This window comes from Burkholderia sp. HI2714 (assembly GCF_002223085.1).
Classification (GTDB): Bacteria; Pseudomonadota; Gammaproteobacteria; order Burkholderiales; family Burkholderiaceae; genus Burkholderia; species Burkholderia lata_D.
Window position 1 is genome coordinate 1 of sequence record NZ_NKFM01000009.1, and the last position, 45,008, is coordinate 45,008.

Here is a 45,008-nt window from a genome sequence, read left to right on the forward strand (position 1 = left end):
TACAGCCCGGAGCTCAATCGCATCGAGAAACTGTGGCACAAGATGAAATATGAGTGGCTGGCCTTCAAGGCGCGTGACATCCAAACCCTTGAAGAAGACGTCGATACGGTCCTTCAAGGATTCGGATCAAATTATAGATTTACTTTCTGTTGAGAGCTTACGATGTTGCGATCGGCATCTGTCGAATTTCGAATGAGCAATTGAACCAGTTCAGGATTGAGGCCGACTGGAGATTCGGTGAGAGTCTGGACAAGGTCAACCCGAACAAGATTTATGCGGCTTACTTCGAGAAAGGAAAGATGAATGGCGACTTTTTGCAGGATTGGGTGCTTAAAGACCCTGAAGCGACGCTGCCTAAATCAATAGACGACAAGCGTCAGGGTGGTGCGTTGCTCGGTATCGGGGGGGGCGTATGAGATCGTTGTTCGCTTCCCGGTCACGACGCCTTGCACTGGCATTGGTTGGAGTACTACTTGTGATGGGTGTCGTTGCTATCGAAGCGATTGGTCACGGCGCACAGACACGAAGCATGGGAGAGGAAATGACACGATGGATTGGATTGCCGGCCCTGGCTGGGATCGCTGTTTTTGCATTTGCCACGGCTTGGTCATCTTCGACTGCGGAGGCTGCACAGCCCGTTTCCGTGCCGACACCTTCTGCGCCAGTCCAGGAGAAGCCGTTTCTCGCACAGGTGGTCGGTCTGGAATGGCTCAATCCTCTCCAACGCCGTGACTATCCAACGGAATGGCAATTGTTGTGGACGTTGGGGCTCGTCAAGCCGAACAAGAATGACGATATGGTCAGAAAGGACCCCAAGGCGTTCGGTGCTGTTCGCCCTGTCGCTGGAGTTGCCTATGGCAACAACGGGGCGGAAAGTTTCGACGGGTTCTATGAAAAATATATCTCTAAGTTCCTGGGCTTATTCGCCGAGAAATATGTGATGAATGGTCACTATTTCTATACGGTCCAGCCACACGACCCGCATCAATGGCGAGAGCTGGCGGGTATTCGTGTCGAGTTTGCGATACCTCAGCGACTTGGGTCGAAGGAGGCGAAAGACTATTTGGCCTATCAGATCAAGGATTATTTTGAAATTGGCAATAAGTCCGCAAAGGATCTATGGAGCAAGGATCTGCCTGCGGACATTCAGATCCACGTCGGCGGTGCAAATGCCGGATTCACGTCGCTGAACGCTGCACTCGACTATCTGCAAGCGCATCCGCAGGAAAGCGTGTGGGTGATGAACTGGGACGCGCCGAGCTTTCCACCCAGAGATGCGCAGACGAACGAGAACCTCACCGTGCTGTTCCTCGCCGGCCCCGATCTGAAGACCGAACGCGAGCCACTCGCATGGATCGGCAAGGCAGCGACGAGCAAGGTAAGTGACTACGAAGCGAAGGCCGGCACGACGCGCGCGGTCCAGGCATGGAAAGCGACGATCACGCAGGCGGCTCAAAACGCAAACGTCGACCCCGCAAGCATCCAGTTCGTCGTGCACGACGCAGGCAAGGGCAGCGACGCGGCGTCGACGCGTCTTGCCTCGCTGTCACAGACACTCACGGAAACCCTGCCGGAATTCGACTACACGAAGCAGGTCTTCAACACGCCGGCGCTGCTTGGCGACATGGGCGCGGGCACGGCGCTGACGGACATCGCGCTCGCGATCGGTCGGATCAATCACTTCGGCGGCAATGCGCTGGTTGCCGGTACAACGGATGCCGGTCACCCGACAGCCGTCGTCGTGCTGCCGCCTTCGAAGCTCACTCCGATCAACCCGGACGGAGACTGGTTCCGCGCACGCGGCGAGAACAATGCGTATCTCATTTGGTGGGGGCGTCGACACGACACGAACTACGGCATCCAGGGTTACTCGTACTGAGGAGCATTCATGCGCGGCATTATTCGGGTGGGGGACGTGCATAGCCATGGTGGCCGCGTAGAGACCGGTGCCTCCAACAGTGAAGTCATGGGGCGCGCGGTCGCCCGTCAGGGCGATCGCTGCACGTGCCCGCTGCATGGTGAGGTGGTGATCATCGATGGCGAGGCCGGTTTCGATGTGGAGGGCGCGCCCGCGTCGTTCGATGGTCATAAAACCTCGTGCGGCGCGGTGCTCATTTCGTCAGTCGCCACCTCCGGCCTCTCCTGAGCCGGGTGTGATGACGCATTTTTGATTCCTTGTCTGTAGTCGAATTGGCTAGTGTTTTGCGTGAAGCGATATTCAATGCAAACGGTGTCCAGGGTTGGGCCAGATACCGGCACAAACAAATGACACGATGGGTAGGACTGCAAGCCTTGGCGGGAATAGTTGCTCTGCATTCGCTACGGCATGGTCATCGTCGAACTCGGAGGCTGCACAGCCCACTTCCGCACCGACAGCGTCGACGCCAGTCCAGGAGAAACCACTTCTCCTCACTGCCGCAGACGCTCGCGGAAACCCTGCCGGAATTCGACTACACGAAGCAGGTCTTCACGCCGGCGCTGCTTGGCGACATGGGCGCGGGCACTGCACTGACGGACATCGCGCTCGCGATCGGTCGGATCAACCATTTCGGCGGTAACGCACTGGTTGCCGGTACAACGGACACCGGCCACCCGACTGCCGTCGTCGTGCTGCCGCCGTCGAAGCTCACGCCGATCAATGCGAACGCCGACTGGTTCCGCGCACGTGGTGAAAACAATGCGTATCTGCCGTGGTGGGGGCGTCGACACGACACGAACTACGGCATCCAGGGTTACTCATACTGAGCGTGATCGCGAGACCGCCGGGAATGCCGGCCGCCGTAGAGCGACGACAGACGGAGATCAGGTCATCAACTCGTGGATAAGCCTGGCCGTCGGCACCGCCAACGCGGCAAACGCCACCGTGATGACCGCCAGAATCACTGTTCTCTTCCGCAGCAGCGCGAAGATGACGAACGACAGCGCGTAGAACGCGCAGGTCAGCAGGATGATCCACCAGAGCGCCGCGTAGCCGGCGCCGCCTTCGAAGTTCGGCACGTTCCGCGTCATCAGCGTCGCGCCGTAACCAGCGGCGGTCATGCTCGCGGGCAGGCCCAGCACCGAATACAGGATGTAGACGATGAGCTGTCGCGGTGTCGGATCGGAAGACGTCATGACGGGCGGTTCTTTTTCGGGTGGACGGGCCGTCGAACCGGTCGCCACGCGGGCAGGTTCAGGCAGCCAGCAGGATGCGGGCGTTTCCGGTGTTTGGCAACCACCCGCCGCTGCCCGCCGCCACCTTCACCCCCGCCCGAAACTCGGCCGCTTCGGATCGTACGTCCACCCCGGCACGAGATAGCGCATCGCGACCGCGTCGTCGCGCGCCGTGCCGCCGACTTGCCGATAGAGCGCATGCGCGGCCTCGACCTGCGCCATGTCGAGTTCGATCCCGAGCCCCGGCCGCTCCGGCACGGCCACCTGGCCGCCGACGATCTTCAGCGGCTCGCGCGTAAGCCGCGCGTCGCCTTCCTGCCAGATCCAGTGCGTGTCGATTGCGGTGATCGTGCCGGGCGCGGCCGCCGCCGCATGCGTGAACATCGCGAGCGACACGTCGAAGTGGTTGTTCGAATGCGAGCCCCACGTGAGCCCCCAGTCGCGGCACAGCTGCGCGAGCCGCACCGAGCCCTGCATCGTCCAGAAATGCGGGTCGGCGAGCGGGATGTCGACCGCCTGCAGCCGTACCGCATGATCCATCTGCCGCCAGTCGGTCGCGATCATGTTGGTCGCGGTCGGGATTCCCGTCGCGCGGCGGAATTCGGCCATCACCTCGCGGCCCGAATAGCCGCCTTCCGGCCCGCACGGATCTTCCGCATACGCGAGCAGGTGGCCTTGTCCGCGGCACAGCGCGACGGCCTCGTCGAGCGACCACGCGCCGTTCGGGTCGAGCGTCGCGCGCGCGTCGGGAAAGCGCGCCTTGATCGCGGCGATCGCTTCCATCTCGTCGGCGCCGGCCATCACGCCGCCCTTCAGCTTGAAATCGGCGAAGCCGTAGCGATCGACCGCGGCCTCGGCCTGCCGCGCGATCGCGGCCGGCGTGAGCGCCGCTTCGTTGCGCAACCGGAACCACGCGTCCGTCGCCTGCGCCTCGTCGCGATACGGCAGGTCGGTGCGGCCGCGATCGCCGATATAGAACAGGTACGCGAGCATCGGCACCGCGTCGCGCTGCTGGCCTTCGCCGAGCAGCGCCGCGACCGGCACGTCGAGATGCTGGCCGAGCAGGTCGAGCAGCGCGGCCTCGATCGCGGTGATCACGTTGTCGAGCCGCAGGTTGATCTCGTGCGGCTGGCGCAGCACCGCGGCTTCGCCGGCCGACGTCACCTCGTGCCGGATCGTGCGGCCCGCACCCGGGCCCGCGCCGGACAGCGCCGCGCGCACCGCGTTGAGCGTCGCCTGGTAGCGTCCGATCGACTGGCCGACCACGAGATCCGTCATGCGCTCGAGCGCGTGGCGGATGCCTTCGCCGCCCGGCACTTCGCCGACGCCCGTGTGTCCGCTGCTGTCGTCGAGGATCACGAGGTTGCGCGTGAAGTACGGCGCGTGCGCGCCGCACAGGTTGAGCAGCATGCTGTCGCGGCCGGCGACGGGAATCACCTGCATGCGCGTGACGTGCGGAGTGCCGGCACGGCGGGATTCGGACATCGGTTCGCTCCTGGTTCCGGTGGGGCACGGGCCGCCGGCTGCGCCGGCGCGGCCCGTGCATGTTCATTGAAGCTCGACGCGGCGGATCTCGCCGACGACGAACAGGTAGCAGATCACGGCGACGAGCGCGTGCGCGACGACATAGACCAGCGCGCCGTTGAACGAGCCGCTGCGGTCGACGATGTAGCCGATCGCGATCGGCGTCGTGATGCTGGAGAGGTTGCCGCACGTGTTGAGCAGCGCGCCGCTCAAGCCCGCGATCTGGCGCGGCGCGGTGTCGGCGTTGACGGCCCAGCCGAGCGCGCCGAGCCCCTTGCCGAAGAACGACAGCGCCATGAACAGCACGACGAGCACGTGCGAATCGGTGTAGTTGCAGACGATCATCGACATCGACAGCAGCATGCCGAACACGATCGGCACCTTGCGCGCGACCGACAGCGAGCGGCCCTGCTTGAGCAGCCCGTCGGACACGACGCCGCCGAGAATCCCGCCGAGGAACCCGCACACGGCCGGGATCGACGCGACGAGCCCCGCGTTGAGGATCGACATCCCGCGCGCCTGCACGAGATAGACGGGAAACCACGTGATGAAGAAATAGGTGAGCGCGTTGATGCAGTACTGCGCGACGTACACGCCGATCAGCATCCGGCTCTTCAGCAGCGCCTTCACGTGGCGCATCGACGGGCCGCCGTCGCGCCCGCCGGTCGCCTGGTCGATGTTGACGAGCGCGCCGCCTTCGGCGAGGTAGTCGAGTTCCGCGCGGTTGATGGTCGGGTGGTCCTTCGGGTCGTACATCGTGCGGTTCCACACCAGCACGAACGCGAAGCCGAGCACGCCCATCACCGCGAACACCGACTGCCAGCCGAACGCGTGCACGAGCCAGCCCATCAGCGGCGCGAACACGACGGTCGCCGCGTACTGCGCGGCGTTGAAGATCGCCGACGCGGTGCCGCGCTCGGGCGCAGGGAACCACGCGGACACGATCCGGCTGTTGGCCGGGAACGACGGCGCCTCGGCCGCGCCGACCAGGAAGCGCAGCCCGAACAGAAGCGCGAACGCGGCCGCGCCGCCGAAGAAGCCGATCCCGCCTTGCAGCAGCGTGAACAGCGACCAGAAGAAGATGCTGAATGCGTAGACGATGCGCGACCCGTAGCGGTCGAGCAGCCAGCCGCCCGGCAATTGCGCGATCACGTACGACCAGCCGAACGCGGAAAAGATGAAGCCCATCTGCACGTGGCTCAGGTGCAGCGCGCGGGCGAGGCTCGGGCCGGCGATCGCGATCGCCGCGCGATCCGCGTAGTTGATCGTCGTGACCGCGAACAGGACGGCCAGCACCAGCCAGCGCACGCGCGTGCGCCGGGCCGTTGCCGACGCGGACGCCGGCAGCGCTTGAAGCGGATTCATGACTGTCTCCTCCGAAGGGCGGAAGGTGCCGTCGTGCGGCGGGCGCGTCGATGCGCGCCATTCGTATGGGTGCTGCCGGCCGGAGGCCGGACGCCGCTACCGCAGGGCAGGGCGTCCGGGCCATTCTGTCATGGCGAAATTTGGGCCTTCATGCCAATTGCTGACTTGATCGATTCACGATTTGAATCGATCGGTCAGACGATCGCTCAGGCACGGGCGTCGTCCGCGGCGGTGCCGTGATGGCGCGCCACGTGCTGCGCGAGAAACTCGACGGCGGCGCGCACGCCGGGCAACTGGCCGCGCCGGTGCGGCATCAGCAGCGTCGTCGTGACGGTGCCGGCGCGCCAGCCGGGCAACACGCGCACGAGGGCACCGGACGCGAGCGCCGCGCCGGCGATCCAGTCGGGCAGGCAGGCGATACCGAGGCCGGCGTTCGCCGCCTGCAGCAGCAGCGTCGATTCGTCGGCCTGCAGGCGCAGGCGCGGCGTCACGTCGACGGTGTCCTCGCCGCGTTGCAGCCGCCACGGCTGCGGGGCCGGTTGCAGCCCGTCATGCTGCGCGAGATCGGCGGGCGTGTCCGGTGTGCCGGCACGCGCAAGATAGGCCGGTGACGCCACGGCGACGATCGGCGATGCCGCGAGCGGCCGTTGCACGAGCGCGGAATCGGGCAGCGGCGCGAAATGGCTGCGCACGGCGATGTCGAAGCCTTCCTGCGCGATGTCGACGAGGCGGTCGCTCGCGTGAATCTGCAGCAGCAGCTTCGGGTGCGCGATCGCCAGCGTGGGCAGGCACGGCGCGAGGATGTGCTGCGCAACCGGCACCGAGCTCGTGATCCGCACGACGCCGGCCGGCTCGGCGGCTTGCCGCAGCACCGCGTCGCGCGCGCTTTCGGCCTCGATCACGGCCGCGCGGGCATGTTCGAAGAACTCGGCGCCGACCGGCGTGAGCCGGAAGCTGCGCGACGTGCGATGCACGAGCCGCGCGCCGAGCGTGCGCTCGAGCTCGGCCACGCGTTTGCTGACCGTCGATTTCGGCAGGTCCAGCCGGCGCGCAGCGGCCGACATGCTGCCGGCGTCGACCGCCTGCACGAACAGGTAGAGATCGTTCAGGTTCACTTCCAGCGTCCACATGGGGAAACGACGGGTTTCGATTTTAGCGGCTACTGCGCCATCGTTCGCCGTGGGAGCATGGCTGCTCGTTCAACTTCTGCGGAATCTCCCGATGTCCCCCATTCTTCTCTACGGCATTCCCGCCGGCTGCTCGTTCGGCTCGATCGTTGCGCTCGAATGGACCGGCCGCCCGTACCGGCTGTCGCGCATCACGATGCCGGGCATCGTGACGAGCGACGCGTTCCTCGCGCTGAACCCCGTCGCCGAGACGCCGGCGTTCGTGACCGCGAACGGCGACGTGCTGACCGAAAGCCTCGCGATCCTCGGCCATATCGGCGCGCAGGCGCTCGACAGCGGCCTTGCGTTCCGCCAGGGCAGCGCGGATTTCGACCGGCTGAACCGGATGCTGGCATGGTTGAACACGACGTTCTTCAACGCGTTCGGTGCGCTCTGGTACGTGTACGAACACGACACCGAAGGCGCCGAGAAAGCGGCGTTGCAGGCGTACGGCCGCGGCAAGGTGCTGAAGGCGCACCGGCAGCTCGAGGCGATGCTCGAGCGCGGTGAAGGCCCGTGGCTGCTGGGCGCACGGCGCACGCTGGCCGACGCGTACTTCACCGGGATCGCCCGTTGGGCCGACTATCACGCGGTGTTCGAGCCCGAAGCGTTTCCGCGTGTTGCCGCGCTGCGTGCGCGGCTCGCGGACGATGCAGGCGTGCAGTTCGCGCATGCGATCGAGGAAAACCTGCCGCTGCCGGGATCGTCGGCGTTCGAAGGGCATGTATCGGTCGACGAAGCACTGGCAAGCGCACGCGACATCGTGATTCCGGCCCGCGCGATCTGACCGGCGTCGCGATCACCCGAAGGAATGGAATGCGCTGGCGCCATATTTTTACCCGGATGATATTGACATCCAATTTATACCCGGATAAAAATAGCGTCATTCCGATTCCAGCCTGCGGGCGATCACGATGACCACCACCACCACACTGCTCCCTTCCTATACGGCGTTCGACGGCCACCGGCGGCTCGCGTCGGGCCCGCTCGCGACGGTCGCGCTCGCGGTCCGGCAGGCCGCCGGCGATGCGATGCCCGGCACGATCCTGATCTTCGACGATGCGACGGGCCGCTCGATCGACCTCGACCTGCGCGGCACGGCGGACGAAATCCGCGCGCGCTACGCACCGCCGTCGGGCGATACGGCCAGCGCCGCCGGCGAGCCGGCCGGCGCCGGCGCGGGCGAACAGCGCGGCCGCGGCCGGCCGAAGCTCGGCGTCGTGTCGCGCGAGGTCACGCTGCTGCCGCGTCACTGGGAATGGCTGGCCACGCAGCCCGGCGGCGCGTCGGTCGCGTTGCGCAAGCTCGTCGAGGACGCACGACGCACACACGCGGAAGCCGACCGGCGACGCGATGCGCAGGCGCGCACCTACCACTTCATGTCGGCGATGGCGGGCGACCTGCCCGGTTTCGAGGAGGCCGCGCGTGCGCTGTATGCGAACGACCTGACACGCGTCGCCGAGCTGATCGCCGGCTGGCCGGACGACGTGCGCGACCATGCGCTCGCACTGGCGCGCGGCGAACTGCCGCCGTCCACCGAAGACTGCTGACAGGAGCATCGGACGCCATGACCGCATTCGATCTGAACCGCGGCGCGCTCGCGCCGGTTGCCGACGAGGTCGATCTCGTCGACCTGCGCGTGAGCGGCGCGATCCCGCACGAACTCGCCGGCACGTTGCTGCGCAACGGGCCGAATCCGCCGGGCGGCCGCTTCGACGGGAGCGACATGCTGTCGTGGTGGCCGGAAGCCGCGATGCTGCACGCGATCACGTTCGAAGGCGGCCGCGCGACCGGCTACCGGAACCGCTGGGCGCGCACGCAGCGCTGGGCCGCCGTGCATGCCCCTGAAGCAGCATCGCAACTGCCCGACAGCAACCCGAACGTGAACGTGCTGCAGCATGCCGGCGAGTTGCTCGCGCTGTCGGAGGGCGGCGCGCCGTTCGCGATCACGACCGCGCTCGAGTCGCTCGGCGTGCCGGCGCGGCACGCGGGCCTCGGCGGCGGGATGACCGCGCATCCGAAGGTCGATCCGGTGACGGGCGAGCTGATCGCGTTCCGCGCGGACTGGCGCGCACCGTGGCTGCGCTACGGGGTGGCCGACGCGCAGGGCGTGCAGCGCGTCGATCTCGAGATCGACCTGCACGCGCCGTCGATGATGCACGACCTCGCGATCACCGAAACCCGCAGCCTGCTGCTCGACCTGAACGTCGGCTACGACTTCTCGCTGCTGAAGCTGGGCCACCGGATGCCGCTGCGCTGGCACGACGACCGGCCTGCGCGCATCGGCGTGATCCCGCGCCACGGCGGCGCGGTGCGCTGGTTCGGCGTCGAGCCGTGCTTCATCCTGCACGTCGTGAACGCATACGACTGCGATGCGTCGTGCATCGTGCTCGATGCGGTGCGCTATCCGTCGTTCCTGCGGCTCGACGCGGGCACGGGCCGCTTCGCCGACAACCCGGTCGGCGAGCTGTGGCGCTACGTGATCGATACGGCGAACGGGCTGATCGACGAAGGGCCGCTCGCCGATGGCGGCATCGAGCTGCCGCGCATCAACGAAAGCCGGACGGGGCGCCGCTACCGCTATCTGTATGCGGTCGAGCAACCGAACAACGCGGAAATGCGCGGCGTGATGCGCTTCGACCACGCGCGCGGCACGACGACGCATTACGCGGTGCCGCCCGGCGACCAGAACGGCGAGCCCGTGTTCGTGCCGCGCCCGGGCGGCACCGACGAGGACGACGGCTGGCTGCTCGTGATGGTCTACCGCGCGGCGACGGAGACGAGCGACGTCGTGATCCTAGATGCGCGCGCGATCGACGCGGGGCCGGTTGCCACCGTGCACCTGCCGCGCCGCGTGCCGGCCGGGTTCCACGGCGCGTGGGTGCCCCGCGAACGTTGAACGTGAGCGGCGGCGCGCGTCACTGCGCGCGCAGCGCGTCGACGATCTTCAGCCGCGCGGCGCGCATCGCCGGCAGGAATCCGCCGACGAGCCCCATCACCAGCGAGAACAGCAGCGTCTTCACGACGATCGCGGGCGTCAGCACGAAGCGGAACGACAGGTCGGCGAAGGTTTGAAAGTTGGTCGTCGAGAACGACGCGAACTGCATCAGCGACGCGCACGCGAGCCCCGCGACGCCGCCGACGAAGCCGAGCAGCAGCGCTTCCAGCAGGAACGCGGCAAGCACGTTCCTGCGCTTGAAGCCGAGCGCGCGCAGCGTGCCGATCTCGGCGACGCGGTTCGCGACCGACGCATACATCGTGATCATCGCGCCGATCATCGCGGCGATCGAGAAGATCGTCGACAGCGTGATGCCGAGGATGTTGATGAACGTCGACAGCGCCTTCGACTGGTCGCCGTAGAAGGTCTGTTCGCGTTTCGCCTCGTCGGTGAGGCGCGGGTCGACGTCGATGTCGGCCTTGAAACGCGCGAAGCCGTCGGCGCTCGGGATGCGCAGCACCATCGACGAATAGCTGGTGCGCCGGAACGACTGCATCAGCTGGTCGACGTCGCCCCAGATCTCCGAATCGAAGCCGCTGCCGCCCGCGTCGAAGATGCCGACGATGGTCCAGTCGCGCTGCGCGAAATGCAGGCTGTCGCCGAGCTGCGTGCCGCTGAAGCCTTTCGCGATCGCGCTGCCGACGATGATTTCCGACGAGCCGGGCGTGAACAGGCGGCCGGCGGTGAGCGTCACATGCGGGCGCAGCGCGAGGCCGGCCGGCGACACGCCGCGGATCACCACGTTCGACGGCTTGCCGGACGACGTCTTCACCAGCGAGATCAGCACGACCGCCTCCTTCGATACGAGCGGCCGGCCGTCGGGGCCGAGCGCGACCGCCGGGTGCATCTCGAGCGCATTGGCCTGCTGGTGGTCGATCGAGCTCTGGATCTCGGTTTCGGCGCCCTTGCGGATCACCACCGCGTTGTCGGGTTCGCCGGTCGACACGAGCGTCTTCGTGAGCCCCGCGTCGAGCATCTGCACGGTCGCGAACACGAAGATCACGAGCGCCATCCCGCCGGCGGTCAGCGCGGTGGTGAGCCGCCGGGTCCACAGGTTGCGCGCGATGTAGTTGAGCGGGATCGCCATGTGCAAACCTAGCCGATGGCCCTGAGGCCTTCGACGACGCGCACGCGCGCCGCCTGCCACGCCGGCACGATCGCCGCCGCGAAGCCGACTGCGACCGAGCACGCGGCCTGCAGCACGACCGTCTCGGTCGACACCTTGAATACCGGGAAGATGCCGCCGGCCGCCTGCTTGAACAGGCTCGCGGCGGGCGGCGTCGCGAGGATTCCGAGCCCGCCGCCGGCCACTGCGATCACGACCGATTCGCCGAACACGATCAGCGCGAGGAAGCCGGGGCCGAAGCCGAGCGCCTTCAGCGTCGCGTATTCGGCCGTGCGTTCGCGCGCGCTCATCGCCATCGCGTTGGCCATCACGGCCATGATGATCAGGATCACCACGTACGACACGAGGCGGATCGCCGCGATGATCTGGTTCGACATCGCGACGAAGCCGAGCTGGAACGCCTGCTCGGTTTCGGTCAGCGTCTCGGCGAGCGAGTTCTTGAACACCGCGTCGACGTTGCGCGCGATCGACGCGCCGTCGTCGGGGTTCGCGACGCCGAGCACGAATACGCCGACCTGGTCGGCCTGCTTCGGCGTGCGCTTGCGCACCGTCTCGTTCAGGTAATCCCAGTGGAACACCAGTTGGCGCGTGATCGTCGAATCGTCGCGGCCGTCGAGGATGCCGCGCACGACGAAGTCCCACGTGCCCGGATAGATCGTGCCCTTCAGCGGGATCACGTCGCCGATCTTGAAGCCGAATTGCGTCGCGAGCTGGCGGCCGACGAGACAGCCGCGGCGGTCGCGATCGTAGTCGGCGCGCTGCTGTGCGGGCAGGATGAATTCCGGGTACAGGTCGAGGTAGTTCTCCGACACCGCGAAGCTCGCGAAGAAGTTCTTCGGGTCGCGATAGATGCCGCCGAACCAGTTCGAGCGGACCACGGCCGTCACGCCTTCGACGCCGCGGATCCGGTTCTCGTAGCTCACGGGCAGCGGAAACACGAGCGAGATCGCGTTGCGCGTGACGAGCCGCCCGCTGGACGCGGCCGCCGCGCCCGCGTACCACGCGTCGACCACCGTGTGCAGCAGTCCGAACGCGAGCACCGCGATGGTCAGCCCGAGCACGGTCAAGAGCGTGCGCAGCCGGTGCCGCAACGCGTTGCGCGCGATCAGCTTCAGCACATACATGGCGCGCGCTCCCGCCGCCGGTCAGCCGGCGTGCCCATCGATCAGCTCCCCTTTTTCCAGATGCACGAGCGAGCGCGCGGCGCCGGCCGCGTGCGCGTCGTGGGTCACCATGATGATCGTCTTGCCGAGCTCGGCGTTCATCCGCTGCAGCATCGCGAGCACGTCGGTGGCCGACGTGCGATCGAGGTCGCCGGTCGGCTCGTCGGCGACGATCAGTACCGGATCGGTGATCAGCGCGCGCGCGATCGCGACGCGCTGCTGCTGGCCGCCCGACAGCTCGGACGGGTAATGGCTCGTCCGGTCGCCGAGGTTCACCATGTCGAGCACGAGCTCGACGCGCTCGCGCCGCTCGCGGCGCGACAGGTGCGTGAGCATCAGCGGCAGCTCGACGTTCTCGAACGCGGTGAGCACCGGCATCAGGTTGTAGAACTGGAAGATGAAGCCGACGTTCGCCGCGCGCCATTCGGCCAGTTGCGCCTCCGCGAGCAGCGAGATGTCGAGCCCGCCCACGCGCAGCTCGCCGCTGTCGGGCCGGTCGATGCCGGCCACCAGGTTCAGCAGCGTGCTCTTGCCGGAGCCGGACGGCCCCATCAGCGCGACGAAGTCGCCTTCGCGGATATCGAGCGTGATGTCGGTCAGCACGGGCACGATCTGGTTGCCGCGCCGGTACGACTTCGCGACGTGGCTGATCTCGACGAGGGGCGGCGGGGTGTCGTTCACGCGTGCGCTACTTCTTCGCGACGGTCACTTTCGCGCCGTCCTTCAGCTTCGCGCCCGGCGCGAGCACGACCGTGTCGCCGGGTGTCACGCCGCGCACCGCGACGAGCTCGCCGATCCGCATGCCCTTCGTCACGGCGACCGCATGCACGGCGTCGTCCTTCACGACGAACACGACCGGCCGGCCGTCGCGTTCGACCACGGCGCTCGCCTGCACGGCCGTCACCGGCTGCCGGTCCTGCGCGGTCGCGGGTTTCGACAGGAACGCGATCTTCGCGCTCATGTCGGGCAGCACGCGCTCGTCGCGGTCGACGAAGCGCACCTTCACGAGCACGGTGGCCTTCGAGCGGTCGACGGTCGGCACGATGCGCGACACGCGGCCGGCGAAGCGCATGTCGGGCAGCGCGTCGAGCTGGATCTCGCACGGCTGCTCGGCGCGGATCTTCGCGATGTTCGATTCGGCGACGTCGGCCTCGACCTCGAGCGTCTCCATGTCGGCGATCGTCACGACCGCGCCCTTGCTGTCCGACGCGGACGAGAACGGCGTGATGTTGTCGCCGACGTTCGCGTGCTTCGCGAGCACGATGCCGTCGAACGGCGCGCGGATCACCGTCTGGTCGACCGCGACCTGCGCGGCCTGCGCGTTGGCCTCGGCGGACGCGATCGCGGCCTGGTCGCTGTTGAGCGTCGCGCGCGCCTTGTTCACGCGCGCCGTGTCGGTGTCGAGCTGCGCGGCCGGCACGGCGCCTTTGGGCGCGAGCGCGGACGTGCGGCGCAACGCGATTTCCGCATCCTTCAGTTCCGCCTGCGCGACGCCGAGGTTCGCGCGGGACACCTGCACCTGCGCGCGCGCCTGCGCGAGCGAGGCTCGCACGTCGTTGCTTTCGAGCCGCGCGATGATCTCGTCCTGCTTCACGCGCGTGCCTTCGAGCACGCCGAGCCATTCGACGCGCCCCTGGCCCTTCGACGCGACCGCGGCCTTGCGCTGCGGCACGACGTAGCCGGTTGCATTGAGTTGCGTGTCGTTCTGGTACGGGTAGGCGGACGTGACGGCGGTCGTTTCGACCGCCGGCCGGCCGGTGAGCGCGAGGCCGGCGGCGATCGCGCCGATGACGAGCGCGGCGGCCACCGCATAGCGGAGCCACCGGCGGCGACGGGGCGCCGGTGCGAGCGGACGCCGGTCGATCTTCAGTTTGTCCAGATTGTGATCGGGCAATTTGAGCGCCTCGAGACGGCGGCGGTCTGGCGACCGGCCGCGATCCGGTTTCCGGGGAAAGGGACGGATGGACGCCAGTATAAGCGTCGCCCCGACGGCGCGCGAGCGGGTTGGGGCGGCCGTCGCGGCGGCGGCAGGCAAGGGCATACGCGTGCTCCCCCGGAGAAACCCGAGGGGCGCAAGCAACGTGTCAACTTTCCGCGAACACGGTGCGTTATGGAACCAGTGCGTCAGGTTTTGTCGCGGTGGAACGGTGAAAGCCGGCTTCGCGGCCTGGGGCTCCGATGCGAATGCCTCGCATCTTTACTTACCGGTACGTTTGATTTTTTCTCCGCTAAAGGAAGAACAATGAAGAAGACGCTCGCTTCGATCATCGCCGCAGCATTCGCACTCGCATCGGTTTCGGCATTCGCACAGGCGTCCGCGCCGGCAGCCGACGCGTCGGCTGCCGCTCCGGCACCGGCCAAGAAGGATCACAGCAAGCCGAAGCACCAGCTGAAGCGCCACGGTTCGGCCAAGGGCAAGGCGAAGGCCGACGCCGCATCGGCCGCCGGCACGAACGACGCAGGCGCGCAGAACTAAGAAGCGCGTTGCGCCGCGGCCGGCATTGCCGGCCGCCCGTCGCGAGACCCCGCATGTTCACGCATGCGGGGTTTTGTTTTTTCAGGCCTCGTGTTCGCCGGATGGCCGCGGCGGCGGCGGCGTGCGCATCGCGTCGACCACCGTGCGCATGCGCCGCCAGTGCGATCCTTCCCAGAACACGCGCCGGCACACGTCGCACGCGGCGAAGCGCCGGTGCCGCAGCCGGACGCCGGCCGGCACGCGCGGCGCGGCGGCCGCCGCGTCGAGCGGATGCAGCGGCGCATTGCAGCGCAGGCACAGCCGGAACGGCCGCATGTGCGGCGCGAGATCGAGCCGCTCGAACAGCTCGCGCAACTGGTCGACCGGCTGCAGCGCATGCAGGTAGCAGCCGCGCTCGACCGCGCGCCGCTTGAGCAGCTCGCGGTCGCGGGTCAGCACGATCCGGCCGTCTCGCGCGGCGAGCGCCGCGAGCTCGTCGTCGCGGTAGTGGTTGTCGTAGCAGGTGTCGAAGCCCGCGAGGCGCAGCAGCTGCGCGAGGCCGCCGAGATGCGCGTCGGCGACGAAGCACCATTGCGCCGGTGGCGACGCAGTGGCCCCGTTCGCAGCCGGCTGCGCGCGTTCCGGAAAGGCTTCGACCCGGTCGCCGTCGTCGAGCGGCCGGTCGAGCGAGGCCGGCGCATCGTTCACGCACAGCCGGCCGATTTCGGTATGCGGGACGCCGAGCGCCTCGATCGCGTGCTTCACCGTCGCGTCGCGCGCACACGCATGCGCGAACGCGCGGTCGCGCTGTGCGCGCGGGAGAAAGGCGTTCAGTTCGTCGTGGAAGCGGAAGGTCGCGGTCGCCATGCGGGCAGTATGGCACCGCGCTCGGCCGGCCGTGTGCCCTGCAGACGCCACGCATCTGTGTTTAACTCCCCGCTTCACGGAGCGAAGGAGCGGGAAATGGATCTCGGATTTATCGGGCTGGGTGAAATGGGGCAGGCAATCGCGACGAACCTGCTGAAGGCCGGGCACACGGTGCGGGTCTGGAACCGGTCGCGCGAGCGCGCCGAGCCGCTCGCGGCCCTCGGCGCGCAGATCGTCGACACGCCGGCCGACGCGTTTCGCGGCGACGCGGTGTTCTCGATGCTGGCCGACGACGCCGCGGCGCGCGCGATCTTCGACGATGCGCTGCTCGCCCAGGCGCCGCGCGGCCTGATCCACGTCAACATGGCGACGGTGTCGGTCGCGCTGGCCGAATCGCTCGCGCACGCGCATGCGTCGCGCGGCATCCATTATGTCGCCGCGCCGGTGATGGGCCGGCCGGACGTCGCGGCCGCCGCGCGCCTGACGATCATGGCGGGCGGCCCGGCCGAGGCGATCGACCGCGTGCAGCCGCTGTTCGACGCGATCGGCCAGAAGACCTGGCGGTTCGGGTCGTTGCCGCAGCACGCGAACGTCGCGAAGATCGCCGCGAACTTCACGCTCGCGTCGGCGATCGAGACGCTCGGCGAAGCCTCTGCATTGCTGGGCGCGCACGGTGTCGCGATGCGCGACTTCCTCGACGTGATCACCGGCAGCGTGTTTCCGGGCCCCGTCTACGAAGGCTACGGCTCGATGATCGCCGAGCGGCGCTACGAGCCCGCGCGCTTCAAGGCCCGCCTCGGGCTGAAGGACGTTCGCCTCGCGCTGGAAGCCGGCGACGCGGTGTCGGTGCCGCTGCCGGTGGCAAGCGTCGTGCGCGACAACCTGCTCGACGCGCTTGCGCACGGCGGCGGCGAGCAGGATTTCGCGGTGCTCGGCGAAGTCGCGCTGCGCCGCGCGGGCCGCTGAGCCGACGCGCGACAGAAGTCCGGCACACCGGCATAATCGACGTTTCGTTTTTCCTTACATCGACGCAGAGGCAGGCATGAACTTGCATACGTGGTGGCTTTTCGTGGCGACGGTGTTCGTCGTGTCGGCAATTCCGGGCCCGAACATGCTGCTGGTGATGACGCACGGCGCGCGGCACGGGCTGCGGCGTTCGACGTGGACGATGGCCGGCTGCCTCACCGCGCTGGTGCTGATGCTGTCGGTGTCGGCGGCGGGTCTCGGCGCGGTGCTCGAAGCCTGGCCGGCGATGTTCAACACGTTGCGCTTTGCGGGTGCGGCCTACCTGATCTACCTCGGTGTGAAGGCGTGGCGCGCACGCGTCGACGACGCGCAACCTGCCGCCGACGTCGACACCGTGTCGCGCCAGGCCGCGCCGGCATCGCGCGGGACGCTGTTCCGCAACGGTTTCCTGGTCGCGGGCAGCAATCCGAAGGCGATCCTGTTCGCGGCCGCGCTGCTGCCGCAGTTCATCAACGCGGCCGAGCCGACGCTGCCGCAGTTCGGCGTCCTCGTCGTCACGTTCGCGGTGATCGAGGTGAGCTGGTATCTCGTCTACGCGTCGTTCGGCACGCGCATCGGCGCGACGTTGAAGAGCCAGAGCGTGGCGAAGATCTTCAACCGGCTGACGGGCGGGCTGTTCGTCGGCTTCGGCGCGATGATGGCGCTGGTTCGTCACTGATTTCGCACTGACACCGGCGTACCGAACGCCCCGTCCTTCTCAAGAGGGCGGGGCGTTCTGCTTTTCGGGCCTGCGTCACGCTCGCTCAGGCGCGCGGGCGCGTCAATGCCGCTGCGCCGGCTCCGCGTCCGGCCGTGAGCCCGAAAGCGGCGGCCGCGCCGGCGAACGCAAACCCGACGCCGCATACCGCGCTCCACCCGCCCCAGGCCCACGCGCTGCCTGCGAGCACCGCGCCGAGCGCGCCGCCGATGAAGAACAGCCCAACGAACAGACCGTTCAGGCGGCCGCGCGCGGCCGGGTTCAGCAGGTTGATCTCGCGGCGGCCGATCGTCTGGTCGACGATGACGCCCGCGTCGAGCAGCGCCGCGCCGCCGGCCAGCAGCGCGAGCGCGAGGCCGCGATGCAGGTGTGCGTCGAAGCCGAACCAGCCGGCGCCCGCGATCCCGAGCACGACGAGCGCCACGAGCATCGTGCCGTGCGCGATCCGCTGCGCGGCCGGGCCGTGGCCGCGGTCGCCGGCACGGCCCGCGAGCGGCGTGACGATCGCGCCGCTGGCGCCGGCGAACGCGAACAGCGCAATGCCGTGCAGGTCGAGGCCGAACGGCGGCTGCGCGAGCCGCAGCCCGACCGCGGTCCAGAATGCGCTGAACGCGGCCATCGCGAGTGCGGCCGACAGCGCATGCCGGCGCAGCACCGGCTCGTCGGCGAGCAGGCGCCCCATCGACGCAAGCAGCGTGCGGTAGCCGGCCGAGATCGACGGCGTGCGCGACGGCAGGCGCCGCGCGAGCACCACGGCGATCGCGGCATTCGCGAGCGCGGCCAGCACATAGAACCCGCGCCAGCCGGCCGAGCCCGCGATCAGGCTCGCGAGCGGCCGCGACAGCAGGATGCCCAGCATCAGCCCGCTCATCACGTTGCCGACCGCGCGGCCGCGCTGCGCCTCGGGCGCCATCGATGCGGCCATCGGCACGAGCATCTGGATCACGCTCGACGCGGCGCCGGCCACGAGCGTCGCCAGCAGGAATACGGTGCCTGACCGCGTGAACGCCGGCAGCGCGAGCGCGGCCGCGCACGCGGCCAGCGTCGTGACGATCAGGCGGCGGTTCTCGAGCAGGTCGACGAGCGGGACGAGCAGTACGAGCCCGGCCGCGTAGCCGAGCTGCGGCAGCATCGCGACGAGGCCGGTCAGGCCGGACGGCAGGTGCAGGTCGGCGCTGATCGGGCCCGTCAGCGGCTGCGCGGCGAACAGGTCCATCACGATCACGCCGACCGTCGCGGCGAAGAACAGCGTCATGCCCGCGCTCAGCGCGGGCGGCGTGCCGGCCGGCGCGCTGACGGGCGGGCGAGCGGCGGAGTGGCAAGGGTTGGCAGGGCAGTTCATCGGAAGCCTGACGAATGGGTCGAAGAAGTCCCCATCGTAGGTGTCCGATGTTTATGCGACAATTGAAATATCTCTAACATGATTATGCGAGTTTGTTTTGAATACGCGTGATCTCCAGGCATTCGTCGCGGTGGTCGACAGCGGGTCGATGGTCGCCGCGGCCGCGAAGCTCCACCTGACGCAGCCGGGCCTGACGCGGCGCGTGCAGAACCTCGAAACGCTGCTCGGCATGCCGCTGCTGGAGCGGCAAAGCAAGCCGCTGAAGCCGACCGCCGCCGGGCGCGACGTCTACGCGCTCGCGCGCAACGTGCTGGGCGCAGTCGACGAACTGATGGCGGCGGGCGCGCCGGACAGCGAGCCGTCCGGCGAGCTGCGCATCGGCGTGCCGCCGTTCCTGTCCGAGCTGGCGCTCGAGCAGCCGATCGACCGGCTTCGGGACGCATTTCCGCGCCTCACGCTGCGCGTGACGGCAGGCTGGTCGCCGGCGCTGATACAGGGCGTCGAGCGGGGTACGCTCGACGTCGCGGCCGTGATGGTGCCGGCCAGTTCGACGCTGCCCGACACGTTCACGTCGACGCTGATCGGCACGCAGCCGACGGTGCTCGTCGCCGCGCGCGACTATCCGCTGCCGGACGGTCCGCTGTCGATCGACACGCTGTCGGGTTTTCCGTGGGTGCTGAGCCAGGACGGCTGCGGGATGCGTTCGGCGCTGAGCCGCATGCTCGGCGCGGCTGGGCTGCCGTTCGACGTCGCGGTCGAGGCGTTCGGCTCGGAACTGCAGCTGTCGCTCGTCGCGCGCGGCGCGGGCATCGGCATCGCGGCACCGAACGCGCTGGCGCGCAGCGCGCATCGCGATGCGCTGAGGGTGGTGGAAACGGTGGGGCTGGAGACGCGGATCAACGTGTGGATCGTGCACGGCGCGCTGCCGGGCCGGCTGGTGCGGCCCGTCGCGCTGCTGCGCGATGCGCTGGGCGAAGTGCTCGACCGGGTAAACAGGGTGGGGTCAGATGCGATGAAGGCGGTCTAGAGGCGCCATTCGAGGGAAAATCCTTATTTTCTCTACGGAAATGTTGCATTGCGGAAACTGTTTCGCTATAGTTGCACCTGTCTCCTCCATGTCTCCTCTGATATGGATTCAGCCCGCCTCTTAGGCGGGCTTTTTTTTGCCTGCGATTTTGTCGCGGCCTTCCATTCGTCGTCCGTCGCTGCACTCAGAACTTGTACGTCATCCCGACGTAGCTGATGATCGGGTCGGCCTTCAGGTCCGATTTCGACTCCGAGAGCACCGTGCCGTCGGCCGCCTTGATCGTCACTGTCGACGTCGTCTTCAGCGGGATGTACGTGACCGACGCGATCAGCCCGAAATGCTCCGTCATGTTGTACTGCAGGCCCGCGTTGAACACCGGCTGCCATGACGACGACGCCTTCGCCTCCACCGAGGTCGTACCCGGCTTGCCGGCGCCCGCCGCGAGAATCGCGCCGAGGTTGTCCTGCGTCTGCTTGATGAAGTTCGTGTTGAGCTGCAGGTCGCTGAACCAGTTGTACGACACGCCGAGGCCGAGGAACGGCCGGAACTTCGCGTTCGCCGCCCCGAAGTAGTACTGCAGGATCGCCGCCGGGCTCCACTGCCGCACGCTCTTCACGATCGGGTTGACCGAGCCCAGCCCGATGTTCTGCGTGCCGAGCGCGCCGGCCGGGCCAGGCGGCCTGATCGTGCCCTGGCCCGACACCTTGAACACCGGCGGCACGCCGGCCACCGACGTGACCGCGATATGGTCGGTCAGGAAGTGGCTGATCGTCAGGCCCACGGTGTCGGCGCCGCTCGTGTGCAGCCCGGTGCCGGGCGACGTGAACGACGGCGGCAGCCGCAGCGGCGTGTTGATCGGCGTCGGCGCGACGTTGGTCGTCATCGGCGTGCTGCTCTGCTGCGGCATGATGTGGAACCAGCCCAGCGTGACGACGTTGCTGCCGGCGCTCTGCGCGTGCGCCGCGAGCGGCGCCACGGCGGCGGCGCCGGCCGCCGCGCAGAGAAGGGTTTTCTTCATCACGGCTTTTCCCCCCGCTTACTGGACGAATGCGCCGATCGTGAAATACGGCGTCGATCCCGCGTTGTCGAGGAAACCGAACACGCCACCCGTGAAGATGAACTTGCCGGTCGGCGACGTGCTGCCCGAGCCCGTATGGATCGTCGTGACCGTGCCCGGCACCTTCTGCGTGTAGTCCAGGTCGAGCGCGGTCGCGAGCGATGCCTGCGACGGCTGGAACGGATCGAGCAGCGTGGCCTGCTTGTCGATCAGCGCGGTGGTCCGGTAATCGAACTGGCTGTCGACGCCGATGTACTCGCCGTTCTGCGAGCCGGCCGCGACGGCCGTCTGCGGCGAGAGGATCGAGATGCTCGATTCATCGTCGGCGGTCAGGCCCGGCACGCCGTTGCTGTCCGGCGTCGGGTTCGGGTTCGCGACACCCGTGCGCACGAGGATCGGCACGAGCTGGTTGCGCAGCTTGCCGACGATCATGAAGCCCTTGCCCTGCGGCGTGGCCGACAACGTCGGCTTCAGCTCGCTCGCGTAGTTGTTCGACTGGAACGCGCCGCTGCCGTCGGCCGACTGCACGAAGTTCGTGCCCTGCTGCGCGCACGCGCCGCCCGCGAACTGGCCGGTCGTGTCGCACTTGGTCCACGTGCCGTCCGCGTTGATCGTCACCTTCGCGTCGATCGACGCCGGCGCGAACTTCTGCGACGGCACCTCGCCGAAGCCGATGTGGCTGTACGTGCCCGCGACCTTCGTGATGTCGGTTTCGATCGACGAGAAGCCGATGAACGGGTAGTACGGGAATTTCGTGTCGGGCACCGCGGCCTGGCCGAGCACGCCGTCGAACTGGATCTCCTTGCCGGGAATCGTGCCGCCCGCGACGCCGAAGCCGACGAAGATGCGCGCCGGACGCGACGCATCGAGGCTCGCGCCGTTCAGGCGGAACGCGCACTGGTTCAGCTTGTTGGTCGGCAGCAGCGTTTCCTGTGTGAGCGTGCCGCTGTCGACGGTGCCCGCGCGGGTCGGCGTGACGGTGCCGGTCTTTTGCGGCACCGCCGATTCGACATAGGTGACCTGCCAGGTCATCTTGGTCGTGTCGAGCTGGACCTTCGCGAGTTCGCCGCTGCCCGCGCCGCCCGTGAATACGGTGTTGTAGTCGAGCGTGGCGGGGCAGAGCCGGTCTTCGACGAGCGGGGGCGGGTTGTCGCCGCCGCTGCCGCTGCCGCCGCAGGCGGAAAGAAGGGGGGCGGCAAGGGCCGCCGCCAGAATGAGGTTGCGCTTCATGTTGCTCCTCCAGATTTGTCTTGTGCGGCGGCCAGCTCCCTGTCGGCCGCTTCTGTTGGTTGTGCTCGTCCTGCTTGCGCCGTGCCGAGCGCCTTCGTGCCTTCCCTGCGTCACGCGGCGGCAGGCCGGCCGCCGCGTCCTCGTTCGCTACTTGCTGATCTGCGCGCCCACGCCGAAGTACGGTGTCGACGACGTGGTCGAATTCGCCGACGTCGACGTGACGCCGCCGTTCACCGTGCCCTGGATCAGCGCCGCGTACAGCCCGCCCGTCGCGATCACCACGCCCGAAGCGGACGGGTAGCTCGCACCGCTCGGCGGCGTCGTCGTCGCGTTCAGCAGGCCCGGCGTCGCCTGGCCGTAGTCGAGCGTGAAGCCGTCTTCCTCGGCCTGCGTGCTCGGGTTGATGAACGACGCGTTGCTGCCGCGGATCAGGGCCGCCGTGTACTTGAAGTTCGAGTCCGCGCCCGCGTAGCCGCCGTCGATCGCACCCGACGAGATGGCCGTCGCCGCGCCGAGCACCGCGATGCCCGATTCGTCGTCGACCTGCGCGTCGGCGTGCAGCGGCGGCGTGCCGAGGTTCACGTTGCCCGTGCGCACGATCACCGGCACCGTCGCGCCGTTGAGCTGGCCGATCACCATGTGCGCGGTCGCCGACTTGCCGGTCGCGCCGACGAGCGGCAACTGCGTTTGCGGCAGCGTCTGCGGTGCCTTCGTGCTGTCGAAGTAGCCGCCGTTCGCGCTCGCCTTCCACGGATCGCCGGTCGTCTGGCAGCCGCCCGAACCGCTCGACGTGCACGCGCCGTTCGCGTCGAACGTCTCACTCGAGTTCGAACCCTTCGTCGCGTAGTTGCCCGACGGCACGAGGTGATAGAGCAGCGCGTTGTACGTGCCCGGCAGCTTCGTGAGGTCGGTCGTCGTGTTCGCGAAGCCGAGGAACGGGTAGAAGTCGAAGTGACGGTTCGGCACCTTGCCGACGTCCTTTGCCACCACGACCGGGCCGATGGCGATCGTCAGCCCGTCGTACTGGATCGTCGCGCCGGGAATGCCGCCGCCCGCGACGCCCATGCCGACCAGCAGCATCGGCGGGTTCGCCTGGTTGAAGTCGGCGGCCGTCGAGTACGTGGCGCCGCTCGGCGCCTTGCCCGTGCCGGGTGTCAGGATGAACGCGCAGCGCGTCTGCTCGGCGGTCGGCAGTACGCCGGTCGGCGGGTGCATGACTGCGCCGGTGATCGTCGTGCCGACGCGGCTCGGCGTGACCGTGCCGGTCGCGAGCGGAATCGGCGATTCGAGCCACTTGAGCGTGTAGGTCATCGCCACCGCGTCGATGTTGACGCTGACGATCTCGCCGCTACCGGCGCCGCCGAGGTACGTGCTCTTCACGATGTCGGCGTTGGCCGGGCACAGCGCACCGTTGATCGGCTGTGACGGCGGCGGCCCTTGCGTGCCGCAGCTGGATCCGGAACATTGGGGCGCATTGATCGGCGCGGGTGCGCCGCCGTCCCCCCCACCACATGCAACCAGGAAAGGGGCAATGGCAAAGGCCGTTGCCACCCCCTTCGATAAGGTGTGCGACATGCCGCTGTCTCCAATCGTTTAATTGTGCGAGCTAATGTCGCCGCCTTGATTTTTGCTGTCAATTGATGAACCCGTCTAAAAAAGGCGATTGAAACGGGCATCGTGTTTTGAGTCCTTGTCCGACGTGGTATTCGGTAAGAATTAAAACGTGAGACAGGCTGCCGAAAGCGGCCGGAGTGGGGTATGTGCGACGCCGGACAGGCCGGCGCGGAGCCTTCCTGCGTATAACGGCAGCGTTTAAAGCGGCGGTATCCGGTTTATCCCTATTCGGGATTGACTGGATAAAGAAGGGGTGGGGTTAATTCACTGGTAATCGCGCAATGGAAAGCTTGTAAATATTTGTAAATGCGCGACCCGGGATTTTTATATATTGCCTGATACGGGTAAATAAAAAGCCGGCCAGTGGCCGGCTTTGCATTGCATGCGATGCTGAATCAGCGTTTGAGACCTGCGTCCTCGGCCGCGCCGATGCTCAGGTTCATGCACTGGATCGCGGCGCCCGATGCGCCCTTGCCGAGGTTGTCGAGGCGCGCGACCGTGACGAAGCGCTCCGCGTTGCCGAACACGAACAGGTCGACGCGGTTCGTGTCGTTGTTCGCCTGCACGTCGAAGAAGCCGCCGTCGAGGTTCGCGTCCGCATCGAACGGCGCGACGCGCACGAATGCTTCGTCCGCGTAGTACTCGGCGAACACGCGCTGCACGTCCTGCGGCGTCGCGCGCTTCGCGAGCTGGTCGGGCGTGAAGTAGGTCGTCACCGCGAGGCCCTTCAGGAACGGCCCGACGATCGGCGTGAAGATCGGCGGGTTCGCGAGGCCCGTGTGCGCGGCCATTTCGGGCAGGTGCTTGTGCGTGAGACCGAGCGCATACGGGCGCGGGCTCGCGAGCTTGCCGCCCGGCGCCGCGTTTTCGTAGTCGGCGATCATCGACTTGCCGCCGCCGCTGTAGCCGGTGATCGAGTAGCTGTGCGCGGCGAACGTCGGTGCGACTATGCCTGCATCGACGAGCGGACGCATCGCGAGCACGAAGGCCGATGCGTGGCAGCCCGGCACGGCGATGCGCTTCGATGTGCGAATCTTCTCGCGCTGCGCGCGGGTCAGTTCCGGCAGGCCGTACGCCCAGTCGGCGCTGGTGCGGAACGCGGTGCTCGCGTCGATCAGCGTCGTGTTCGGGTTCTCGACGAGCGAGGCTGATTCGCGCGATGCGACGTCCGGCAGGCACAGGAACGTGACGTCCGACGCGTTGATCAGGCGGCGGCGCTCTTCGACGTCCTTGCGCTTCGCTTCATCGATGCGCAGGATCTCGATGTCGCTGCGTGCCGACAGGTATTCGAAGATCTTGAGGCCGGTCGTGCCTTCCTGGCCGTCGACAAAAACTTTGGTGCTCATTTCGCTCTCACTGAATGAAACGGGGGGCCGCGCCCTGAAACCGCCATTTTAAGACGTCATCCGGCGGGCCTGCACCGCGCGGGGCGAAAAAAAGACGGCCGGCGGGCCGTCTTGTGTCCCTTTGGCACCCGCCGGAGCGGGCGCCGGGGCGTGCTCAGCCGCGGCCGGCGACCCACCGGGCGGTCGCTTCGGCAACCCGCCGGCCGAATGCCTTGCCGGTCTCGAGGTCGCCCGGCAACGGGCCTTCGTCGGGCGTCGAATCGGCCGGCGACTGCGCGAGCAGGCCCGTCGAGCCGCCCAGATAGTTGATGTCGTTGCGCGTGGCCGCCTTCGAGTTGGCCGGCATCAGGCTCGTGCCGACCCACACCATCCCATGCTGCATCGACAGCGTGACGAAATATTGAATCGTCGAGAACTTGTCGCCGTTCATCGTCGCGGAGTTCGTGAAGCCCGCGGCGATCTTGTCCTTCCATTTCTGCGTGAACCACGCTTTCGACGTCGCGTCGGCAAACTGCTTGAACTGCGCCGACGGGCCGCCCATGTAGGTCGGCGCGCCGAAGACGATCGCGTCGGCCGCGTCGAGCGCGGCCCAGCCCGCGTCGTCGACGTCGCCGACGGCGAGCAGGCGCACGGTCGCGCCGGCCTCCTGCGCGCCCGCGTGCACGGCCTCGGCCAGTTTCTGCGTGTGACCGTAGCCGCTGTGATAGACGATGACGATGTTCGACATGAAGCGTTCTCCGGAAAGGAACGGGAACGGCGGACCGCAGGCTCGCCGCGTCACGCGCCGCCGGTGGGCGGCGCGACGGATGCGCGGCAGGGTGCCGCGACCGGTGACGGGGAGTCTAGCAAGCCGAAATGACGGGAAAGCGAGTGAGCACGGAGAACGTCATTTCGCAGCGGCCGGCAATCGCAGTGCGGCGACACGGCGATTTGGCGACACGGCGACACGGCGACACGGCGACGCGGCGGCGCGCAAGCCATGGCGTACCACGCCCGTTACTGCCCGTAGTTGACCGTGAGTTGCGCGGTACCGATCGTCAGCGTGCCGATCTCGTGCTCGAACATCGGCGCGGGGCGGCCCTGCGCGACGCGCAGGTCGTCGCCCTTCAGCGCATAGACGGTGATCACGTAGCGGTGCGGCTTGCCCGGCGGCGGGCACGGGCCGCCGTAGCCGTCGATCCCGAAGTCGTTGCGCGCCTCGCTCGCGCCGATGCGCCGCAGGAACCCGGACGCGCTCGCGTCGGCGGGCAGGCTCGTGACCGTCGCCGGAATGCCCGCCACGGCCCAGTGCCACCAGCCGTGCCCCGGCGCGTCGGGATCGAAGATCGTGACCGCGTAGCCGCGCGTGCCCGGCGGCGGGTTGTGCCAGGTGAGCTGCGGCGAGTGGTTGCCGCCCTTGCAGTCGCCGCGGTCGAACACGTTCGCGGCGCGGACGCGCCCGCCCGGTGTCAGGTCGTCGCTCGTCACGGTGAACGGGCCTTCCGCATGCACGGGCAGGGCAGCAAGGGCGACGGCGTAAAGGAGGGCGGCGAGAAACGGCGACGGGCGACCCGATGGCGCAGGCGGAGTGATCCGGCGATCCACACGCATATGGCGCTTCTCCCGTCACATGGGCCGGACCGATGCGTCCGGCGTTGTTGGCGTAGTGCGTTGCCTGCGCAGCTGATGGCAGCGATGGATCAAGTCTAGCATTAGGGTTCGATGAGCGACGCACGCCGCGACCCGTGGTCGCGATCGTTTCCTGCGCGAATCGACTGACGAAAAATCGACGGACGAAAAAAAGCCGCCCGCGATGAAGCGGGCGGCTCGTTCAGCCAGGACGCCGGCCAACGGGCCGGCGCGGCGTCAGTCCTTCGGGGACGTTGCGCCGCCGTGCGCAGCCGACCACTCGGCCGGTGCGTGCAGGAATTTCTCGACTTCGTCGAGCGTCTTCGTCTCGAAGTAGCCCGACGCCTTCGCGACGCGCAGCACGTCCCACCACGTGGCGAGCGCGTGCAGGTCGACGTCGATGTCCTTCAGGACCGACACGCTTTCCTTGAAGATGTTGTAGTGGAACAGCACGAAGCAGTGGTTCACCGTCGCGCCCGCGGTGCGCAGTGCGTTGACGAAGTTGATCTTGCTGCGGCTGTCGGTCGTCAGGTCTTCCACCAGCAGCACGCGCGAGCCTTCTTCCAGATGGCCTTCGATCTGCGCGTTGCGGCCGAAACCCTTCGGCTTCTTGCGCACGTACTGCATCGGCACCATCATCCGGTCCGCGATCCAGGCCGCGAACGGGATGCCGGCCGTCTCGCCGCCCGCCACCGCGTCGATCTGCTCGAAGCCGATGTCGCGCGTGATCGTCGTTTCAGCCATTTCCATCAGCGCGCGGCGCACGCGCGGATACGAAATCAGCTTGCGGCAGTCGATATAGACGGGGCTTGCCCAGCCGGACGTGAAGATGAACGGTTTTTCTGCGTTGAAGTGCACTGCCTGTACTTCGAGCAGGATTTTGGCGGTCGTATCCGAGATCGACTGACGATCGTAGCCTGTCATGGGCATTCCTTGGGTGATGAGCGAAGAGCGGGCGCGGGCCCGGTGGCGCAGCAAGGGGAACCTGCCCAGAGGGCCGGGGCGCGATCGGCGGGCCGATCGCATCGCTGCGCGCGTAGCCGGCTATTTTACCCGATTCAGGCTGCTTTTCGGCGGAATTCGCGCGGGTTCGCCGCGCGGCTCACCACCGGCGAAACAAACGGGGCCGGATTGCTCGCGCGCTGATGCGGAGGATGCGGCGTTGCACCAACATGCGTCATTTAGGGGGTGTACACTAGGCGACCCTTAGAAATCGTTCAGTACTTTGTACTTTCCTCTTGCCACCCGCCAAGGTTCGATGGCGTGCCGACCCGGCGCGTCGCGTGCCGTCTCGCAGTCGATCACCCCCTCGATTCAAGCAGACGCGGCCGAAGGTGCGGCGTACTGAACCGTCAATATTTCGCAAGTCTCTCGCAGGTCAATCATGGACGAACAACTGAAGCAGGCCGCACTCGCTTATCACCTGAACCCGAAACCCGGCAAGATTTCGGTCACCCCGACCAAGCCGCTGTCGAACCAGCTCGATCTGTCGCTCGCGTATTCGCCGGGCGTCGCCGCTGCGTGCGAAGCGATCCACGCCGATCCGCTCGACGCGCAGAAGTACACGTCGCGCGGCAACCTCGTCGGCGTCATCACGAACGGCACCGCCGTGCTCGGCCTCGGCAACATCGGCCCGCTCGCCGCGAAGCCGGTGATGGAAGGCAAGGGCTGCCTCTTCAAGAAATTCGCGGGCATCGACGTGTTCGACATCGAACTGTCGGAGTCCGACCCCGACAAGCTCGTCGAGGCGATCGCGATGCTCGAGCCGACGCTCGGCGGCATCAACCTCGAGGACATCAAGGCGCCGGAATGCTTCTACATCGAGCAGAAGCTGCGCGAGCGCATGAAGATCCCCGTCTTCCACGATGACCAGCACGGCACCGCGATCATCGCGTCGGCCGCGATCCTGAACGGCCTGAAGGTCGTCGGCAAGAAGCTGTCCGAAGTGAAGCTCGTGTGCTCGGGCGCGGGCGCGGCAGCGATCGCGTGTCTGGACCTGCTGGTGAACCTCGGCCTGACGAAGTCGAACATCCTCGTCGCCGATTCGAAGGGCGTGATCTACGAAGGGCGCGGCAACCTCGATCCGTCGAAGCAGCGCTATGCGGCGACCACCGACGCACGCACGCTCGCCGACGCGATCGTCGGCGCGGACGTGTTCCTCGGCTGCTCGAGCGCGGGCGTGCTGAAGCAGGACATGGTCAAGACGATGGGCGACCGCCCGCTGATCCTGGCGCTCGCGAACCCGGAACCGGAAATCCGCCCGGAAGACGCGAAGGCCGTGCGCCCGGACGCGATCGTCGCGACCGGCCGTTCGGACTACCCGAACCAGGTCAACAACGTGCTGTGCTTCCCGTTCATCTTCCGCGGCGCGCTCGACGTCGGCGCGACGACGATCACGGAAGAAATGAAGCTCGCGTGCGTGCGCGCGATCGCCGAGCTGGCGCAGGAAACCGACCAAAGCGAAGAAGTCGCGAAGGCGTATGAAGGCCATTCGCTCGAGTTCGGGCCGGACTACCTGATTCCGAAGCCGTTCGACCCGCGCCTGATCATCAAGATCGCGCCGGCCGTCGCGCAAGCCGCGATGGACTCGGGCGTCGCCACCCGCCCGATCCAGGACATGGACGCGTACCGCGAGCAGCTCGGCGCGACCGTCTACCGCACCGGCATGGTGATGCGTCCGGTGTTCGCCACCGCGAAGCAGAAGGAAGCCCGCATCGTGTTCGCCGAAGGCGAAGACGAGCGCGTGCTGCGCGCCGCGCAGTTCGTGCTGCTGGAAAAGATCGCGAAGCCGATCCTCGTCGGCCGTCCGTCGGTCATCGACATGCGCCTCGCGAAGATCGGCTCGAAGCTGAAGGCCGGCACCGATTTCGAGATCGTCGATCCGGAAGACGATGCGCGCTACCACCGCTACTGGCAGGCGTATCAGGAGATCGGCGCGCGCGACGGCGTGACGCCGGAAGTCGCGAAGGCCGCGATGCGCAAGTTCAACACGCTGATCGGCGCGATGCTCGTGCATCTGGGCGACGCGGACGGGATGATCTGCGGGATGATCGACACGTTCCACAGCCACCTGAAGTTCATCGAACAGGTGCTGGGCCGTGCGAAGGGCGCCGAGCACTTCGCGGCGATGAACCTGCTGATGCTGCCGGGCCGCAACCTGTTCGTGTGCGATACGTACGTGAACGAGCTGCCGAGCGCCGAACAGCTCGCCGACATGACGATCCAGGCTGCCGCCGAGATCGAGCGCTTCGGCATCACGCCGAAGGCCGCGCTGCTGTCGAACTCGAACTTCGGCAGCGCGCCGTCGGCGTCGTCGCGCCGGATGGGCGAAGCCCGCAAGCTGATCGTCGAACGCGCACCGAACCTGGAAGTCGACGGCGAAATGCACGGCGACGCGGCGCTGTCGGAACTGATCCGCAAGCAGGCATTCCCCGGCACGACGCTGTCGGGCGAAGCGAACCTGCTGATCATGCCGAACGTCGAAGCGGCGAACATCGCGTACAACCTGCTGAAGATGGTCGGCGGCGAAGGCGTGACGGTCGGCCCGTTCCTGCTCGGCGCGGCGAAGCCGGTCCACATCCTGACGCCGGCTGCGACCGTGCGCCGGATCATCAACATGACGGCCGTTGCCGCCGCGAACGTGAACACGAAGTAAGTCCACGCCCGCGTGTGCCGCGCTTGATGCGCGGCGCAAAGAAAAACGCCACGGAACCTGCGTTCCGTGGCGTTTTTTTTATCGTGAAGCGACGTGAGCCGGTAGCCGCTCGCCGGCGGGCATCCGGCCGCGCATGCCCGCCGCGTGCCGTTACGCGACCTGCTGGTGCGACTGGCCGCCGGCCGGCGCCCGCCACTTCGCGAGCAGCGTGTTCCACTTCTGGCGTACCGCGCGCAGGTTGTTCTCCTTCACGTGGCCGTAGCCGCGAATGCCGTCCGGCAGCGCCGCGAGCTCGACGGCGAGCGGGCGGTTGGCCGCGTTCAGCTTGGCCAGCACCTCGCCGATCAGCGCTTCGTACTCGCCGATCAGCGCGCGCTCGGTGCGACGCTCCTCGGTACGGCCGAACGGGTCGAGCCCCGTGCCGCGCAGGAACTTCGCCTTCGCGAGCAGCCGGAACGCCGACATCATCCACGGGCCGTACGCCTTCTTCACGAGATGGCCGTGGGAGTCCGTCTTCGCGAACAGCGGCGGCGCGAGGTGGAATTTCAGCTTCCAGTCGCCTTCGAACTGCGCGTTCAGGCGCGCGAGGAACGCCGGATCGGACTGCAGCCGCGCGACCTCGTATTCGTCTTTGTACGCCATCAGCTTGAACAGGTTGCGCGCGACCGCTTCGGTCAGCTGCTCCTGCATCGTGTCGCCGTCCGCCAGCGCGCGCTCGGCCGCGCGCACCTTGTCGACGAACGCCGCATAGCGCGCTGCGTACGCGGCATTCTGGTACGCGGTGAGGAATTCCACGCGCTTCGCGATCAGGGCGTCGACCGCCTTCTTCGTGTGCAGCGAAATCACCGTGGCGCCTTGCACGGGGCGCGCGTCGCCGGCCGCGGCCTGCTTCACGCTCGCCAGGTCGTGCGCGGCGCGGCGGCCCCAGTCGAAGGCTGCCCGGTTCTTCTCGACCGATACCGCATTCAGCTCGATCGCGCGGACGAGCGACGCGAGCGTGAGCGGCAGCCAGCCTTTTTGCCACGCGTAGCCGAGCACGAACGGGTTCGTGTAGATCGCGTCGCCGAGCAGCGCGACCGCGAAGCGGTTCGCGTCGATGAAATCGACGGCTTCGCCCGCCGCCGCGCGGATGTCGTTTTCCGCGGACAGGCCCGGGAACGCCCAGTTCGGGTTCTTGATGAACTCGGCGGTCGGCGTCTGCGCGCTGTTGACGACCACGCGCGTCGTGTCGTGGCGCATGCGCGACGTGCACTCGTCGCCGGCCGTGACGATCGCGTCGCAACCGATCACGAGATCGGCTTCGCCCATCGCGATCCGCGTCGCGTGGATGTCGGTCGGCGCGTGCGAGATCTGCACGTGGCTCATCACGGCGCCGCCTTTCTGCGCGAGGCCGGTGACGTCGAGCACGGTCACGCCCTTGTTTTCCAGGTGCGCGGCCATCCCGAGCAGCGCGCCGATCGTGACGACGCCCGTGCCGCCGACGCCCGTGACGAGCACGCCGTATGCGCGGTCGATGTCCGGCAGCGTCGGTTCAGGGATCGGCGGCAGTGCGTTGCCGTCGACCGACACGGCCTTCGGCTTCTTCAGCTGGCCGCCCTCGACCGTGACGAAGCTCGGGCAGAAGCCCTTCACGCACGAGAAGTCCTTGTTGCAGCTCGACTGGTTGATCTGGCGCTTCGTGCCGAATTCGGTTTCCAGCGGCTCGACCGACAGGCAGTTCGACTGCACCGAGCAGTCGCCGCAGCCTTCGCACACCGCGTCGTTGATCACGACGCGCTTGGCCGGGTCCGGATACGTGCCGCGTTTGCGGCGGCGGCGTTTCTCGGTCGCGCAGGTCTGGTCGTAGATCAGGATCGTCGTGCCTTCGATCTCGCGCAGCTCGCGCTGCACGTCGTCGAGCTGGTCGCGGTGATGGATCGTCACGCCCGGTGCGAGCAGCGCCTTCTGGCTGTCGTACTTCTCCGGCTCGTCGGTGACGATCACGATCTTCTTCGCGCCTTCGGACGCGAGCTGGTGCGTGATCTGCGGCACCGTCAGCACGCCGTCGACCGGCTGGCCGCCCGTCATCGCGACGGCGTCGTTGTAGAGGATCTTGTAGGTGATGTTCGCTTTCGACGAGATCGCCGCGCGCACGGCCAGCAGGCCCGAGTGGAAATAGGTGCCGTCGCCGAGGTTCGCGAACACGTGCTTCTCGTCCGTGAACGGCGCCTGGCCGATCCACGGCACGCCTTCGCCGCCCATCTGGCTGAAGGTGCTCGTGCTGCGGTCCATCCACACGGTCATGTAATGGCAGCCGATGCCGGCGATCGCGCGCGAGCCTTCCGGCACGTTGGTCGACGTGTTGTGCGGGCAGCCCGAGCAGAACCAAGGCTTGCGCTCGGTCTGCACGTGCGGCTTCGCGAGCGCCATTTCCTTCGCGTTGATCACGGCGAGGCGCGCGGCGATGCGTGCCCGCACGTCGGACGGCAGCTCGAACTTCTCGAGGCGCGTCGCGATCGCCTTCGCGATGATCGCGGGCGACAGCTCGTAGTGCGCGGGCAGCAGCCAGTTGCCCATCGGCACCGACCATTCGCCGCCGGCGCCGTCCTTCTCGTCGAACTTGCCGAACACGCGCGGCCGCTGGCCGTCGGGCCAGTTGTACAGCTCTTCCTTGATCGCGTATTCGAGGATCTGGCGCTTTTCCTCGACGACGAGGATTTCGTCGAGGCCGCGCGCGAACGCCTGCGCGCCCTGTGCTTCGAGCGGCCACACGCAGCCGACCTTGTATAGCCGGATGCCGATCCGCGCGCAGGTTTCGTCGTCGAGGCCGAGGTCGGTCAGCGCCTGGCGCACGTCGAGGTACGCCTTGCCGCCGGTCATGATCCCGAAGCGCGCGCTCGGCGAATCGATCTCGATGCGGTCGAGCTTGTTCGCGCGCACGTAGGCGAGCGCCGCATACCACTTGTAGTCGAGCAGCCGTGCTTCCTGCACGAGCGGCGGATCGGGCCAGCGGATGTTCAGCCCGCCTTCCGGCAGGATGAAGTCGGTCGGCAGCACGATCTCGGTGCGATGCGGGTCGATGTCGACCGATGCCGACGATTCGACCACGTCCGTCACGCACTTGAGCGCGACCCACAGGCCCGAGTAGCGGCTCATCGCCCAGCCGTGCAGGCCGAAATCGAGATATTCCTGCACGTTGGACGGGAACAGCACCGGCAGCCCGCAGGCCTTGAAGATGTGTTCGGACTGGTGCGCGAGCGTCGACGATTTCGCCGCGTGGTCGTCGCCGGCGAGCACGAGCACGCCGCCGTGCTGCGACGAGCCGGCCGAGTTCGCGTGCTTGAATACGTCGCCGGTGCGATCGACGCCCGGGCCCTTGCCGTACCACATGCCGAACACGCCGTCGTGCTTCGCGCCGGGGTACAGGTTCACTTGCTGCGAGCCCCACACGGCGGTGGCGGCGAGATCTTCGTTGAGGCCGGGCTGGAAGACGATCTGGTGGGCGGCCAGGTGCTGCTTGGCTTTCCAGAGCGATAGATCGAGGCCGCCGAGCGGCGAACCGCGATAGCCGGAGATGAAGCCGGCGGTATTGAGACCGGCGGCGCGATCGCGTTCCTGCTGGAGCATCGGCAGGCGCACGAGGGCCTGAATGCCGCTCATGTACGCGCGGCCGCGTTCCAGTGTGTATTTGTCGTCAAGCGTGACGGACTTCAGCGCGGCTTCTAGGGACGCGCGTTGGTCTGCGTCTAGCGGGGCATTCATTAACAGTCTCCTCCACCCAGTTTGGGATCACCAAAACTCGACTGCTTCGGGCATCTTGTGGACGCGTCGGCAGTGGCCGGCATATTGGCCGGTTTTAAGCGATGGTAGCACTGGGGCAAACCCGCCGCCCATCGGTTGGAGCGCCGGCGAATTGCGGCAGCGCATCAGAAAAACAGGGCGGAACCATGCGTTACATCATGTAAAAGCATGTAAAGCCGGCCCCATCTTCGTGCAAACGCCGTTAATCTTGTCGGCCTGCCGGAGGTGCCCGGCCGCGTTGGCTTGTGTCGACGCAATCGGGGAGGCGCCGGCAGTTTTACAGGAGGTGCAATGAACACACGTCATATCCAGAGTTTCCTGATCGTGTCCGCCGCGTTTTTCTCGATGACCGGCCCGGTGCACGCGCGAGGCGCGAGCGCACTGGCGGCAGCCGGCGCGCAGATGCAGCAGATCGTGCCGGCCCAGGATGCCGTCGCGCAGCCGACGGCCGAGCGCGCCGTCGAGGCGAAGGCGAACGCGCGTTGATCCGCTCGCGCGGCCTGCGGGCCGCGCCGGAATGCAAAAAGGGCGGGAATCCTCGGATTCCTGCCCTTTTTCTTTGCGCCGCCGGATCGTGCGGGCTGCCGGGTTGCCCCGGGCAGCCGCCCGCCGGATGCGTCAGGCCTTGTCCTGCACGACGCCGCGGCGGATCTGGTCGAGTTCGATCGATTCGAACAGCGCCTTGAAGTTGCCTTCGCCGAAGCCCTGGTTGCCCTTGCGCTGGATGATCTCGAAGAAGATCGGCCCGATCTGGTTCTCGGTGAAGATCTGCAGCAGCAGGTCGTCGCGCGCGCCGTCGATCAGGATCTTGCGCTTCTTCAGTTCGTCCAGCGATTCACCGTGGTTCGGCACGCGGCGGTCGACCAGTTCGTAATACGTGTCGATCGTGTCGAGCAGCTTCACTTCCTTGCTGCGCAGGCCATCGACCGCCTGGTAGATGTCGGTGGCGCCGAGCGCGATGTGCTGGATGCCTTCGCCGTGATACGCGTCGAGGTATTCCTGGATCTGGCCGGCCGTATCCGAACCTTCCTCGTTGATCGGGATGCGGATCTTGCCGCACGGCGACGTCATCGCCTTCGACTTCACGCCCGTCACCTTGCCTTCGATGTCGAAGTAGCGCACTTCGCGGAAGTTGAACAGGCGCTCGTAGAACTCGGCCCATTCCTGCATGCGGCCGCGATGCACGTTGTGCGTCAGGTGGTCGATGTAGGTGAGGCCGTGGCCGTCCGGGTTCGGGTTCGCGCCGGCGATCGGCTCGAAGTCGACGTCATAGATGCTGATGTCGCCGATGGCGCCCGGTTGCGCGCCGTTCTTGCCGCGCCAGCGGTCGACGAAGTAGATCAGCGAATCGCCGATGCCCTTGATCGCCGGGATGTTCAGCTCCATCGGGCCGGTCTTGTTGTCGAAGCCCCATGCGCCGAGGTCGAGTGCGCGCTGGTACGCCTTCGCGGCATCCTGCACGCGGAACGCGATCGCGCAGATCGACGGGCCGTGTAGGCGCGCGAAGCGTTGCGCGAACGAATCGGGTTCGGCGTTGATGATGAAGTTGATGTCGCCCTGGCGGTATACCGTCACGTCCTTGTGGCGGTGGCGCGCGATCGCGGTGAAACCCATCCGTTCGAACAGTTGTCCGAGCGCTTTCGGGTCCGGTGCCGTGTATTCGATGAATTCGAAGCCGTCGGTGCCGACGGGGTTGTCCCAGTTCGGGATCTGCATGGCGTGTCTCCTGTGGGGGCGATCGGCCGGGGCGACGTGCGCAGGCCCGGCCTGGTTCGATGTCGAACGTGGCGCACGCGGCGGCATGCGCGACGAATCGGTACGTGCGACAAAGTGTAGCGGGCAGCCGCGAGCGTAAACTTGCGAACTTAATTGCTCGAACCTACGATGGCGCAATTTCCAGTCTCAAACCATTCATTGGAGGGCAGAAGATGGCGCAAGCCGAATTGGATGCCATCGACCGGCGGATTCTCGCGATTCTTCAGGAGAACGGGCGCCTGTCGAACCAGGAGATCGCCGAGCGCGTGAACCTGTCGCCGAGCCCGTGCCTGCGGCGGATCCGTCGGCTCGAGGAGATCGGCGTGATCACCGGTTATGTCGCGCTGCTGGATCCGCAGAAGCTCGGGCTCGACCTGCTCGCGTACGTGAGCGTGCGGCTCGAGAAGCGCGGCGGCCTGGCGCCGGTGCGAGCCGACGAAACGTCGGCGCGAGCGGGCGCGACCCATGCGGAGCTGTTTCGCGCGGCCGTGCAGACCTGGCCGGAAGTGGTCGCGTGCCACGCGATGACGGGGGATATGGATTACCTGCTGCGCGTGCAGGTCGAGGACATGGCGCATTTCTCCCGCTTCGTGCAGGAGCATCTACTGCATCACCCGTCGGTGATCGACGTGAAGACGAGCTTCTCGCTCGAATGCTTCAAGGAGACGACGGCGTTGCCGATTCGTTCGGTGCGCTAGTGCGCGGCGGGGAAGGGAGGGGCCGGGCGCGCGGCTGGCGCGGCCCGGCTGGCCGACATTACGCCGTCAGGGCGGCGGGCATCAGCGATTCGATGAACTTCGTGGTGCGGCGCGCCTGGCGCTTCATCGCATAGTCGAACACAGCAGCCTGTTCCTGCAGCATCTCGGCGATGATCGTCGAGTGGTCGGCCGGCGGCAGCGACAGGTACGCATCGGCTTCGCCGTACGCATACTCGATCCGCATCCCGGATTTCTTCGCGATATGCATCATCGTCGCGTTACGCGACAGGCAGTGCATGTACAGCATCGTCACGTGCGTGTTGCGGCTGCGGATCGCCGCGCGCTCGAACAGCTTCGAGCCGACGCCGCGGCCGCGTGCGCTTTCGAGCACCGACACGCCGAATTCGGCCGTGCGCTTGTCGCCCTCGGCCGGCAGGTAGGCCAGGTGGCCGACGCCGATCAGTTCGAGGTCGTGGTCGAACACGCCGAACACGGTGTCGCGCCCGAAGTCGATCGTGCGCACATAGTTCTCGATCACGTGGTCGGGCACCATCTGGCCGAAGCGCAGCAGGCGGTCCTCTTCGTCGAGCGAGAGAAAGTGGGTGAGCATGGGCTCACGGTCTTTGGAAGCCAGTTCCCTGACGAGAACCGGCGCAGACCCGGCGTTGCCGACGACATCGGCAGTGCCGTTGAATTGCGTGTTCATCGTGGGTTCCTCAGTGTGGGTGCACAAACCGGTTGTGCAATGCAACACCATTTTACCCGAGCGAGGTTGGGGAAAACCCGTATTTGACGTTATTTGTGCTGAGGGGAAATTCTAAAACCGCTTAGTTCATTCTTTAAGTTATTGATTTTAAGCGAATTTAAAATTCATCATATGAAACGCGCGACGGGCGGTCGCACTGTGCCCATCGCGCAACGCTTGCTGCTGCGCGTCAATCAGGCGGCCGTCGACAGCCCGCGTTCGATCAGGTCGATCACCTGCTCGGCGAAGTCGCGGTAGCCGAGGCGGCCGCCCGGCTTCAGCCACGTGAACGTCCAGTTGATCATCCCGAACACCATCATCGTCACGGACGTCTGGTTTTCCTTCGAGATGCGGTCCGGGTACGCGCGTGCGAGCTGCCGCGTGAACGCCGCGACGATGTCGCGCTGGCGGTCGAGCACGATTTCGCGCTGCGCGTCCTCGAGATACTTCACGTCGTTGAGCAGCGCGACGTGCCGGCTGTGCGACGTCTCGTACTCGGCGAGGAATGCGCGCACCAGCTCGGCGAACGCGTCGCGCTCGCTGAGGCCGCGCCGCTGGCTCGCCCCTTCGACCTCGGCGATGATCAGCATCAGCCGTTTCGTGTAGCGGTCGAGCAGGTCGAACAGGATCGCTTCCTTGCTCTCGTAATAGTGGTAGAGGCGTGCCTTCGACGTGCCGCTCGCGGTCGCGAGATCGGACATCGACGTGCTCGGGTAGCTCGTCTGCGCGAATTTCTCGGCGGCCAGATCGAGGATCTGCTCGCGCTGGGATTCGTGGTCGGGCGCTCGGGTACGGGCCATGGTCGAATGCGGAAGATTAGCGATGCGCGGTGGCCATGCGGGCCGCGCGCACCTGCGTGGAAGAGAGGGCGGCGGGCGCGTCGTCCTGCAGCTCGAGCCGGCCGGCTGCCGCGAGTTCGCGGCAGCGCCACCAGGCGATCGAGTCGCTGACGAACAGCCCGCCGCGGTCGGCGTCGGCCATGATGCTGCCGACGAGGCGCCCCGCGGGCCGCCAGTCGGTTTCCGCGCGCGCGACGATCAGCGCGTCGAGATCCTCATAGTGGCCGCTCTTGATCGTGTTGCTGACCCAGTAGCGCAGCTCGGCGTTCAGGTGCTTCGCCTCCTGCCATTCGAGCGCGAGGCGGCCGATGCGCAGCACCGAGATCGGCGCGGCCACCGGGCGCTTGCGCGCCAGCTCGGCCGGCGAGAACATGCCGGTCGCACACGCCTGGTCGGTGCGCGATAGCGACGCGCGCTGCGCCGAGTCGAGATCGGCGGCCGACAGCCGCACTTCGTTCAGGCGTTGCGGGACGTTGCGCAGGTGATAGGCGACGCGGCGCAGCAGCAACTTGTCGCCGACGCTCGGCGCATGCCACACGACCACCTGGCCGGTATCCGTCGCGAGCTGGTCGAGGCGTGCGAACTCGCCTTCGATCTCCGCGTTCCAGTCGGGAATCCGGTCGCCGAGCACGCGGTGCCAGAAGGCGGCGCGCGTGTCGGGCGTCTCGTCGGCGCCCTTGAGCGGCCCGACGCCGAGATCGTCGAGCAATCCGACGACGCGCTCGTCGCGTCCGGCTTGCGTGAGTGCCTCGCGCAGCGACGCGGCGGCGGTGCCGCCCTGAATCACATGAATGGTACTCATCGGCCTGTCGTCAACAAAAGAAAACCGCCGGCCGGGCGGACGTTGCGATGTCCAGCCGGCCGGCGGCCCCTAGTGTAAGCGAGATGTGTGACGGCGAGAAACCGTCCGGCGCCGCGACGCGACGTCGCTCAACGCTCGTCGTAGCTCACGACCACCTTGTCGCTGACCGGGTGGCACTGGCACGTGAGCACGAAGCCGTCCTTCACTTCATGCTCTTCGAGCGTGTAGTTCTTCTCCATCCGCACTTCGCCCTCGAGCACCTTCGCGCGGCACGTGCAACACACACCGCCCTTGCACGCGTACGGCAGCGCGAGGCCCGCGCGCAGGCCGATATCGAGCAGGCTCACGCCTTCGTACGGCAGGCGCAGCTTGCGCTTCTTGCCGTCGAGCACGATTTCCAGGTCGGCGGCCGGGGTCTGGTCGGTGATGTCGACGACCGGCGCGCCGGCCTGCGGCAGCGGCGTGCCGAAGCGCTCGACGTGCACCTTCGCCTGCGGCACGCCGGCCGCCTTCAGCGCGGCCTCGGCCGCATCCATCATCGGCGCGGGGCCGCAGATGAACGCCTCGTCGATCGCGTCGGCCGGCATCAGCGTGTCGAGGAATTCCGCGCATTTCGCCTGGTCGAGCACACCGTTGAACAGCGCGACGTCCTGCTGGTCGTCCGACAGCACGTGATAGAGGACGAAGCGGTTCATGTAGCGGTTCTTCAGGTCCTCGAGCTCCTCCGCGAACATGATCGCGTCGACGCTGCGGTTGCCGTAGATCAGCGTGAACGTGCTGCGCGGCTCGAGTTCGAGCGTCGTCTTCACGATCGCGAGCACCGGCGTGATCCCGGAGCCGCCGGAAAACGCGACGTACTGCTTGCCGTGATCGGCGTTCAGGTGCGTGAAGAAACGGCCGTCCGGCGTCATCACGTCGATCGTGTGACCCGGCTTGAGCGAGTCGAACGCGAAGTTCGAGAAGCGGCCGCCGCGCACGCGCTTGATGCCGATGCGCAGTTCGCCGTCACGGTCGTAGTCCGTCGTGCCGACGCAGATCGAATACGAGCGGCGCGTTTCCTCGCCGTCGATGTGGGTCTTCAGCGTGACGAACTGGCCCTGCGTGAAGCGGTACGCGTCGCGCAGTTCGGGCGGCACGTCGAAGGAGACGGTTACGGCGTCGGCGGTCTCGGGCCGCACGTCGCGGATACGCAGCGGATGAAATTGCGGGGTCGCCATATCGATTAATAAGGTTTGAAGTAGTCGAAGGGTTCGCGGCAGTCGACGCAGCGATACAGCGCCTTGCAGGCCGTGGACGCGAATTGCGCGAGACGTTCGGTACGGGCGGAGCCGCAGCGCGGGCACGCGGGCGCCGCGACCGGCCGCGGCACGAAGCGCACGACGTTTTCCCGCGGCGCGGCGGTGCCGCACTGGCCGACCGGCGGCGCGATGCCGTACGCGCGCAGCTTGTCGCGCGCTTCCTGCGTGATCCAGTCGGTCGTCCACGCGGGTGCGAGCACCGTCTCGATCCGGTGCGGCGGGAGGTCGGCGGCCTGCAGCGCGGCGGCGATGTCCTCCGCGATCTGCGACATGGCCGGGCAGCCCGAGTAGGTCGGCGTGATCACGACTTCGAGTTGGCCGTCGTCCGCGCGGCGGACGTCGCGCAGGATGCCGAGCTCGCGGATCGACACGACCGGGATCTCGGGGTCGGGCACGGCTTCGAGCACGTCCCATGCACGCGCGAGCAGCGGGTCGGCGTGGCGCGCGGCGGGCACGGCGTTGGCGGGGGCGGTCTGGACGGACATCGTCGGGCTCCGTTGGGGGCGGTCGGTTACCAGGTCGCGCCGGGATGCTGGCGTGCGAGGCTCTGCATTTCGGCGAGCAGGTAGCCCATGTGCTCCGAGTGCTCGCCCTGCTTGCCGGTCGTCACATGCTGCACGGGGGCCGGCAGCGTGAGCGTCGCTTCCGCGAGCGCGTCGTCCACGTCCGCGCGCCACGCCGCTTCGAGCGTGGCCGGCGCGGGGGCGATGCCCTCGGCGGCGACCGCGTCGTCGACCGAATCGGCAACGAAGAATTCACGCGTGTACGGCGTCAGGTAGTCGAGCGCGTCCTGCGCGCGACGGTGCGATTCGTCGGTGCCGTCACCGAGGCGAACCAGCCACTCGCGTGCGTGCTGTACGTGATAGCGGGTTTCCTTCACCGATTTCGCGGCGATCGCGGCGAGCTGCGTGTCGGTCGACGTTTCGAGCGCGGTCCACACGTGCAGCATCAGCACCGAGTACAGGAAGTTGCGCACGATCGTCACCGCATAGTCCTTGTCGGCGCGCGCGGTGCCGGCGATCGGGCCGTAGTGCGGCAGCTCGGCGAGCGTGAAGTTCGCGAACTCGCGCTCGGTGCGGAAGTACGCGTAGTCGTCCTCGGTCTTCGTCGCGCCGGTGAGCTGGCGCTCGAGTTCGGCCGCGTGCGTATACAGCATGCGCGCCTGGCCGATGAGGTCGAGGCTCATGTTGGTGAGCGCGATGTCTTCCTCGAGGATCGGGCCGTGGCCGCACCATTCGGCGTTGCGCTGACCGAGGATCAGCGTGTTGTCCGCGAGGCGCAGCACGTAGGAGAGGTGTTCGGGCGTGATCGTCATGGCGCGGGCGTTACATGTGGTTGACTTCGTCGGGCAGCGTGTAGAACGTCGGGTGGCGGTAGATCTTGTCGCCCGCCGGCTCGAACAGCTCGGCCTTTTCGCTCGGATCCGACGCCGTGATCGCCGACGACGGCACCACCCAGATGCTCATGCCTTCCTGGCGGCGCGTGTAGACGTCGCGCGCCATGCGCAGCGCCATCGACGCGTCGGCGGCGTGCAGGCTGCCGCAATGCTTGTGGTCGAGCCCCTGCTTGCTGCGCACGAACACTTCCCAGATCGGCCATTCCTTGTTCATCACTTTCTCCTGAATCCTGAATTCGATGGTGTGCCGCCGCTCAGGCGGCATGCTGTTCGGCGCGTGCGCGGCGCTTGGCTTCATGGGCGAGTGCGGCTTCGCGCACCCATGCGCCGTCCTCGTGCGCTTTCACGCGGGTCGCGAGGCGTTCCTTGTTGCACGGGCCGTCGCCGTTGACGACGCGCCAGAATTCGCCCCAGTCGATCGTGCCGTAGTCGTGATGGCCGCGCGCCTCGTTCCACTTCAGGTCGGGGTCGGGCAGCGTCACGCCGAGCACCTTCGCCTGGTCGACCGTCGCATCGACGAACTTCTGCCGCAGGTCGTCGTTCGAGATCCGCTTGATGCCCCATTTCGCGGACTGGTTGCTGTGGACCGAATCGGCGTCGCTCGGGCCGAACATCATCAGCACCGGCCACCACCAGCGGTTCACGGCCTGCTGGACCATCGCGCGTTGCGCGTCGGTGCCCTTCATCATCGACAGCAGTGCGTCGAAGCCCTGGCGCTGGTGGAACGATTCTTCCTTGCACACGCGGATCATCGCGCGCGCGTACGGGCCGTACGTGCAGCGGCACAGCGGGATCTGGTTCATGATCGCGGCGCCGTCGACGAGCCAGCCGATCACGCCGACGTCGGCCCAGGTCGGCGTCGGGTAGTTGAAGATGCTGGAGTATTTCGCCTTGCCGGCGAGCAGTGCGTCGATCAGCGAATCGCGCGATACGCCGAGCGTTTCGGCCGCGCTATACAGATAGAGGCCGTGGCCGGCTTCGTCCTGGACCTTCGCGAGCAGGATCGCCTTGCGCTTCAGGCTCGGTGCGCGCGAGATCCAGTTGCCTTCGGGCAGCATGCCGACGACTTCCGAGTGCGCGTGTTGCGAGATCTGGCGTACCAGCGTCTTGCGATAGGCGTCGGGCATCCAGTCCTGCGGTTCGATCTTCCCGTCGGCGGCCATGACCGCATCGAACCGCGCCTGCTCGGGCGACTCGGCTGCGGCGTCGAGCGGCGCGACGTTGCCGGGGATGTCGAGGGATTGCGTGTACATGGCGAAAGCTCTCGTCCGGTTGAATGTGTGCGAAGTATAAACCAACCGACCGGTCGGTTAATAAATTTCTTGCGGATTTGCGGTGAGACTCGGGTAAACGAGTGACGTCGGGGCGCGATCGGATGGCGAGAGGGTGGGCCGGCGCGTGGGGTTTCGCGTCTTCTGCGGCACAATGCCCGCTTTCCGACGAGGATTTTGCCGATGTCATTTCGAAGCAGTATCGCCGCGGCCGTGCTGGGTGCGGCCGTCTTTGTCTCGCCGCTCGTGGCGTCGGCGTCGGCCGCGCCGGCCGGATGGGTGGCCGCGTGGGCGACCGCGCTGCAGCCGATTCCCGACCTTGCCGCACCGCCGCCGCTCTATCGCGCACCCGACGTGTCCGGACGGGCCGTGCGCCAGATCGTCTATCCGACGGTGTCGGGGCGTGCCGCGCGGATCCGCGTCAGCAATGCATACGGCCGTGCGCCGCTGGTCGTGGAGGCGGCGAGCCTCGCGCGCGCCGGCGAAGGGGCGGCGCTTGCCGGCGCGGCGGTGCCGGTCCGGTTCGGCGGCAAGGCGTCGGTGACGCTTGGGCCGGGCCAGGAACTCGAAAGCGATCCGGTGGAGATCGACGTGGCGGCCGGGCGACCCTATGCGATCAGCCTCCAGATGGCGGCGAACCAGCGGATGACGGTCTGGCACCGTGTGTCGAACCAGTTCAATTACGTGTCCGCACCGGGTGATCACGTGAGTGATCCGGGCGCCGCCGCGTTTCGCACCCGTTTTACCCAATATGCATGGGTGAGCGAGCTTGCGGTCGAGGCCGGTTCCGCGCGCGCCAGCGTAGCGGCGATCGGCGATTCGATCACCGACGGGCTGCGCTCGAGCGTGAACCGGAATCGCCGCTGGCCGGACGCACTGGCGCGTCGGCTGACCGCTGCCGGCGTGGAGTCGATCGGCGTCGCGAATCTTGGTATCAGCGGGAACCGGCTGCTCAGCGATTCGGCGTGCTACGGCACGTCGCTGGCATCGCGATTCGAACGCGATGCGCTGTCGCGTGCGGGGGTGAAGGCGGCGATCGTGCTGATCGGGATCAACGACATCAACTTTGCGGCGATGCCGCCGCGCGCGGGGCTCGATTGCGACCACCCGCATACGCAGGTCACGGCTGCATCTTTGATCGATGGCTACCGCCGGCTGATCGAAGCGGCGCACCGTCAGGGCGTGAGAGTCTTCGGCGCGACGCTGACGCCGGCCGGGCTGCCGGCGGGGCGTGAGGCGATCCGCCTTGAGGTGAACCGGTGGATCCGGAGCGGTGGCGGGTTCGACGGTGTGGTCGACTTCGATGCTGTGCTGCGCGATCCCGAGCGCCCGAGCGTGCTGCAGCGTCGCTATGATAGCGGCGACGGCATTCACCCGAGCGACGCCGGCTACACGGCGATGGCCGATGCGGTGCCGGTCGAGCCGCTGCAGGCTGCAATGGGCGGCAAGTGACGCGCCTCTATATATAGAGGGAAATGTTGCCGGCGACCTGGAGGTTGTCGGCGTTACGTGGCCCGTCGAGCCCGAAGCCCCCGTGCGCGTCAGCGCACGGGGGCTTTTTCAAAATATTTTCACAAAGGGCTTGCGTGGATGGGGGCGGGTGCTTAGAATCACGCCTCTTTCGCGCTAACGGAAACACGGCGCGGGAGAAGGGAAGCAGGGTTGGCGATGCGCAGCAGTCTGTAGCGCGCAGCCGGCCTGGAAGTTGAGCCCCGCAGTCGCAACGATGGTGTTAAAAAGTTGTTGACGAGCTGCGAAACACGGTTCATAATTTCGCTTCTCTGCTGCTGAAAACGCAGCGCTGCTGAGAAACACGAAGTTCCTCGCAGAAATGCTCTTTAAAAATTAACAGCCGATAAGTGTGGGCGCTTGATGAAAGCGAGCTGATCCTCGGATCAGATAGCGAAAGTATCAAGAGTCTCACACTAAAGTAAGTCAGGTTTATGAAGTGATTCATATTCCTGTCAGCTTTGAGTGAGCGACCGGTTCTTAACTGAACCGAAAA

The 45,008-nt window shown here is 67.1% G+C and carries 42 protein-coding genes and 1 pseudogene; 15 read left to right on the top strand and 28 right to left on the bottom strand.

Annotated features, from left to right (window positions below; translation table 11 throughout):
• Nucleotides 1-200 precede the first annotated feature (200 nt).
• From CFB82_RS01510 to CFB82_RS01525, 4 genes and pseudogenes are all read left to right on the top strand, one after another.
• The gene (locus CFB82_RS01510; protein WP_089483273.1) at nt 201-416 is read left to right on the top strand and encodes a hypothetical protein; all 216 of its coding nucleotides are present in this window, start codon (nt 201-203) and stop codon (nt 414-416) included.
• On the top strand, nt 413-1,879 hold the full coding sequence (locus tag CFB82_RS01515) for a virulence factor (RefSeq protein WP_089483274.1): 1,467 nt from the start codon (nt 413-415) through the stop codon (nt 1,877-1,879). Before CFB82_RS01510 ends, CFB82_RS01515 begins: the two co-directional genes overlap by 4 nt.
• Nucleotides 1,880-1,888: 9 nt before the next feature.
• Nucleotides 1,889-2,146, top strand: a complete 258-nt coding sequence (locus CFB82_RS01520) for a PAAR domain-containing protein (RefSeq protein WP_080741671.1) — start codon at nt 1,889-1,891, stop codon at nt 2,144-2,146.
• Between the two features lie 260 nt (nt 2,147-2,406).
• Nucleotides 2,407-2,745 (top strand): annotated as a pseudogene (locus tag CFB82_RS01525) (virulence factor); the annotation flags it as partial.
• 57 nt (nt 2,746-2,802) lie between these two features.
• Here CFB82_RS01525 and CFB82_RS01530 read toward each other — a convergent pair.
• The 4 genes from CFB82_RS01530 to CFB82_RS01545 form a co-directional block, all read right to left on the bottom strand.
• Nucleotides 2,803-3,162 carry a hypothetical protein gene (locus tag CFB82_RS01530; RefSeq protein WP_256990268.1) on the bottom strand — a complete coding sequence of 120 codons (360 nt, stop codon included), beginning with the start codon at nt 3,160-3,162 and terminating at the stop codon, nt 2,803-2,805.
• 78 nt (nt 3,163-3,240) lie between these two features.
• Nucleotides 3,241-4,638, bottom strand: a complete 1,398-nt coding sequence (locus CFB82_RS01535; RefSeq protein WP_089483276.1) for an enolase C-terminal domain-like protein — start codon at nt 4,636-4,638, stop codon at nt 3,241-3,243.
• Nucleotides 4,639-4,701: 63 nt separating this feature from the next.
• Nucleotides 4,702-6,042, bottom strand: coding sequence for an MFS transporter (locus CFB82_RS01540; RefSeq protein WP_089483277.1), 1,341 nt, complete (start codon nt 6,040-6,042; stop codon nt 4,702-4,704).
• A gap of 206 nt (nt 6,043-6,248) precedes the next feature.
• On the bottom strand, nt 6,249-7,172 hold the full coding sequence (locus CFB82_RS01545) for a LysR substrate-binding domain-containing protein (protein ID WP_089483278.1): 924 nt from the start codon (nt 7,170-7,172) through the stop codon (nt 6,249-6,251).
• 91 nt (nt 7,173-7,263) lie between these two features.
• Between CFB82_RS01545 and CFB82_RS01550 the strand changes: the two genes are divergently transcribed.
• From CFB82_RS01550 to CFB82_RS01560, 3 genes are all read left to right on the top strand, one after another.
• Complete coding sequence (locus tag CFB82_RS01550) at nt 7,264-7,995, top strand: glutathione S-transferase family protein (RefSeq protein ID WP_089483279.1); 732 nt, start codon at nt 7,264-7,266, stop codon at nt 7,993-7,995.
• A 127-nt stretch (nt 7,996-8,122) separates the two neighbouring features.
• On the top strand, nt 8,123-8,758 hold the full coding sequence (locus tag CFB82_RS01555) for a DUF2239 family protein (protein WP_089483280.1): 636 nt from the start codon (nt 8,123-8,125) through the stop codon (nt 8,756-8,758).
• Between the two features lie 17 nt (nt 8,759-8,775).
• Nucleotides 8,776-10,107: a carotenoid oxygenase family protein gene (locus CFB82_RS01560; RefSeq protein WP_089483281.1), complete on the top strand. Its 1,332-nt coding sequence runs from the start codon at nt 8,776-8,778 to the stop codon at nt 10,105-10,107.
• Nucleotides 10,108-10,126: 19 nt separating this feature from the next.
• Here CFB82_RS01560 and CFB82_RS01565 read toward each other — a convergent pair whose 3' ends face one another.
• Genes CFB82_RS01565 through CFB82_RS01580 form a run of 4 tightly spaced genes read right to left on the bottom strand, consistent with a single transcriptional unit; the run spans nt 10,127 to nt 14,389 of the window.
• Entirely contained in the window at nt 10,127-11,293 is a 1,167-nt protein-coding gene (locus tag CFB82_RS01565) for an ABC transporter permease (RefSeq protein WP_089483282.1), read from the bottom strand.
• An 8-nt stretch (nt 11,294-11,301) separates the two neighbouring features.
• On the bottom strand, nt 11,302-12,456 hold the full coding sequence (locus CFB82_RS01570) for an ABC transporter permease (protein ID WP_089483283.1): 1,155 nt from the start codon (nt 12,454-12,456) through the stop codon (nt 11,302-11,304).
• A 21-nt stretch (nt 12,457-12,477) separates the two neighbouring features.
• Nucleotides 12,478-13,176, bottom strand: a complete 699-nt coding sequence (locus CFB82_RS01575) for an ABC transporter ATP-binding protein (protein WP_089483284.1) — start codon at nt 13,174-13,176, stop codon at nt 12,478-12,480.
• 7 nt (nt 13,177-13,183) lie between these two features.
• Entirely contained in the window at nt 13,184-14,389 is a 1,206-nt protein-coding gene (locus tag CFB82_RS01580; RefSeq protein WP_089483285.1) for an efflux RND transporter periplasmic adaptor subunit, read from the bottom strand.
• Nucleotides 14,390-14,737: 348 nt separating this feature from the next.
• Here CFB82_RS01580 and CFB82_RS01585 point away from each other — a divergent pair, with 348 nt between their 5' ends.
• Entirely contained in the window at nt 14,738-14,971 is a 234-nt protein-coding gene (locus tag CFB82_RS01585) for a hypothetical protein (protein ID WP_069246900.1), read from the top strand.
• Nucleotides 14,972-15,052: 81 nt separating this feature from the next.
• Here the strand turns inward: CFB82_RS01585 and CFB82_RS01590 are convergent, their stop codons facing one another.
• The gene (locus CFB82_RS01590; protein ID WP_089483286.1) at nt 15,053-15,817 is read right to left on the bottom strand and encodes a Mut7-C RNAse domain-containing protein; all 765 of its coding nucleotides are present in this window, start codon (nt 15,815-15,817) and stop codon (nt 15,053-15,055) included.
• A gap of 9 nt (nt 15,818-15,826) precedes the next feature.
• Here CFB82_RS01590 and CFB82_RS01595 point away from each other — a divergent pair, with 9 nt between their 5' ends.
• Nucleotides 15,827-16,783 (top strand): NAD(P)-dependent oxidoreductase, encoded by a 957-nt coding sequence (locus CFB82_RS01595; RefSeq protein ID WP_256990269.1) that lies wholly within the window; start codon nt 15,827-15,829, stop codon nt 16,781-16,783.
• Between the two features lie 76 nt (nt 16,784-16,859).
• Nucleotides 16,860-17,501: a LysE family translocator gene (locus CFB82_RS01600; protein ID WP_069246902.1), complete on the top strand. Its 642-nt coding sequence runs from the start codon at nt 16,860-16,862 to the stop codon at nt 17,499-17,501.
• Nucleotides 17,502-17,586: 85 nt separating this feature from the next.
• Here CFB82_RS01600 and CFB82_RS01605 read toward each other — a convergent pair whose 3' ends face one another.
• On the bottom strand, nt 17,587-18,882 hold the full coding sequence (locus CFB82_RS01605) for an MFS transporter (protein WP_089483288.1): 1,296 nt from the start codon (nt 18,880-18,882) through the stop codon (nt 17,587-17,589).
• 97 nt (nt 18,883-18,979) lie between these two features.
• Here CFB82_RS01605 and CFB82_RS01610 point away from each other — a divergent pair, with 97 nt between their 5' ends.
• The gene (locus tag CFB82_RS01610) at nt 18,980-19,909 is read left to right on the top strand and encodes a LysR family transcriptional regulator (protein ID WP_089483289.1); all 930 of its coding nucleotides are present in this window, start codon (nt 18,980-18,982) and stop codon (nt 19,907-19,909) included.
• A gap of 184 nt (nt 19,910-20,093) precedes the next feature.
• Here the strand turns inward: CFB82_RS01610 and CFB82_RS01615 are convergent, their stop codons facing one another.
• From CFB82_RS01615 to CFB82_RS01645, 7 genes are all read right to left on the bottom strand, one after another.
• Nucleotides 20,094-20,927: an OmpW/AlkL family protein gene (locus CFB82_RS01615; RefSeq protein ID WP_069246905.1), complete on the bottom strand. Its 834-nt coding sequence runs from the start codon at nt 20,925-20,927 to the stop codon at nt 20,094-20,096.
• A gap of 18 nt (nt 20,928-20,945) precedes the next feature.
• Entirely contained in the window at nt 20,946-22,196 is a 1,251-nt protein-coding gene (locus CFB82_RS01620; protein WP_089483290.1) for a DUF2957 domain-containing protein, read from the bottom strand.
• 147 nt (nt 22,197-22,343) lie between these two features.
• A complete protein-coding gene (locus CFB82_RS01625) occupies nt 22,344-23,771 on the bottom strand; it encodes a DUF2957 domain-containing protein (protein WP_089483291.1) in 1,428 nt (475 codons plus the stop codon).
• 434 nt (nt 23,772-24,205) lie between these two features.
• Complete coding sequence (argC, locus tag CFB82_RS01630) at nt 24,206-25,156, bottom strand: N-acetyl-gamma-glutamyl-phosphate reductase (protein ID WP_089483292.1); 951 nt, start codon at nt 25,154-25,156, stop codon at nt 24,206-24,208.
• A gap of 154 nt (nt 25,157-25,310) precedes the next feature.
• Nucleotides 25,311-25,883, bottom strand: coding sequence for a flavodoxin family protein (locus CFB82_RS01635; protein WP_069246909.1), 573 nt, complete (start codon nt 25,881-25,883; stop codon nt 25,311-25,313).
• Nucleotides 25,884-26,152: 269 nt separating this feature from the next.
• Nucleotides 26,153-26,746 (bottom strand): YbhB/YbcL family Raf kinase inhibitor-like protein, encoded by a 594-nt coding sequence (locus tag CFB82_RS01640; protein WP_089483293.1) that lies wholly within the window; start codon nt 26,744-26,746, stop codon nt 26,153-26,155.
• A 255-nt stretch (nt 26,747-27,001) separates the two neighbouring features.
• The gene (locus CFB82_RS01645) at nt 27,002-27,688 is read right to left on the bottom strand and encodes an orotate phosphoribosyltransferase (protein WP_011350651.1); all 687 of its coding nucleotides are present in this window, start codon (nt 27,686-27,688) and stop codon (nt 27,002-27,004) included.
• Between the two features lie 460 nt (nt 27,689-28,148).
• Between CFB82_RS01645 and CFB82_RS01650 the strand changes: the two genes are divergently transcribed.
• Entirely contained in the window at nt 28,149-30,419 is a 2,271-nt protein-coding gene (locus CFB82_RS01650) for an NADP-dependent malic enzyme (protein ID WP_089483294.1), read from the top strand.
• Nucleotides 30,420-30,569: 150 nt separating this feature from the next.
• On the opposite strand, the gene CFB82_RS01655 is transcribed toward CFB82_RS01650, so the two are convergent.
• The gene (locus CFB82_RS01655) at nt 30,570-34,160 is read right to left on the bottom strand and encodes an indolepyruvate ferredoxin oxidoreductase family protein (protein WP_089483295.1); all 3,591 of its coding nucleotides are present in this window, start codon (nt 34,158-34,160) and stop codon (nt 30,570-30,572) included.
• A 330-nt stretch (nt 34,161-34,490) separates the two neighbouring features.
• Here CFB82_RS01655 and CFB82_RS01660 point away from each other — a divergent pair, with 330 nt between their 5' ends.
• On the top strand, nt 34,491-34,685 hold the full coding sequence (locus tag CFB82_RS01660) for a hypothetical protein (protein WP_089444786.1): 195 nt from the start codon (nt 34,491-34,493) through the stop codon (nt 34,683-34,685).
• Between the two features lie 132 nt (nt 34,686-34,817).
• On the opposite strand, the gene hppD is transcribed toward CFB82_RS01660, so the two are convergent.
• Nucleotides 34,818-35,915: a 4-hydroxyphenylpyruvate dioxygenase gene (gene hppD, locus CFB82_RS01665; protein ID WP_089483296.1), complete on the bottom strand. Its 1,098-nt coding sequence runs from the start codon at nt 35,913-35,915 to the stop codon at nt 34,818-34,820.
• Nucleotides 35,916-36,127: 212 nt separating this feature from the next.
• On the opposite strand from hppD, the gene CFB82_RS01670 reads away from it, so the two are divergent.
• The gene (locus CFB82_RS01670) at nt 36,128-36,652 is read left to right on the top strand and encodes an Lrp/AsnC family transcriptional regulator (protein WP_011655746.1); all 525 of its coding nucleotides are present in this window, start codon (nt 36,128-36,130) and stop codon (nt 36,650-36,652) included.
• Nucleotides 36,653-36,710: 58 nt separating this feature from the next.
• Here CFB82_RS01670 and CFB82_RS01675 read toward each other — a convergent pair whose 3' ends face one another.
• From CFB82_RS01675 to paaA, 8 genes are all read right to left on the bottom strand, one after another.
• Nucleotides 36,711-37,358, bottom strand: a complete 648-nt coding sequence (locus tag CFB82_RS01675; protein ID WP_069246915.1) for a GNAT family N-acetyltransferase — start codon at nt 37,356-37,358, stop codon at nt 36,711-36,713.
• Nucleotides 37,359-37,591: 233 nt separating this feature from the next.
• A complete protein-coding gene (locus CFB82_RS01680; protein ID WP_006482923.1) occupies nt 37,592-38,197 on the bottom strand; it encodes a TetR/AcrR family transcriptional regulator in 606 nt (201 codons plus the stop codon).
• A 16-nt stretch (nt 38,198-38,213) separates the two neighbouring features.
• Nucleotides 38,214-39,038 (bottom strand): DUF1835 domain-containing protein, encoded by an 825-nt coding sequence (locus CFB82_RS01685; protein WP_089483297.1) that lies wholly within the window; start codon nt 39,036-39,038, stop codon nt 38,214-38,216.
• Between the two features lie 128 nt (nt 39,039-39,166).
• Nucleotides 39,167-40,255 (bottom strand): 1,2-phenylacetyl-CoA epoxidase subunit PaaE, encoded by a 1,089-nt coding sequence (gene paaE / locus CFB82_RS01690; protein WP_089483298.1) that lies wholly within the window; start codon nt 40,253-40,255, stop codon nt 39,167-39,169.
• Between the two features lie 5 nt (nt 40,256-40,260).
• Complete coding sequence (paaD, locus tag CFB82_RS01695) at nt 40,261-40,821, bottom strand: 1,2-phenylacetyl-CoA epoxidase subunit PaaD (RefSeq protein ID WP_069246918.1); 561 nt, start codon at nt 40,819-40,821, stop codon at nt 40,261-40,263.
• A 26-nt stretch (nt 40,822-40,847) separates the two neighbouring features.
• Nucleotides 40,848-41,651, bottom strand: a complete 804-nt coding sequence (paaC, locus tag CFB82_RS01700) for a 1,2-phenylacetyl-CoA epoxidase subunit PaaC (RefSeq protein ID WP_089483299.1) — start codon at nt 41,649-41,651, stop codon at nt 40,848-40,850.
• Nucleotides 41,652-41,661: 10 nt separating this feature from the next.
• Complete coding sequence (gene paaB, locus CFB82_RS01705) at nt 41,662-41,946, bottom strand: 1,2-phenylacetyl-CoA epoxidase subunit PaaB (RefSeq protein ID WP_089483300.1); 285 nt, start codon at nt 41,944-41,946, stop codon at nt 41,662-41,664.
• Nucleotides 41,947-41,986: 40 nt separating this feature from the next.
• The gene (gene paaA / locus CFB82_RS01710; RefSeq protein ID WP_089483301.1) at nt 41,987-42,985 is read right to left on the bottom strand and encodes a 1,2-phenylacetyl-CoA epoxidase subunit PaaA; all 999 of its coding nucleotides are present in this window, start codon (nt 42,983-42,985) and stop codon (nt 41,987-41,989) included.
• Between the two features lie 201 nt (nt 42,986-43,186).
• Between paaA and CFB82_RS01715 the strand changes: the two genes are divergently transcribed.
• A complete protein-coding gene (locus CFB82_RS01715) occupies nt 43,187-44,455 on the top strand; it encodes an SGNH/GDSL hydrolase family protein (protein ID WP_089483302.1) in 1,269 nt (422 codons plus the stop codon).
• Nucleotides 44,456-44,768: 313 nt separating this feature from the next.
• On the opposite strand, the gene CFB82_RS43705 is transcribed toward CFB82_RS01715, so the two are convergent.
• Nucleotides 44,769-45,008, bottom strand: a 240-nt coding sequence (locus tag CFB82_RS43705; RefSeq protein WP_218829060.1) for a hypothetical protein, incomplete at its 5' end; no start/stop codon positions are given.

Coding starts and splice junctions, on each gene's coding strand:
- paaD (WP_069246918.1), bottom strand. CDS start 40,821: ATGTCCGTCCAGACCGCCCCCGCCAACGCCGTGCCCGCCGCGCGCCAC.
- CFB82_RS01535 (WP_089483276.1), bottom strand. CDS start 4,638: ATGTCCGAATCCCGCCGTGCCGGCACTCCGCACGTCACGCGCATGCAG.
- CFB82_RS01670 (WP_011655746.1), top strand. CDS start 36,128: ATGGCGCAAGCCGAATTGGATGCCATCGACCGGCGGATTCTCGCGATT.
- CFB82_RS01560 (WP_089483281.1), top strand. CDS start 8,776: ATGACCGCATTCGATCTGAACCGCGGCGCGCTCGCGCCGGTTGCCGAC.
- CFB82_RS01685 (WP_089483297.1), bottom strand. CDS start 39,038: ATGAGTACCATTCATGTGATTCAGGGCGGCACCGCCGCCGCGTCGCTG.
- CFB82_RS01600 (WP_069246902.1), top strand. CDS start 16,860: ATGAACTTGCATACGTGGTGGCTTTTCGTGGCGACGGTGTTCGTCGTG.
- paaB (WP_089483300.1), bottom strand. CDS start 41,946: ATGAACAAGGAATGGCCGATCTGGGAAGTGTTCGTGCGCAGCAAGCAG.
- CFB82_RS01680 (WP_006482923.1), bottom strand. CDS start 38,197: ATGGCCCGTACCCGAGCGCCCGACCACGAATCCCAGCGCGAGCAGATC.
- CFB82_RS01595 (WP_256990269.1), top strand. CDS start 15,827: ATGGCACCGCGCTCGGCCGGCCGTGTGCCCTGCAGACGCCACGCATCT.
- paaE (WP_089483298.1), bottom strand. CDS start 40,255: ATGGCGACCCCGCAATTTCATCCGCTGCGTATCCGCGACGTGCGGCCC.
- CFB82_RS01635 (WP_069246909.1), bottom strand. CDS start 25,883: ATGTCGAACATCGTCATCGTCTATCACAGCGGCTACGGTCACACGCAG.
- CFB82_RS01620 (WP_089483290.1), bottom strand. CDS start 22,196: ATGAAGCGCAACCTCATTCTGGCGGCGGCCCTTGCCGCCCCCCTTCTT.
- CFB82_RS01675 (WP_069246915.1), bottom strand. CDS start 37,358: ATGAACACGCAATTCAACGGCACTGCCGATGTCGTCGGCAACGCCGGG.
- paaC (WP_089483299.1), bottom strand. CDS start 41,651: ATGACGATCACGCCCGAACACCTCTCCTACGTGCTGCGCCTCGCGGAC.
- CFB82_RS01640 (WP_089483293.1), bottom strand. CDS start 26,746: ATGCGTGTGGATCGCCGGATCACTCCGCCTGCGCCATCGGGTCGCCCG.
- CFB82_RS01520 (WP_080741671.1), top strand. CDS start 1,889: ATGCGCGGCATTATTCGGGTGGGGGACGTGCATAGCCATGGTGGCCGC.
- CFB82_RS01570 (WP_089483283.1), bottom strand. CDS start 12,456: ATGTATGTGCTGAAGCTGATCGCGCGCAACGCGTTGCGGCACCGGCTG.
- CFB82_RS01645 (WP_011350651.1), bottom strand. CDS start 27,688: ATGACAGGCTACGATCGTCAGTCGATCTCGGATACGACCGCCAAAATC.
- CFB82_RS01625 (WP_089483291.1), bottom strand. CDS start 23,771: ATGTCGCACACCTTATCGAAGGGGGTGGCAACGGCCTTTGCCATTGCC.
- CFB82_RS01660 (WP_089444786.1), top strand. CDS start 34,491: ATGAACACACGTCATATCCAGAGTTTCCTGATCGTGTCCGCCGCGTTT.
- CFB82_RS01540 (WP_089483277.1), bottom strand. CDS start 6,042: ATGAATCCGCTTCAAGCGCTGCCGGCGTCCGCGTCGGCAACGGCCCGG.
- CFB82_RS01565 (WP_089483282.1), bottom strand. CDS start 11,293: ATGGCGATCCCGCTCAACTACATCGCGCGCAACCTGTGGACCCGGCGG.
- CFB82_RS01545 (WP_089483278.1), bottom strand. CDS start 7,172: ATGTGGACGCTGGAAGTGAACCTGAACGATCTCTACCTGTTCGTGCAG.
- argC (WP_089483292.1), bottom strand. CDS start 25,156: ATGAGCACCAAAGTTTTTGTCGACGGCCAGGAAGGCACGACCGGCCTC.
- CFB82_RS01515 (WP_089483274.1), top strand. CDS start 413: ATGAGATCGTTGTTCGCTTCCCGGTCACGACGCCTTGCACTGGCATTG.
- paaA (WP_089483301.1), bottom strand. CDS start 42,985: ATGTACACGCAATCCCTCGACATCCCCGGCAACGTCGCGCCGCTCGAC.
- CFB82_RS01650 (WP_089483294.1), top strand. CDS start 28,149: ATGGACGAACAACTGAAGCAGGCCGCACTCGCTTATCACCTGAACCCG.
- hppD (WP_089483296.1), bottom strand. CDS start 35,915: ATGCAGATCCCGAACTGGGACAACCCCGTCGGCACCGACGGCTTCGAA.
- CFB82_RS01555 (WP_089483280.1), top strand. CDS start 8,123: ATGACCACCACCACCACACTGCTCCCTTCCTATACGGCGTTCGACGGC.
- CFB82_RS01590 (WP_089483286.1), bottom strand. CDS start 15,817: ATGGCGACCGCGACCTTCCGCTTCCACGACGAACTGAACGCCTTTCTC.
- CFB82_RS01605 (WP_089483288.1), bottom strand. CDS start 18,882: ATGAACTGCCCTGCCAACCCTTGCCACTCCGCCGCTCGCCCGCCCGTC.
- CFB82_RS01615 (WP_069246905.1), bottom strand. CDS start 20,927: ATGAAGAAAACCCTTCTCTGCGCGGCGGCCGGCGCCGCCGCCGTGGCG.
- CFB82_RS01655 (WP_089483295.1), bottom strand. CDS start 34,160: ATGAATGCCCCGCTAGACGCAGACCAACGCGCGTCCCTAGAAGCCGCG.
- CFB82_RS01550 (WP_089483279.1), top strand. CDS start 7,264: ATGTCCCCCATTCTTCTCTACGGCATTCCCGCCGGCTGCTCGTTCGGC.
- CFB82_RS01715 (WP_089483302.1), top strand. CDS start 43,187: ATGTCATTTCGAAGCAGTATCGCCGCGGCCGTGCTGGGTGCGGCCGTC.
- CFB82_RS01585 (WP_069246900.1), top strand. CDS start 14,738: ATGAAGAAGACGCTCGCTTCGATCATCGCCGCAGCATTCGCACTCGCA.